Below are 57,671 nucleotides of genomic sequence, written 5' to 3'. Positions count from 1 at the left end.
GCCCTTGTCTTTCGCGCTTACGTTGAGAATTCCGTTGGCATCGATGTCGAAACTAACCTCAATCTGTGGTACACCGCGGCGTGCCGGAGCGATTCCGTCGAGGTTGAACTGTCCGATGCTCTTGTTCTGCGAAGCCATCGGACGTTCGCCTTGAAGCACGTGGATTGTCACAGCAGTCTGGTTGTCAACGGCCGTTGAGAAGGTCTCGGTCTTCTTGCACGGAATTGTAGTGTTTGCCTCGATTAGTTTTGTCATCACGCCACCGAGAGTTTCAATTCCCAGCGTTAGCGGTGTCACGTCAAGCAGCACGATGTCCTGTCCGGTCTCTTGGTTGAGTATGGCACCTTGTATTGCTGCACCCACTGCCACTACTTCGTCGGGGTTAACTCCCTTTGAAGGTTCTTTGCCGAAGTAATTCTTTACCAATGTCTGAACCGCAGGTATGCGGCTCGAACCACCCACGAGTATCACCTCGTTGATGTCTGATGCAGAAAGTCCGGCATCTTTCATTGCTTTCTGGCATGGCTCGAGACAAGCCTGTATCAAGTTATGTGCCAACTGCTCGAACTTGGCGCGTGTCAGACTCTTCACCAAGTGCTTTGGCACTCCGTCAACCGGCATGATGTAAGGCAGATTGATTTCTGTGCTTGTAGACGATGAAAGTTCTATCTTCGCCTTCTCGGCAGCCTCTTTCAGTCGCTGCATAGCCATCGGGTCTGCCTTGAGGTCGGCTCCTTCATCGTTCTTGAACTCTTGAACAAGCCAGTCAATTATCACTTGGTCGAAGTCGTCGCCTCCGAGGTGTGTGTCGCCGTTGGTGCTAAGTACTTCGAACACGCCGCCTCCGAAATCGAGGATACTGATGTCGAACGTACCTCCTCCGAGATCGAACACCGCGATTTTCATGTCCTTGTTTGTCTTGTCGATACCGTATGCCAGTGCTGCTGCCGTCGGCTCGTTCACGATACGTTTCACGTTGAGTCCGGCAATCTGTCCTGCTTCTTTCGTAGCCTGACGCTGCGAGTCGGAGAAGTATGCCGGCACGGTGATTACCGCGTCTGTAACTTCCTGTCCGAGATAATCCTCGGCGGTTTTCTTCATCTTCTGGAGAACCATGGCACTGATTTCTTGCGGAGTATATTTCCGTCCTTCGATGTCAACACGCGGGTATCCGTTCTCGTTTACCACGGAGTATGGCATGCGTGAGATTTCTTTCTCCGTCTGCTGCCAGTTCTCTCCCATGAAACGCTTAATGCTATATACCGTGTTCCTTGGGTTTGTGATAGCCTGACGCTTTGCCGGGTCGCCTATTTTGCGTTCTCCTCCCTGTACAAAACCAATTACCGACGGTGTTGTGCGCTTTCCCTCGCTGTTGGTTATTACTACCGGTTCGTTACCTTCGAAAACGGCAACGCAACTGTTGGTTGTTCCTAAGTCAATTCCAATAATCTTTCCCATAATCTTATTTTTTATTTGTTATTTCGCATTAATTATATGCGTATGCACTGTACGCAATCCGTTTAATGATAAAACAAACACCATGCCAATACGACAAAATTGTTTCATGGTGACAATATACTGACATTTTGGCAAAGAGGTTTTTCTGACTGCAATATATTAATTCGTAAAAACATTATCTCCCGTCTCTCTAACATAAAAATGTTGTCTCGTAAGCATTGCCGTATGGAAAATATTCATTATATTTGCAAACAAATACCACTTGTATATGAAACACGCAGATTACATAGAGCAGATAGAGATAGAATCGCTGTGGAGCGGCAAACGCCATGTCGTATGGAATCTTGACAGGCGCGTAAACGTTTTGAGCGGTATAAACGGAGTGGGGAAGAGCACCATAATAAACAAGGTTGTAAAGAGCATTGATAAAAACGGAGACATTGTTAACCACCTTTTGAAAGGAGTGTGCATTAAGACAAATCCTGCCGATGCCACCCATATCCGTGTCGATGTCATACGCTCTTTCGACCGCCCCGTACTAAACGTGGATATGACAAATCACATGGACACCTGTCTTCTCACCGAACTCGATTGGCAGTTGTACAAGTTGCAGCGCAAATACCTCGACTATCAGGTAAACATAGGGAACCGTATCATCGAGTCGCTGCAACGCGGAGACGCACAGGAAGCACATGCGATAAGTGAGCCTAAGAAGAAATTCCAAGATCTCATAGACGATCTTTTCCGCGACACCGGTAAGACAATAGTGCGCAACGAGAACGAGATACGTTTCTCGCAGATAGGAGAGACGCTCGTGCCATATCAATTGTCGTCCGGCGAGAAACAGATGCTCGCAATACTCATCACCGTGTTGGTGGAAGACCGCCAGCCGTACGTTCTGTTCATGGACGAACCGGAGGTGAGTCTGCATGTGGATTGGCAGGAAAGGCTTATAAACATAATACTCGAGATGAACCCGAACGTGCAGATAATACTCACCACGCATTCGCCGGCGGTGATAATGAATGGTTGGATGGGGCATGTCACCGAAGTGAGCGACATATTAATCGACAAAGGATAATTGCCATGCAATCGGCATTGCCGTCAATTATCAGTGAAAACAAATGAAACGGCTGAAAGAAAACATTTCGTCAAAATATGTCGAGGCGGCAAACCGGCTGCGCTCGAAGACCGCACGTCGGCGTATCGTTGCGTATGTGGAGAGTTACGACGATGTCTTTTTCTGGCGCACGGTGCTGTCAAGGTTTGAAAACGAAACACGGTATTTCGAGGTGCTGCTGCCTTCAACCCGCACATTGGAACGTGGAAAGAAGTCGGCACTTATGCGAGTGCTTGAAGAAAGGGTGGGGCGCGACATGATAGCATGCGTTGATGCCGACTACGACTATCTCATACAGGGAGCCAGCGAGACGAGCAGGAAAGTAGTGAGCAACCCTTACGTATTCCACACCTTTGCCTACTCCATAGAAAATCTGCAATGTTATGCCCCTTCGTTGCATAACGTTTGCGTGGCCGTTACACTGAACGACAGTCAGTTGATAGACCTTGTCGAGTTCATGCGCCAGTACAGCACAACCATTTTCCCACTGTTCGTATGGAGTATATGGCACTATCGTCGCTCAATATATAACGAGTTCACGATAACCGATTTCAACCATGTGATAGACATGGGCGGTTTCAACCTTAGAAATCCTTTCGCCACAATATTCAACGTCCGTCGCAAAGTGGCTCGGCGCATAGCAATGTTGCAGCGCAGGCATCCCGATGCAAAGGAAAGTTATCTCCGACTGAAAAAGGAACTGATAACAGAACTCGGAGTGACACCCGCAGATACCTATCTTTATATCCAAGGCCATCATTTGTTCGACAAGGTTGTGATGCCGATACTCGGAAAAATATGCTCGCAACTGATACGAGAACGCGAGATGGAGATACGCAGACAGTCTATACACAAGACACAGATGCGTAACGAGTTGTCGTGTTACAGCCACAGCACGCAGGACATAGAACAGATGCTCAAGAAGAATTTGTCTTATGTAATGTCCGAACCGTTCCGGCGTATATTGCAGTCGGTTGAAGAATATCTTGCACTTTAATCGACGTACATTACGTACCCTCCGGCGGAAAATCTTTATTTTGCCATGTCTTTTCCGCTCCTCTTACCACGCCTGTAACTGCGGTATTCGTCAATAGGTATTTCCACTCCGCTTTCCGTCAGTGTTACCTCGTGTGGAAGTTGGAACTTGAGATATTTTATATTCAGTCCCCGGTCAATCCACATCTGTTCGTAATAAGTGTGTATCGACAAAATATCTTTTGTCACTTTGTCACCCTCAATTGTGTCTCCGTACAAGTCTTCGGTGCATACGAGCATCGGCAGGTTGTTGTGTTCCACCATCATTCGGGTATATGTGAACAAGAAATTAGAGTCGGTTTTCAGGTGTATTATTCCTTTGTCGATGAGAAAGCGGCGGTATCGTTCCATGAAATAGGTAGATGACAGTCGTTTTCTCGGGTTCTTCATCTGTGGGTCGCTGAACGTGAGCCATATCTCCTGCACTTCGTCGGCAGCGAAAAAGCGGTCTGTAATCTCAATGTTCGTGCGCAAAAATGCCACGTTGCGCAGTCCCTCGGCAAGTGCCTGTGTCGCTCCGGTCCACATTCTCGCCCCTTTTATGTCCACTCCTATGAAATTGATGTCGGGAAACATTTTTGCCAGTCCCACGGCATATTCTCCCTTGCCGCAGCCCAGTTCCACCACAATCGGGTTGTCATTGTGGAAAAAGTCTTCCCGCCATCGTCCCCGCATCTCGAACGGAACATTTTCAACAACCGAATATGGATATTGGAACACGTTCTCATATCGTTCCATGTCGGCAAATTTCTCTAATTTTCCCTTGCTCATGTTTGTTTTTTCGTGCAAAGTTAGTGGAAGGCATTGTGAAAAACAAAGAAAATCGTTTTTTTTTGTGTTTCGGTTGTCACCGATGTTCCACTGTGCCGCAATTGTTTGTATGCCGTGTTGCAATTTCGCCTGTTTTGTTCGACAATTTCGCCTGTTTTACAAACCAAATTCGGCGATTTTCCGTTTCAAATTGGGCGAAAAAACATTCCTTGCAGCAGTATCACAGGTAGCGAAAGAAACGTTTTTAATTGAAAAACGGGCAAATATTATTTGTTGTCGGAAAAAAACATTAACTTTGCAAAATGATACGGTGTCTGCAATATTGCCATTGCAGAAAGGTATCGTGATGAAGCATTGCAAATGCGGAGATATACAAAAATGTTGGAATACCTTTTGACATTTGGGTGGGTTTCATAAATTTGCTTTGTCGGATTGAGAGATTGTTTTCGAGTGCAAATTGGCGGTTAGAGAAGTATTGCGTCTGATGTACGGCTTAACGAACCAATATTTGGAAACGAAAAAAGACCTCGAAATGGCAAACTTTGCCCACAAGACATATTTGGTTTTTAAGGTGGAAGTTCAAATACCCTGCCTTATAGTCTTTAACGTCTAACTTTAAAATCGTGGAACAGAACGAATATAAGTTACTTGACAAGATAAACAACGCAGAAGACCTGCGCCGCTTGAGCATCGACCAGTTGCCGTTGCTTTGCAGAGAACTGCGTCGCGACATAGTTAACGAGTTGTCGGTCAATCCCGGTCATTTCGCATCGAGCCTCGGTGCGGTGGAGATAACCGTGGCTCTGCACTATGTAATGAACACTCCCGATGATCGCATCGTGTGGGATGTTGGTCATCAGGCTTACGGGCACAAAATTCTTACAGGTCGGCGTGAGACATTCTGCACCAACAGAAAGTTTGGCGGAATATGCCCATTCCCCTCGCCCGAGGAAAGTCCTTACGACACTTTTGCCTGCGGGCATGCCTCCAACAGCATCTCGGCAGCGCTGGGAATGGCTGTGGCGGCAGAAACGTTGGGAGAGCAGAACGCAAACGGTAATGCGCATGGCAGGCATGTGGTGGCTGTAATCGGCGATGGGGCAATGAGCGGCGGACTGGCATACGAGGGGCTTAACAACGTATCAAGTTCGCCCAACAACCTGCTAATCATACTGAACGACAACGATATGTCAATAGACAGGTCGGTGGGCGGAATGAAGCAGTTGCTGCTCGAACTGAACACCGGCGAGAGATATAACCGTTGGCGATACAAGGCGTCTACATGGCTGAAAAACAAAGGCTGTCTGAAAGAAGACCGCCGCAAGGGACTGATACGTCTCGGCAACGCCGCCAAAAGTGCCATCAGCGGACAGCAGAACATTTTTGAGGGCATGAACATAAGATATTTCGGTCCTTTCGACGGACACAACGTGAAAGAGATTGTGCGCCTGCTGAGACAACTGAAAGAAATGGAAGGTCCGAAACTGTTGCACCTGCACACCAAGAAAGGCAATGGATATAAGCCTGCGGAGCAACAAGCCACGATATGGCATGCACCGGGAAAATTCAATCCCGAAACGGGAGAACGGCATAAGACGGACACGAGCAACCTGCCTCCGAAATTCCAAGATGTTTTCGGAGAGACACTCGTGGAACTTGCAAGGCTCAATCCGCGCATCGTGGGTGTTACGCCGGCTATGCCGAGCGGTTGCTCGATGAACGTAATGATGAAAGAGATGCCGTCGCGGGCTTTCGATGTCGGTATTGCCGAGGGGCACGCCGTGACGTTCTCCGGAGGAATGGCAAAAGACGGACTGCAACCTTTCTGCAATATTTACAGCGCATTCTCGCAACGTGCATACGACAATATCATTCACGATGTGGCACTGCTCAAACTGCCCGTGGTAATATGTCTCGACCGCGCTGGACTTGTGGGCGAAGACGGTCCCACGCACCACGGTGCATTCGACATTGCCGCACTTCGACCCATACCCAATCTTACCATTGCATCGCCCATGGACGAACCGGAATTGCGGCGAATGATGTACACGGCGCAACTGCCCGGAAAGGGACCGTTCGTGATACGCTACCCGCGAGGTCGCGGCTCGGTGGTGGATTGGCGTTGCCCGTTGGAAGAAATTCCGGTGGGCAAGGGGCGTAAACTGCGTGACGGCGGCGATGTGGCAGTTCTAAGTTACGGACCGCTCGGCGTGGCGGTGGAAGAGGCTTTGAACGGCTTGTCTCTTTCCGTTGCCCACTATGACATGCGTTTTGTCAAACCGCTCGACGAGGAAATACTCGATGAAGTGGGACGTCGGTTCAAACGTGTAGTGACAATCGAAGATGGTTCGCGCAACGGCGGTTTCGGTTCTGCCGTACTCGAATGGCTGGCAGACCACGGTTATACGCCGCACCTGACACGTCTCGGTCTGCCCGACTTTTTCGTGGAACACGGTACCGTGCCCGAACTGCAACGGGTGGCGGGTATCGACGCGGAGAGCATAAGGAAGGCGGTTTCCGGCATTGACAATCGTTGATTGCCATGTTGACGGCATAGTAATTATAATAAGTCTTGTTTGTAATATAATTTTTTATTATATCAGATGAAGATAATCATAGCAGGGGCATACGCCATCGGGACGCACTTGGCAAAACTGTTGTCGCGCAGCAACAACGACACGGTATTGATAGACGAGAACGAAGGACGGCTTGCCGACATAAGCGGCGACTACGACCTTATGACATATCTTGCCTCGCCGGCAAGTTTCAACACGCTGAAAGAAGCGGGTGCGCACGGTGCCGATTTGTTTATTGCGGTTACGCCGGATCAGCATCTCAACATTACAAGTTGCATGATGGCGCATTCGCTTGGCGCAAAGAAAACGGTGGCAAGAATTGACGACAGCGATTTCTTGTACGAGAAAAATGCCGCATTCTTCAAGCAGATGGGCATAGATTCACTAATATATCCGGAAGATCTTGCAGCCAACGATATTTGCAAAGGCTTGAAGATGAGTTGGGTAAGACAACGGTGGGACGTACACAACAGCTCGCTCGTGATGCTTGGGATAAAGATGCGCGAGTCGGCAGAGATACTCAACATGCCGTTGAAAGAATTGTCAAAACCCGAGACTCCTTATTATGTGGTTGCCGTGAAGCGTGGCGACGAAACCATCATTCCGCGTGGCGACGACGTGCTGAAACTGCACGACATGGTATTCTTTATGACCAAACGCGACACCATATCTTATGTACGCAAGATTGTCGGCAAGGAACATTACGTTGATGTAAAGAACGTTATGGTTATGGGTGGCGGCATTACGGCTGTCAGGGCAATGGCAAAACTGCCGGAGTATATGAATGCCAAGATAATAGAGATGGACGAGGCACGGTGCGAGGAACTCAACGAACTGATTGACAACAAGCATGTAATGGTGATTAACGGAGACGGGCGCGACCTCGCTTTGCTTCGCGATGAAGGCATTGGCAACACGCAGGCGTTTGTGGCACTGACGAGTAATGCCGAGACAAACATCCTTGCCTGTCTGACGGCAAAACGCATGGGAGTGCGCAAGACGGTGGCAGTGGTAGAGAACATGGATTATGTCAGTACTGCCGAGAGTCTCGACATTGGTACGATAGTGAACAAGAAGGCTCTTGCGGCAAGCCATATTTACCAGATGATGCTCGATGAAGACGTAAGCGTGAGCAACGTGAAGTTCTTTACCACGGCAAATGCCGATGTGGCGGAATTTACTGCCCATCAAGGCTCGAAGGTCACCCGCAAACGTGTTTCCGAACTTGGTCTGCCGCAAGGTGCAGCCATAGGCGGATTGGTGCGCAACGGGGTGGGGCATCTGGTAAGCGGAGGCACGCAGATAGAGACCGGCGACGTGGTGGTGGTGTTCTGCCATAATATCAGCATGGCAAAGATTGAAAAGTTTTTCAAATGCTGAACCTTAAGATTATATACAAGATTATCGGGCAACTGCTGTACATCGAAGCATTGATGATGGCAGTGTGCGTTGTCATGTCATTCTGTTACGGCGAGACCGACATGCCGGGTTTTGTATTCTCCACAATAATAACCGTGGCTGCGGCGTTCTTGTTTCGTTATCTCGGCATAAATGCCGTTGACAGTCTCGGGCGGCGCGAGGCTTACCTGCTGGTTTCCATGGTGTGGCTGCTGTTCAGTTTCTTCGGCGCACTGCCTCTGTACATTACCGGACACCTGCCTAATTTTACCGATGCCTATTTCGAGACCATGTCCGGTTTTACCACCACCGGAGCGAGTGTCATGGATAGTGTGGAAAATTTGCCGCACGCGCTGAAATTTTGGCGTTCGATGACACAATGGATTGGCGGACTTGGCATAGTGTTCTTTACCATTGCAATCATTCCGTCGCTCGTGGGCGGCAACATGAGGGTGTTCTCTGCCGAGGCCACCGGCCCCATACATTCCAAGATGCACCCCCGGCTTAAGACCACGGCTAAGTGGATATGGAGCATGTATATAGTGCTTAACATTGCTTGTGTGGGGTGTCTGTTCGTTGCCGGCATGGGACTTTTTGACAGTGTTAACTATTCTATGACCATAACAGCCACGGGCGGGTTTGCCACCCACGATGCCTCTGTGGCATATTTCAATTCCGCAACAATAGAATATATTATCATTGCGTTTATGTTCCTTTCGGGAATAAGTTATGCCTTGCTTTATGCTTTTTTCTTTAAAGGCAAGGTGAAATCGTTTTTCAAAGACCCCGAACTCAGGCTTTATACATTACTTGTGACAATTGCCACGGTGGTGATAACATTTTTTCTGATACGCTCTTCCGACTACGATTTCCATGATGCATTGCGCGTTTCGCTGTTTCAAGTAATATCGTACATAACCAGTACCGGCTTTTTCAGCGACGATGCAGGGAAATGGCCGCACATAACATGGATTGCACTATGTGTATGTATGTTCTTTGGCGGCTGTGCGGGCAGTACGAGCGGAGGCTTCAAGTGTGTGCGTGGCGTTATGATTCTTAAAGTAATTCTCAACGAACTGAAACGTGTGTTGCACCCACATGCGGTGTTGCCTGTTAAGATCGGCCACCGTACCATAACTTATGGTGCACAGGTTTCTGTGCTCACTTTCTTCGTTCTGTATGTGCTGATATGCTTCTTTTCTTATGTAATAATGATAATTGCGGGTGTTGACAATATCAACGCCATAACCCTTGCGTTGAGTTGTGCAAGCAACGTGGGACCGACGCTGGGATTTGAACTCGGTCCGACCATGTCTTGGAACATATTGCCCGACATCGTGAAATGGCTCCTGTCAATGTTGATGCTCATGGGACGACTCGAGATAATAACCGTGGTTGTGATGTTCACATCTGCATTCTGGAAAGATAACTAAACAGACCGATTATGCAAATACTTAGGTTTGAGCCGCTCTTGAAACAGACAATATGGGGCGGAGACAAGATAATTCCTTTTAAGAAAAATAACTCAGACATGCAGTGTGTTGGCGAGAGTTGGGAAATATCGGGAGTGAAAGGCAGCGAGACCGTTGTGTGTGATGGAACGATGAAGGGACGGAAACTGAACGACTTGGTTGCGGAAATGAAAGACAAACTCGTGGGAAAGGAGAATTATGAACGTTTCGGCAACGAGTTCCCGTTGCTGATAAAGTTTATCCACGCACGCAAAGACCTCTCGATACAGGTACACCCCACGGACGAGGTGGCACGCCGTCATGGATACCCACGCGGAAAAACGGAGATGTGGTACATGCTGGATTCGGAACCGGGAGCGAGAATATATTGCGGACTGAAACGCCGGATTACACGGGAGGAATATTGCGAAATGGTGGCCGGCGACACGATATGTGATGCTCTGGCAGAATATGACGTAAGCGAGGATGATGTTTTTTTTCTGCCTTCGGGAAGAATACATGCCATACGCTCCGGATGTTTCCTCGCCGAGATACAGCAGACGAGCGACGTGACATACCGCATATACGACTACAAACGGAAAGACCGCGATGGAAACTACCGACAACTGCACACGCAGAAGGCTGCCGAGAGCATAGACTATACGGTGGAAGATGATTACCGTACTCATTATGTGCCACGGAAGAACATGGGCGTTACGCTCGTTGAGTGTCCGCACTTCCGTACGTCGGTGTATGATCTCGACGAACCGATGACACTCGATTATTCCGACCTTGATTCTTTTGTGATACTTATTGCACTGAAAGGTAACGGGCAAGTTACCGACGAAGACGGCAACACCTTAACATTTTGTGCCGGCGAGACGCTTCTGCTACCTGCGACAATGACACAGGTGAGTGTGGAGGGAACGGTGAAATTTCTTGAAACGTATGTGTAGGAAATAAAGTATTCAAGAATAATCTTATAATAAAGATGTTCGCATGTTTCGTACGATTCGGTATTTTGCCGAATGTCGTATTGTCATAGTTTCATGCGCAGTTGCATTTCGACATCGGTCATTGACGAGTGAGCGATCTTCTGCAATCCGGTGCCGATGGAGGCTCGGTCGAAATAGTTTGTTACGGCAGTCTTGACAATTACCATTACCTTTTTTGAAAAATCGGCGCGTGCGAACAGAGAGTAGCGTATGCCCTCGCCGTAGAACGAGGGGAAATTGAAGGTGTATAAAGGTCCTTTCTCGTATGTATATATGCGCGAGTCGAAAGTGTCGGTATTGAAATAAGCCATATTTGCCGTGAAAGAAAACCGATCCGTCAGTTTAACCGTCAACGTTTCACTCAACATATAGCCGAAGTCGTCTTGCTTGTAAGAGACATGTGTCACATCGGCCTGTGTCTTTGTATTCCACATTCCTCCGTCGTATCCTACGGCAATTCGCCCTCGTTGTTCCACCTTGTTTGTTAGAGCGGTTTTCTTTTGGTTGTTTTTCTCACGTATTTTGACACGGTATCTTGCAACGAAACTCCATCTTTCCATACTGCCGGAAGCCTGTACGAAACCGTCATACGCGTGTGAAGCGAACGCCGCCTGATACTTGGGCCATGGGAAATAAACCAAATCAAAATATCCCATGATGCGGAATGTGGCAGACGGATGCCAGTTGAGACCGAGATATATTCCGCTCTCGTTTTGCACTCTTCCCCCCTCGTTGAAACTCTCGGAGAACAGCGAGTAATATTTTTTCGAGTAGAAACGTTGCAGAGCCATGATGTCAATGTCGTCGGTGAGGCAATATGACAATGTGTTTATCGTGGCAACCGCACCGCATTTTCCCGTTGCGGTTTCTCCGGACACCTGCCACCTCGGTGCTGTGTAGCCATAATCGATGGATATGTTCCAGAAGTTTTTTCCGGAAGGATGGAAGCGGCGGAACAAAGCGGATACGTCAGGACGCAGTTCTCTTGACAAATGAGAGAACGCCGCCGTCGCCCCCATGTGCAGACCACCATGCCTGAAAGACATGTTCATTCCTCCTGCGGCTATCGACGAATTGCCTTTCTTCCCCATCTCGGCGGGTGTACGGTGGTATCCGTTTTTTAGTATCGTGGCTATGGTTGAATCTTTGTTTAGTGTTGCGTCTATATACCTGAACGATGCGAATGCCGTGGCATCGAGTCCCTTTACCACACGGATTGTAGTTGCAACTCCCTGCATATAGTTGGCTTCCATGCGTGATGAATGTACCCGTATGTCGGATGTCTTGCTTCCGAATTGTTGCGATGTGGCAACCTTTCCCATCATAAAGTTGTTGTTCATGACGAGTCCCATTCCGAATTTTGCCTTGTATCTTCCCACGACAATATTCTTCACTCTTCCCATGTTTCGCATCTGTGCGTAGAAAGAATAGAAATCATATCCGGCAGTATTGCCGCCCGCAAAGAACGGTTCCCCGGCATCTTGCGAGCCGAGAAATCCCGCTTTAATATATTGTCCGTATGAAAATGTGTATTTCACGGAGTGCCTGTACGGGTAGCCAAGGTATCCGTTGTTGTCTCCCTTTCGTTCGTAACAAGGTATTTTCGCGGTTGCCACAAATTCGTGTCTGCCATATTTCATAATGTTTTGTAACGCCGGAAAATGCTTTTCAGACACATCTCCGAGTATCACGAAATGTTTAAGCAACTCTCGTTGATAGTAGTCGAGCGACTCTATCATGGCAAGTTCGCCGAGCGATTTCATGGGAGCATATTTATAAAGATATTCACATATATCCATAACCTGCCTGTCGTTTAGGAAAGGCACGGTCTCGATGTCCTCCCGTGTTGCATTGTTGAGATCGACGGGGTGCTGTTCCAATTCGCACAATATGTCGTAAGTTTCCTGCCATGATACCGTCTCGCCATCTTCCAAAGCCATTACGTCTGAGAGGAGCGACTCCCACGGATGTGGGTATTTCTGTGCGAATGATGTTTGTGCATACATTAATACAATAATGCTTAATGTCAATATTGGCACAACGTGTGGCATTTTTTTCATTCGATGTTTGTTTTTATGATAGTTGTAACTATGCCGATTATATTGTGAAATGCCCGTAAATTATGACGGAAATTGGAAATGCTGGTAATCCTTCATTGTCTTCCAGTTTCCTCCCCATGTGGCTCCTGCTTTGGTGAAAAGTTTGTATGCCATGTCGTTACGGTCTATCTCGTAGGGAATATCTTTCCGTACCTCTCTATTGAAAGCGTATTTCCGCCCGTTTTCCGGTGACACTTTCTTTCCTCTGACATACGGATTGTATTTGGGGTTGATGTCGATAGCCATACCGTAAGCATGCTTTGATAGTTTCGCGGAGCCTTCAACTCTTCGATAATTAAAGCATGATGTGTTGTTTGCAGCCATCGATTTTTCATCGTCTCCACCGTAGTTGTCCACGAGGAAAATGCTTTCTATGCGGTAATTCTGCAGATACAGTTCTTTGAAAATACTTGTTACACGCTCTGCAATCTTCCTGTTTACCACCATTTCCCCGGTCTGTATTTGTCCTTTGGCATTTCGATGTAACAGTCGCAAATAGCACAGTTCGCGTCGTCCCACGGGACATCCTTTCCGCCATGACTTGCCGTTAATCCTTTCCCACATGTTATTGTCTATGTCACAGACCAAAAAAAGCCGGTTCAATCCGGTCATATTCACATCTGTTTCATCGATTATCAATCCCGGTTCCCAGTCGTGAAGCAATCTTATGCGTGGCTTGTTTGCTTCCGATTTCAAAGGTATTGCCATTAACAATATGCCGGTAAGCAGCACAGTTGTAATAAAAAATGTTGCAATAAAAAGTGTGTTTTTCTTCATGTTTGAAATGTTTTACAACTGCACAAAGGTAATGATTTTTCTTTATATTTACCGTTGTTGTAACTTGTTTTTAACATCTTTGAAAAGCGTATGTAATATTACATACCTAATTTTGCACACTGAAATACCAAAACGGTTTCGTACATGACAACAATAATTGCATTTCAACTTTTAGGCTCGCTTGCCTTGCTTATATTCGGTATGAAGATAATGAGCGAGGCTTTGCAGAAGATGGCGGGTCCTCAACTGCGCCACATTCTGAGTGCGATGACCACCAACCGCTTGTCGGGAATGTTCACGGGTATGCTGCTTACCGTCGCAGTGCAGTCTTCTTCGGCAACCACCGTGATGACAGTGTCGTTCGTCAACGCCGGACTTCTCGCCCTGTCGCAGGCTATCTCGGTAATCATGGGTGCCAATATCGGCACCACTCTCACAGCATGGATAATGTCTGCCGGATTCTCGTTCAGAATAACTGATTTCGTATGGCCGGTGTTCTTTGTCGGGATATTGTTGATTTATAGTAAAAAATATCGTGATATCGGCGATTTCCTATATGGTGTTGCATTCATGTTCTTCTCGCTCGGCATGATGAGTCAGACGGGTAAAGCGATGGATTTAGGTCACAACCAATCTCTGATAGAATTCTTTTCTTCGTTCGACACGAGCAGTTATTCGTCAATACTGATATTCCTTCTGTTAGGTACTGTTCTGACATGTATCGTGCAGTCGTCGGCTGCGGTAATGGCGATAACCATGGTTCTTTGCACAAGCGGAGTTCTTCCAATTTATCTCGGCATAGCCCTTGTTATGGGAGAGAACATAGGAACCACGATGACGGCAAACCTTGCGGCACTTACGGCAAACACACAGGCACGCCGGGCGGCACTCGCACATCTTGCATTCAACGTAATCGGTGTGTCGTGGGTACTTATAGTTTTCTATCCTTTTGTTGACACGGCATGTTCGTTTGTTGGTCTCGACCCTTCGTCATCGTCACAAACTGTGACAAAAGTGTCGTTTGCCCTTGCCGCGTTCCATACCGCATTCAACGTTACCAACACTTCAATACTTATTTGGTTTATCCCCCAGATAGAACGTTTTGTGTGCCGTATATTGCCCGAAAAGCAGGCGAAAGAAGACGAGAGTTTCCGTCTGCGATATATACATGCAGGAATAATGAATACGCCGGAAATCTTTGTACTCGAGGCACATAAAGAAACCTTGTTGTTTGCAGAACGCATGCAGAAAATGCTTGGAATGGTAAAGGAACTTTTACACGAGAAGAACGACAAGAATTTTAAGCAAGTATTTGAACGTATAAAGAAATACGAGGACATTAGCGATAACATGGAAATAGAAATTGGCAGATACCTCGAACATGTGAGCGATGCACGCCTCAGTGACGAAACGAAAGGCAGAATACGAGACATGATGCGCGAGATAAGCGAATTGGAAAGCATAGGCGACGCATGCTATAATATCGCCCGTATCCTTATGCGCAAGCATGAAAGCCCCGAAGATTTCATACAAAGTCAATACGATGCCATCAATGAAATGATGAAACTTGTTGATAAAGCTATCAATCAAATGCTTATTGCACTTAGAGAAAGACGCGAGGATACATCCATAATACCTTCCAATTCGATAGAAAAGGAAATAAACGAACTGCGCGATGAACTGAAATTGAGAAATACTTCCGATGTCAATGCACACAAATACGGGTTTGGCATAGGAACGATGTTCATAGACGTAATCAGCGAGTGTGAGAAACTTGGCGACTATGTGCTAAACGTAGTAGAGGCAAGGCTTGGGAAAGAACAATAGAAAGAAGACTTTTTATAAGTAAATGAAAGACTCGGGGGAGTTTACATTTTAATGAGTAAAGGAGTTCGTTACACAAGAACTCCTTTATTCATAATAACCTGAAAATATCAATTTATTATCCCAAAGACCTTGCAATAACATAAAAAATGTGTAAATTTGCAACCAATATGAAAAAGATTTTGGTTGTCGATGACGAATTGGCTCTGTGCGAGATAATGCAATTCAACTTGGAAGCGGCAGGATACAGTGTGCAGACAGCATGCTCGGCCGAGGAAGCACTGACATACGGAATAACACAGTTTGACATCATATTACTTGATATTATGATGGACGGAATGTCGGGATTCGACCTTGCAAGACTCATGCGAAAGGAAGAAAGGACACGCGACATTCCCATAATCTTCATTACGGCATGCAATGATGAGGACAACCGGGTAAACGGACTTGAAATGGGAGGAGACGACTATATATCCAAACCGTTCTCAATAAGGGAGGTGCTCGCAAGAGTAGCCGCAGTATTGAGACGTACCTCGGACAGAAAAAAACAGAAAGCAAACCTGTTGACATACGAGGGAATCACCATAAATCTTGACCTTAAGACCGTTGAAATAGACGGGAATGACGTGGCATTCACCAAAACCGAATTCGAAATCCTTTGCCTTTTCCTGAAAGAACAGGGAAGACTGTTCAGTCGCAAAGAACTTATTGGGATAGTATGGCCGAGCGATGTAGTCGTGTTGAACAGAACGGTGGATGTCAACATTACACGACTGAGGAAGAAAATAGGACGATATGCAGACAGGATTGTTACACGACAAGGATATGGATATTTCTTTCAGAAATGACATGTGGTCAATATTTTTATAAAACATAGTGAGGAAAGATGATACACACGGCAGACGAAGCGATTAAGGCGATGAACAGGATGGCGGACGAGAAACAACGCCAAATACTTATGAAATTCTTCAAGACGGGAAAGGGAGAATACGGCGAAGGCGACATTTTTCTCGGCGTTAAAGTACCGCAAGTGCGCAGTGTGGCAGCAGAATGTAAGGATATGGAGCGCAGGGAAATCAGTTTGCTGCTACAATCGGAATTGCACGATGCACGTCTTTGCGCACTGATTATACTTGTGATAAATTTTGAGAAACTATGCAACAAGAGGCTGAAGGACAACGAAGAGGCAATAAAGGAACGCGACGGTATAGTAAAATTCTACATCGAAAACGCCGCGAGGGCAAACAATTGGGAACTCGTTGACCTTTCGGCACCTAAGATTCTCGGACAGTGGCTCATGCTTCCATCACGCTTTACGAAAAAAGAGAAGATATTGCTTATCGACACCCTTGCAGACAGTGGCAACCTGTGGAAACAGCGAATATCAATGGTATGCACATGGGGCGCATTGCAGAAAGGCGACCCGGAATATACGCTGCGGTATGCCGAACGCCACCTGCACCACTCTCACGACCTTATGCATAAAGCCGTAGGCTGGATGTTGCGCGAGATGGGCAAGCGCATTGACATTGAATTGCTACGTTCTTTCCTAAAAATACATGCCGTAGAGATGCCGCGCACCATGCTGCGCTACGCAATAGAGAAGATGGATAAAGACGAGCGAAGACAATGGTTGTACATGGGAAAGCATCGGTAACTGATGTTTTACGTAAATCACGGCAACGAACGGCAACCGCACTTTGCGATAAATAAAGACGGGAAAAGACTTCCCACATTCAGAAAAAAAGCGTAACTTCGCAGAAAAATATTAAAACAAAGCAAAAGATGACACTATACCCGAAATTGATAATGGATGCCTTGGAAAAGGTAATTTACCCGGGCAACAAGAAGAATCTCGTGGACGGAGGCATGATTGCCGACCAACCTGCCATAGACGGAATGAAAGTCAAAGTGGTAATAGAATTTCCACGCGAGACCGATCCTTTCCTTAAATCGACAGTAAAGGCGGCAGAAGCGGCAATACATTATCATGTTTCAAAAGACGTGGAAGTGGAAATACAGACAGAGTTCAAGTCGAAACCACGCCCCGAGGTGGGGAAAATGCTGCCCGGAGTGAAGAATGTCGTGGCAGTGAGCAGCGGCAAGGGCGGCGTGGGAAAAAGCACGGTGTCTGCCAATCTTGCCATATCGTTGGCACGAATGGGGTATAAGGTCGGACTGCTCGATACCGATATATTCGGACCGAGCATGCCTAAAATGTTCGACGTTGAGGATGCCCGACCGTATTCCGTACATATAGACGGACGCGACTTGATAGAACCGATAGAGCAATACGGTGTAAAACTGCTGTCGATAGGCTTTTTTGTAAACCCGGATACGGCAACGCTGTGGCGTGGTGGAATGGCATCGAACGCACTCAAACAACTGATTGCCGATGCCAACTGGGGCGAACTCGATTACCTTATTTTGGACACTCCGCCGGGAACGGGCGACATACACCTCACGCTTTTGCAGACACTTGCCATAACGGGGGCGGTAATAGTCTCCACACCACAGCAGGTGGCACTTGCCGATGCACGCAAGGGCGTTGACATGTACCGAAATGAGAAAGTGAATGTACCCATACTCGGACTTGTAGAGAACATGGCGTGGTTTACACCTAAGGAACTTCCGGACAACAAGTATTACATCTTCGGCAAAGAGGGATGCAAGAAACTTGCCGAAGAACTCGGTGTACCGCTGCTGGCACAAATACCATTGGTACAAGGTATATGCGAGAGCGGAGACGGTGGAAAACCTGCTGCTCTGTCGGCAGAAAACATGACGGGTATCGCATTCATTAATCTTGCACAAGCCGTTACGACCGTAGTAAACCGCCGTAACAAGGAACAACCGCCTACAAAAATTGTCGGAGTAAGCCGATAATATAATGCACACAAACATTCATTCAACATACACGACAAGAGGCAGAACCGGTAAGAAAACCCGGTTCTGCCTCTTGTTATATTGCATATTCCGTTATTTCTGTCAGCCGTAAGTTTTGAAAATCGTGATAAAAACTTTTCAAAACAAATTAATATGTATGCGAAATATTTTCCGGCAAACTCTGCAAACCACCACCTTAACAACTTATTATGGCTTGCGGTGAACGCCAATTTATAAACTCCTGATATTCCTAAAAGCAAGTCTTTTTATCCTCATAGTAAACAAAAATCCGTAGAACGGTCATTATTTTGAAATCCGGAAAACAATTTGTCAAAACCATGCCGTGTTACGTTTTACGTTCCGCTTTACACAAAACGGAAAACATGGCATCATTGTACCAATTGTTCGTTTTTTCCATAAAAATCTTAATTTTAAGTTACTTAAAGGTTTGTAATTGCTGTTTTTGTTTGTCGTTTTGGGAAAAAAAATTAATTTTGCAATCTGGTATGATAAAAAAAGGAAAAAAGAATTAATACAAGAAGTATGAATAAAAAGATTGTAATACCGCTCATTATTGTCATCGTTTTGCTCGCGGGAGGAATTGCATGGCTCGCTTTGAACCTCAAGGAGCAGAAACAGGCAAACGAGGACATGCAGGAACTGGCAAAACTCGACAAAAAGGAGATGGAGAACGAGTATCTGCGTTTTGCAGAGCAATACACCGAGATGAAATCGCGTATCAATAACGACTCCATCATCGCACAACTTACGCGCGAGCAGTTGCGCACGCAGCAATTGCTTAAAGAACTGCGCTCGGTAAAAGCCAATGACGCAAGAGAGATAACACGCCTTAAGAAAGAACTCGCAACGTGCCGTGCAGTTATAAGAAGTTACGTTCTCGAAATAGACTCGCTGAACCGACTTAACCAAAATCTCACGGCCGAAAACACACGGGTAAGAGGGCAATACGAGGAGGCGACAAGACAAATAGAGGGACTCAACGCCGACAAAGAATCGCTCTCCGAGAAAGTTGCCATGGCTGCCCAACTCGATGCCACGGCAATACAGATGGCAATGCTCGACAAAAAAGGCAGACAGACGGATAAGACAAAAAAGGCGAAACAGTTGCGCGTATCGTTCAGGATAGCAAGAAACGTTACTGCAACAAACGGCGTGCGGACAATATTTGTAAGGATAACCACACCGGCGGGAACGATACTCGGCAATGCGGGAACATTCCCATACGAGAACCGACAACTGCAATGCTCTATGAAAAAAAGCATAGAGTACACCGGAAACGAGACACCGCTGACACTCTTTTACAACGTCAACCAATTCCTCGGTGAGGGTACTTATCATGTAGCCCTCTTTGCAGATGGGCATTTGATAGGCTCGCACAGCGTTAATTTCAAATAAAAAACACAACGTTTGACATGGAAAGGCTATTAATATTTGTCGCTTTCATTGCCGTATCGATAGGTGCGGGGGCGCAACGGGTACTGTCGCTCGATGACTGCCGTAACATGGCACTCGACAACAACAAGCAACTCAATGCGGCACGCCTCAGGCAGGAGGTGGCATTCAACACGCGCAAGGCGGCAAGGACGAAATATCTGCCGAGAGTTAGTGCACTTGGAGGATACGAACTGACAAGCCGCGAGATTTCATTGCTGAGCGATGACCAAAAGACGGCATTGAACAATCTCGGCACAAATACCACAGGCAAGGTGGGAGGCAAACTCAACGAGATGCTCACAGGATTTGTACAGCAAGGAATTATCTCTCCACAGGTGGCGCAGGCACTCGGAGGCTTGTTCTCAAATGCGGCAGCCCCCATGACACAAGCGTTAAACGGGATGGGGAACGACATCAGACAGGCTTTGCGCACAAACACACGCAACAAGTTTGCGGTATCGGTAATGGTTACGCAACCCGTATATACGGGAGGAGCAATAACGGCAGCCAACCGCCTTGCCGATCTCAACGAACAACTCATGGCAGACCGTCTCGAACTGTCACGGCAGACAACACTTTACGAAATAGACCAAACTTACTGGTTGGTGGTGTCTGTGAAACACAAGGAAAGATTGGCGCGCAACTATCTCGAATTGGTACGCAAATTTAACCGCGACGTGCAGAAAATGTTCGAGGAGGGAGTGGCAACACGTTCCGACGAATTACAGGTTAACGTAAAGGTTAACGAGGCAGAAATGCAACTAATGCAGGCGGAAGACGGCGTGATACTTTCAAAGATGCTGTTATGTCAACTGTGCGGGATAGAATACGGAGAGAATATAAAACTTGCCGACGAGGATAACGAAAACCTTTCGTTGCCGGCATTGTACGACGACGGAGAAACATTGTCATACCACCTGCGCCCCGAACTGAACATGTTGCAGACTGCCGCAGACATGGCAAACATATCTACCAAACTCGCACGCTCGGCATACCTGCCACAGATTGCAGTGACCGGAGGCTATATAACCACAAACCCAAACATGTATAACGGTTTTGAGAAAAAATTCGGCGGAACGTGGAACGTGGGAGTGATAGTGCGTGTCCCTGTGTGGAGTTGGAACGAAGGAACATACAAGGTAAGGGCGACACAGGCCACCGCACAGATAGCAAAAATGGAACTGGCAGATGCCACCGAGAAGATAGAATTACAGGTAAGTCAGTGCCGTTTCAAAGTAAAAGAGGCTCGCCGAAAATACAACCTTGCCGTAAAGAACGTGGAAAAGGCAGAGGAGAATCTGCGTTGCGCAAATCTCGGCTTTACCGAAGGGGTAATGCAGACAACCGACGTAATGGCGGCACAAACGGCATGGTTGCAGTCGCAGACACAGAAGGTTGAAGCCGAGATAGAGGCACGACTCAGCGAGGTGGCATTGAGAAAGGCTCTCGGAAAACTTTAACATTAATGGAATTTGCCGGCAAGGCAACATGCAGCCATTTCCACATAACTCACCAAATGTTGTTTTCAACTCCCCAATTCTGAAAAAATAAACATTAAACCCAAAATATTATGTCAGTAAAGACGCAACACAACAATATTCTGTTTGCCATTCTCGGCTTTGTGGTCGTGGTGGCAATAGTGGCAATCATAGGCCTGTTTGTATTCGGTCATACCGATGAGGAAATACAAGGCGAGGTAGAAGTTACCGAGTATCGCGTATCGAGCAAAGTGCCGGGGCGCATACTTGAATTACGCGTTAAGGAGGGCGACTACGTTCATGTCGGCGACACGCTTGTAATACTCGATGCTCCCGAGGTGGAGGCGAAAATGACACAGGCACAGAGTGTTGAACGTGCGGCATCGGCAATGAGCGAGATGGCGCAGAACGGAGCCCGCACGCAGCAGATACAAGGCGCATACGAAATGTGGCAGAAAGCAACGGCTGGACTCGAAATTGCAAAGAAGAGTTACGAGCGGGTGCAGCGACTATTCGACGAAGGGGTAATGACTGCCCAAAAACGCGATGAAGCATTGGCGCAGTATAAAGCCTACGAGGCACAGGCAAAGGCTGCCAAGAGTCAATACGACATGGCAGTGGAGGGAGCAAGAACCGAAGAGAAGAAAGCCGCCGTGGCAAAGGTGGGACAGGCACAAGGTGCTGTTCAAGAGGTGCGGTCGTACAAGCGAGAACTCGTTCAGGTGGCACAGATGGAAGGGGAGGTTAGCAGCGTGTTCCCGAAAGTGGGCGAACTCGTGGGTACCGGTTCCCCCATAATGAACATATCGGTAATGAAAGACATGTGGGGAACATTCAACGTGCGAGAGGATTTGCTTCAGGGAATTAAGATGGGCGAAGTGATAACGGCATTTTGTCCGGCATTTGGAAAAGACATAAAATTTAAAGTGTTTTACATAAAAGATCAGGGTGCGTATGCCGTATGGAAAGCAACGAAGAGCAACGGACAGTATGACTTGAAGACATTCGAGGTGAAAGCACGTCCCGTCGCCAAAACAGACGGTCTGCGTCCCGGTATGTCATTGATAGTGAAAAGATAAGATATGTACGGCAACCGAAATCCTATAATGCGTATCCTCGGCGTGGCAAGGCGCGAGTGTGGCATAATCATGTCAACGCCGATTTACATCTTCTGCATGGTAATCTTCCCCGTGGTGATGGTGTTTTTCTTCACATCGCTGATGGATGACGGACTGCCGCAGGAGATGCCGGTAGGCATTGTGGATCTCGACAACACCGCCACCACACGCTCCATCATACGCCGTCTCGATGCCATGAATACCAACAAAGTGGTGGCGCGGTATGCCACACCGGCAGAGGCACGTGCGGCAATGCAGCGTAACGAGATATACGCATTCATGTATTTTCCCGAAGGAACCACCTCGGGAATTATGTCACAGCGAAAGCCGAAGGTGTCTTTCTATTACAACAGCACCATGCTGATGGCGGGAGTATTGCTTTTCCGCGACATGAAGACGGTGTGTACACTCGCATCGGCGGCAGTGGGACAAACCACCATGCGTGCAAAAGGATACACCGACGACCAAATTATGGTATTCCTGCGCCCCGTGTCTGTCGATTCGCACATGATAGGCAATCCGTGGACCAACTATAACTTTTACCTCGGTTCGTTCATGCTTCCCGGAGTTCTGTTGCTTTTTGTGTTTCTCGTAACGGCTTATTCGGTGGGTACCGAGTTGAAATTCCGTCGCAGCCAAGTTCTTATGCGCCTCTCCGGAAATGATATATGGGTGGCGATGCTGGGCAAGATGCTCCCGCAGACACTTATCTTTCTTACCATATTCTACGGATACTACATATATATATACGCCTTTCTGGGCTTCCCGTATCAGTGCGGATGGTTCACCATAGCGTTGATAGGTTTCCTCAGTGTCACGGCGTCGCAGGCATTCGGTGTCTTCGTATTCGGAATAATTCCGTCTTTGCGCCTGTCCATGAGCGTATGCTCGTTGTGGAGTGTACTCGGTTTTACGATGTCCGGAGCAGCCTATCCGCTGTTTGCAATGGATCCCATGCTGGAGGGAGTGGGGCAACTATTCCCTCTGCGCCACTATTTCATGTTCTATCAGATATGCGTTTTCAACGGCTACCCGTTCAGTTACGCATGGTATAATCTCCTCGCACTCGTCATATTCATCTGCCTCCCCGCATTTGCCATGAAGAATTTGCGCCGTGCAATGCTTGAGTATGTATATATCCCTTGACTTAACTTGCAAAGAATCTGTTCAACTCTTGAAAAAATGTTTCAAAGCATAAAAGACACCTGCTACATCTGGGAAAAGGAGATGCGCTCCGTGATAAACGACGAAGGCGTGCTAATCTTCTTTATACTTGTTCCATTGCTGTATCCGCTGGTTTATTCGTGGGCATACAACAACGAAGTTGTCCGTGATGTGCCGGTGGCAGTTGTCGATTTGTCAAAAAGTCACTCCTCACGCCTTTTCGTACGCCGATGCGATGCGTCGCCACAAGTGAAAGTGGCATATCATTGCACGTCGATTGACGAGGCGCGGCAACTCATGGGGCGGCAAGTGGTGCGCGGCATACTATATTTTCCCACCGATTTTGAAAACAGACTCGGGCGCAACGAACAGGCAAATGTGAGTGTGTTCTGCGACATGAGCATTATGCTTACCTATAAGGCCATATACTCTACGGCGATGGAGGTGTCGCTGGACATGAATGATGATATAAAGGTCGCACGAGCCGGCAACGCCACCGACCGCGATGACGAGATTCTCGTGAGTCCGCTCGATTTCGAAGAGGTGCAGATGTTCAACACCACGGGAGGATACGGAAATTTCATACTTCCGTGCGTTCTCGTCCTTATATTGCAGCAGACGCTGTTGCTCGGCATCGGACTGAGTGCAGGTACGGCACGCGAGAACAACCGCTATCAAGACCTTGTGCCGGTAAGCCGGCACTATAACGGCATATTCCGAATAGTGTTTGGGAAATCGATGTGCTACTTTATGATATTTGCCGTAATGACGGCGTACATCACGCTCATCGTGCCACGTATTTTCGGCTTTTCCCACATGGCACGACCCGCCGACTTGTTTGCCGTTATGGTGCCATACATTCTTGCCTGCATTTTCTTCGGAATGCTGTTTTCGTGCATAATACGCTATCGCGAAAACGTCATGTTGCTTGTGGTGTTCACGTCTATGCCTTTCCTTTTCCTTGCCGGTATTTCATGGCCCGAAAGTGCTATCCCCGCCGCATGGCGAAGCGTTTCATATCTTGTGCCATCGACATTCGGCATACGCGCTTTTGTGAGGGTGAACAGCATGGGGGCGACACTTAATGACGTGAGTCGGGAATATATGTGGTTGTGGATACAGACCGCGGTATATTTCCTTGCCACATGTGTAGTGTATCGTTACCACTTGATAAAGGCACGCCGCCATGCCATAGAGCGTGTTACTGCCATCAAGAATGCCGTGGAACGACAAAAGAACAAAGGCTTCGGCGAGAAACACTGACCGTTGCTTGACCGTTCAACCCAAATCGGTCATTAGAACCCTCAACCGATTTTGTTCGATTGTTGAGCGGATGTACAGCCGTTTCATCGAAGGCGTAGCGGACTACGTAGAGATGTAATGGCTGCGCAGATGTCAGCAAGCGGGCTAAAGCAGTTGGGGAGCGTAACGGCAATGGCAAATCTAAGCAAATGCGGTCTGATGACCGATTTGGGTTCAATATGTTTTGAAAAACAAAATCGCCTGATTTACTCGGCAAAACCGCCGAAATTAAAATTCAATTCCGCCTAATTTGCAATCCAAATTAGGCGGAATTGAATTTCCACTCGGTATTACAGCCGGTGGGTATGATGCTTTTGTATTTTGTGCTATGGCTGTTGTTCGTTGTTGAACGTTATTCTCCAGTATCGGGCATTGTCGTTGCTGCGGTCGTCCTCTACCATATTCTCGGTATCATCAGGCAGGTTGCAGAAGAAATCAAGCCCGGTGCGTGTTTCCAATTCCCTTATGGTGATATATTCCGTGGGACTTTTCGTGTAATTGGGCGACCAAATGCCGAGCGCGTGATATTCGTCTTTGGTTTTGTTGTAGGCAAGCAGAGCCATGTAGAAATATTTCGGCACGCGAAGTCCTGCGGATGTAGTCTCCTCTATGTCTGTTTCCTTGTCTATTGTTGCTGCTTTGACAATGTAAAGTGTGTCACAGTTTGCTGCCTCGGCATATTCTCTTACTCTTCTTTCCAACTGTGCCCACACACCACTGTTGTGTCCCTGCACTTGCGGTTGCATGTTGCTCAAATAGAAAGTTTGGTCGTTCTGTTCTTTTGAATACAGTCTGTCGCCGGACGGACAAAGATGTCCGCGTGCGTAGGTTGACGATGTGGCTTTGTATTGAGCCAGCGTCGTGCGATGTTCCGGATTGGTTATTTTGGGATCTTCCCTGAAATTGTCCTTGCGCTTAACATTCTTTTCAAGATTTCCCTTGTGTAACTGATAGCATGTCCATCTGTTTCCTTTCTTCTGTCCGTCCCATTCCAATGAAAAATTAACCACAGTTTCGTTTTCTGCATAGTGTGTTATCTCGTATGTGAAATCTTCGTCTCCGCGATGCAGTTGTGGGAACTCTAATCTCCAAGCCTCCTTGTTCCTTGCGAGGTCGGCATCGTTGTTCTTGTTGACGTTCTTGTCGTCCTGCTGTCCTCCGCCTTGTTCTTCGAATGCCACGAAACTTATCTGCGAATACAGATAGTCTTGGCACGAGCCGTCTTTCATGTATATCTTTATACCAAGCGAGTCTGTTGCTCCTCCCTCTCCGAAAACTACTACAGACTTATTTATTTTCTCCTTGTCGAAAGTCTGTACCGTACCGTTTTTCAGTTTTATATATTCCGGTTTCCTGTTTTTCTGTGCGACAGCCTCAAACGTGACTATGAGTAACAATAAGGCTAATGTATATTTTTTCATAATTTATATTTCAAATTAGTTAAAGTCATTAAACGGTTTTTCTTTCTCGTTTGTTTCTTCGATGTCGTCCCATTGTTTGGAATGTGCTTCGCCGGCGTTTCCGCCACCACCTGTTTCGGGTACTGTGATGTTTGTTCCGTCGCTGTTTACGTCGCCGGTATTTGACCCTGCTGCCATTATTGTTTCAGACTCGATTGAAACGGTTTGCATTTTTGGTAATATATATACTTTTTTATTCATTGATTATTATTTTGGTTGTTTTTAATTGATAACCATTTTCTTTCCGTTGACAATGTATATGCCTTTCGGCAGTTGCTCGATGCCGACTCCCACAAACTGTCCGCCGAGATTGTAAACTTTTGCGTTGTCGAGGTTTTCACCCGTGTCGCCGTGTGCAGCGTCTATGGCAGACGTTATGTTGTCGGTAGATACTTTGGCATCGTTTATCGTTGCCGGCACTACGAAATATGCGCGCATGCCCGGTATCTTGTTAGTGTCGTTGCCTGTAGGCCAATATAGTTTGTCGTTATTCCCGAGGAAACGTTCAGTCTTGTCTGTCTTCATATCGTAAGGTTTGTAAGTACCCACGAAATGGAAATTGCCGTGTTCGATGTTTTTTGCCTGAATGTTCGTAAGCGTCACGTCCTTGTATGTGGGGTTCTCGATGTTGCTGTCCGGCTTGTAAAGATACGGCACTCCTGCTTCGATGTCGTTCGTTTCTTCAAAAATCATGGTGTTGCCTTCAACTGTTTTGTATCTGCGCAACATGCCTTTTACGTTCTTCACACCGAATGGCAGTGTTATTGTGTTCCAGTATTCGCTCGATATTTTTCTTTTGAGTCTTACGCTTGCGTTGGCAATGTTGTTTGCCGGCAACACGAAATCTTTGTTCTCGTCGATTACGTATGTCACGGGACGGAACTCTTGTTCTGCCACATTGTGTATGTTTGTTTTTTCCACCTTATTATATATGGGGCGCAGTTCGTTTGAATTTCCGTCTGTCGGGAATATTATAGCCGAGATGTCAACAACGGATTTGTCGTAAGGCATGTGGTAGAACATGCTTTCGCCGAGTTTGTGTGTGTTGTTTATGCCTATCGTCGTCCCTGCGATTGTTGTCTTTCCGTCGTTCACTGTTATTTCTTTGATTATCACCCAGTCTGCGAGATGATTCTTGTAGTCCTCTGCATTTATCGTCAGAGGCGTGATGTCGGTCTCTTGCACCGGCTCGGCTATTATGAATTCTTCGGAGTTAGTCTTTTTTGTCGTTTCAAATACGGTGACTCCTCCCATGCTTGTTTTCTTGCCGTAGATATATCCAGCCAAATGTTGGTTGAATTTCAATGCCGGATTGGTTTTCACTTCCTTGAAAAACACCTTCACGTCTTTGTCTCGGACGTATGCGTTGTCCTCTTCGTCGGCAAACAATACTCGTGCTTGGTCGCCATCGGCAATGTACAGGTGTACTTCGGTGTCGTCCTCAACATCTTTAAGAGCTTTCAGTCCCTTTACTTCCTGCAAAGGTTTCGGTGCGGTGCCGTTTGTGGTCACGTTTATCGTGCTTATAAAGGCATTTTTTGTTATGTTGAATTTGACAGATTGTGCGTTACCGGTCCATTTATCATTGCTTTTAGATATAGACGTTCCGTCTGTTGCTGTCATGGTGCCGTCGTTCTCAATTTTTATTTCTATCTGTGTTATGGGCACTCCGTTGTCTGATGTCAGCGTCATGGTACCGCCTTTGTATATCCGCAGGGTATATTTCCCTTTGCTGTTATACACACGTGTATTGGTACTTCCTTTTGTGTTTGACAGTGTTATGCCCTTGCTTTTCAAATCGTTTTCTATGGATGTGCCTTTGTCCGAACCCGGTATCGAAATGCCGAGTGCGGTAAGACCGTTTTCCGTGTTGAAGACAAATGTGGGAGCATTGGCCATAGGGTCTTCTTCTTCATCATCTTCATTTTCGTCTTCTCCTTGTTCTCCACCTTGTTCTCCACCTTGCTCTTCACCTCCGTTGTTTTTGTCATAAACCACGGTTATCTTTTTTATGTATATGGCTTTTTGGCTGGTCTGACTGTAGTTTAGCACAATCTTTCCTTTGCCATTGCCCGTAAATTCATATTCTTTGTTTTGGTTGGTAAGCTTAATTTCTTTTCCGAAAGGCTTCCCGTCCACCGTTACCGTGAGTTTCGCATCAATGTCTTTTGCTCCGCTCGTCTCAATTTTAATTAACTTGATGTTTCCCGAAATACCGTCGGTGGATAGCGTTATTGTCTTTGCCGGCTTGCTTCCTTTACCGATTTGTATTCCTTTATCTTTGTTAGAACCGAAATAGTCTGCATCAGTTTGCAGTGTCCATTCCACATCACCAAGTTTTTGGGTTTCATTTTTTGTGAAAACCTTTTCTTTAAATTCATAGGTGTAGGTTTCGGCATGAGCCGCATTATCCCACACAGCCAACAGCAAAAACGCGGTCAGCCATAATGCTTTTTTCATTAAACTAATTTTTTAAGTTAATACTTTTTTAAATCTTTATTCAGTGGTAAAATACATTCTATGCGTGCAAAGGTAACACTTTTTGTCGAATATATTTGATTTTCGGTTTACATTTTACTTTTTTTATTTTTTATATGTGTTCATATTGTAGTTGAAACTTCCATATTTTCAAGTTTTAGAGAACTTGGTAAGTTTAATTAAGAAATGCAACTTTTATGAATAAGAATCAGAGATTCAAAAAACTTTGCCTAAAATTTGGCAGGTTAAAAAGAAATGATTACTTTTGCACTCGCTTTAGAACGACAAAATTGTCGTCCGACAAAGGAGAGATGGTAGAGTGGTCGATTACAACGGTCTTGAAAACCGTCGCACTGAGAGGTGCCGGGGGTTCGAATCCCTCTCTCTCCGCAAACAAGGGTGTAAATCAGCGAGTTACGCGATTTACACCCTTTTCTACACCCCAAAACTTGCGAGCAATAAAACACTCCATCCAAGATTTGCTGTATTGAGTGGAGTTTTTATTTGGGGGTATGCGATTGTCTTCAGAACTAAAACCACATACCCTATTCATCTAACTCTTCATAAGAATCAGAGAAATAGATTGCCAAATAAGCCACTATACCTCTCTCCAAACACCTGCGAAAGAAAGTAAATCATACCCTCTAGTTTTTTTGAATTCGTTCAAATCATCAAAATTGGTCACTGGAAATTCTCTCAAGATTTCATGGTATAAGGTCGAAAGGATTTTGTCGCCTATTTCTTTCGAAAAAACACCCGTTAAGGCTTTATTGTACCAGTGCACCAAGTCGTTTTCTGTGACAATGCTTTGGATTTTAGATTTCCAGCCAATCTGCGTCAAAAGAGAAACGATAATCTTCTCTTCGGAGTCTTTGCATACGATGACTATCCTATCAGATGATACCGACGATACTATGTTCTCCGCCAGCTCTTCAGTCAAAGACAAGTGTTTGATTTGAATCGCCATCCCAAAATTAGCCCACATATCAAGCCCTCTATCTGCAGCGTTTGTAACCCCGACCCGATTTATTCGAGCACTCATGGTTATTTTGGATTGTTGGGCGGACAATCCGATAACACGTTCGGAAAAATCGGAGAATTCATGTAGTAGATCTTGCTTGTCGGTGTCGTACTCTATCGTTATTTTTACTTTGAGGCTTTCTACGAGCGTAGAAAACAAAGCATAAACTACGATTTCGTATATCTTATCGATACTTCTTCTTAGCCCAGATTCATTCCAAAAAGTGTCAATGAAGTCTTTGATAAGGAAGCTTTGTTTGTCGTGGGTCTTGCAATACCTCAGCCCTTGGGACATTTGAGAGAATCTTTCTTCAAAACAATCGTAAATATACTTCTCCACAATGCCACCGCCTGCTCTGTTCTCTTCGCCCAATATCCTTAGGATGTTGGGAGGAATGGCGTTCTCGTTAAATAGGTCGTCTTGATATCTTGCAGATGAAGAAGACGTACGCCCCAAGAAGCGCAAACAAAACTTCATCGCGCCATTTCTTTGACGCATTTCTATAAGATTCTAGATCGACAAGGTCTATATCCCCATGAACTCTATCTCGATGTAAGATCTCTGCAATCTGGATAGGCTTATATAAATGTACTCTAGCTTTAGATATAAGCCGATCTAAAGCCAACTTAGCCTCCGAAATATTCATAATTTCCAAACAAATCAACTTTTTTGTATTCTTCAATCTCTTTTTGCTCATTGAGCGATCTGATCATTTCTCCTGCGATAGCTTCTATCACGGGGACGGTTACGGAGTTGCCTGCCACTTTGCGTGCTTGTGAATAAGGGATGTTTATAATGAAAGAATCGGGGAACCCTTGCAGTCTGAGCATCTCTCTTGATGTTAATCGCCTAATGCCATTGACAACCAAATAATTATAACTCCCCCCAGCTCTTAGTGCGCAAGAATAGGGTAATGGAGAGATGTTTCCGCCAATGTTTTCATGCCAAATAGATGGTACAGGTGGCTCTCCCTTAAGAGCCGAAAAACGTTTTTGTCGCATCGTTTCGGACAAGAAATAAGAGCTTGGCACCTGCTCATCGTCTTCTAAGATCTCTGACAGTGGTCTAAAAAAACCCAACGGCTTGGGGAATGAGAATCTGATGGCCTGCTTAAACCCAACAATATAAATCCGTTCTCTTTTTTGAGGTACACCAAAATCCAATGAGTTAAATACCTTGTAGTAAACGGTATAACCCAAACCCCTCAAGATAGTTAGAATAACATTAAAAGTATTCCCTTTGTCATGGGTTACAAGCCTCTTGACATTCTCCAAGAGGAACGCTTGGGGTTGCTTTACCTCTAGTATTGTCTTTATGTTGAAAAAAAGTGTACCTCTTGTGTCTGCAAAGCCCAATCCTTTGCCTGCAATACTAAATGGTTGGCAGGGAAAACCAGCCAGCAGTATATCATGGTCGGGGATATCTTCAGGATTTATATCGTTGATGTCACCATAGGGGGCTTCATAAAAATTCGCTTCATACATCTTTTGTGCATGCTTATCCCATTCGGAAGAAAAGACATTCTCACACCCATGGGCAGCAAATCCGAGACGAATACCGCCAATACCCGCAAACAAGTCTATTGTTTTGTATTTCTTTTTCATCTCATCAAATATTACTACGATTGTGTCTATAGGTAACCATAGCATCTTCCCTGCAGTCAATAGCCAGAAGGCATTTGAAGCCAGAAGGCTCAAAACTGAGGGACATACCACCACACCCAGAAAAGAGGTCAATAAACGTATATTGAGGCATATTTATGTACTAACCAAATTTGTATTGGCTACAAAGGTACGAAGAAGATAGCAGAGGGACGAGGGGATTTCCCTATTTAACACTGAAAACCAAGATGCGGGGCTCGGAGAAGGCGAAACGTGGCGAGAGACTCAGGGGCAGTGATGCTCTGCGAGCCTCTTTTTATGCGAAAAGGCATAGTAGGCATGGGTTCGTGAGAGGCTGTAATTTCCTACCTTTTCCTTGAATTTCCTGTGACTTCCTTACCTTTTCATAAACAGTGGATTAGCGCATACTTTTGCATTGTCAGACTTGATAGAATACTCTATGCGCAAGAGTGAGTTATTCATTTCAAAACAACGGAATTATGACAATTTAAGCATTATATTGGCTGTCTCAGAGTCATATTTGTATTGATTTATATCTTGGGTATACTATTATGACACTGTCGAGGGGTATCTATAATATAATATTGTATATTTGAGAGAAATCTGTTTGTTTGACTTTGCGGTTACCAAGGAACATATCGGCAAAATTTGGGGAATAATGGTTTGTTTTTCATGCCATTAATATATGAAACATATTTGAATTGAGTAAATGAATATAGAAAGTTCTGCAGAGGTATTTTAATACAAAGGCTGTTTTGCTTTTCAATTTCGGCTATTTTACATTGCAATTTCGGCGGTTTTGAAATGCAATTCTGCCTGTTTTGAATTAATTCGCGATAAAAATTGGCAGAAAGTTTCTTGTTTTATTGATTATTGAGTATATTTGCAGGCTGAAACATAAGTGGTGGGTGTTCAAAATTAATTGCATATACATAACAGATATAAGATTAGTTTTAATGCCTGTTTATTTACTAAAACATTATTAACAATTTAAAAGCGAAACGATATGAAAAAGTATGTTTGCGACGTATGTGGTTACGAATATGACCCCGAAGTGGGCGACCCTGAAAACGGAATAGAGCCGGGAACGGCATTCGAAGACCTGCCCGAAGATTGGGTATGCCCATTGTGTGGCGTTGGTACCGATGAATTCTCGGAGGCAGAGTAATCCGGAAGGCTAAATCAAATCCCTCCCTTGGGTGGACATAACTTGAATGTCTCTTGTCGTGGGAGGGATTTTTGTTTTTGTACATCAATATTATTTGTTTATTCATTCTTTGCCTGTTTTTTTGCATGTTTGCATTAATTCAGGCATGTTTTTGTGCAATACTTGGTCTGTCTAATTTTTATCATTAACTTTACAATAAAATAATTAAAGAATATGGAGAACAATAACGAGAAATTCATGCGCATGGCGATAGACCTTGCGGTTGAGAATGTTGCCAACGGAGGTGGTCCGTTTGGTGCGGTGATAGTAAAGGACGGAGAGGTTGTAGCGACGGGGGTGAACCGTGTAACATCGAACAACGACCCCACAGCGCATGCCGAGGTGAGTGCCATACGTGCCGCATGCTCGCGTCTTCACACGTTCAACCTTGAAGGAACGACGATATATTCGTCGTGCGAGCCGTGTCCTATGTGTCTCGGTGCAATCTACTGGGCGCACATATCGCATGTTTTCTGTGGTTGCAACAAGAACGATGCCGAGGACATTAATTTCGGTGATGCGTTCATTTACCGTGAGTTGGAGAAATCTAATGACGAGCGCGAGCTGTCTCAGCAATTCATAATGCACAACGAGGCACTGCGTGCTTTTCGCGCATGGACGGCAAAGGCTGACAAGATAGAGTATTAAACCCCAATCTGTCATTAGACCGCATTTGCTTAGATTTGCCATTGCCGTTACGCTTCCCAACTGCTTTTAGCCCGCTTGCTGACATCTGCACAGCCATTACATCCCGATGCAGCCCGCTACGCCTTCGATTAAACTGCTGCACATCTGCTCAAAAATCGAACAAAATCGGTTGAGGGTTCTAATGACCGATTCGGGTTAAAAATAGACGACAAGATGGATATGCCGTGAAAAAGAAAGAGCCTGATGCTTCGAATGTCTGCATCAGGCTCTTTCCTTATTTGGTCTCTTGTTCCTCGCGCATGTCGATGAGTTGTTTCTTGCGGTCAAAGAATTCATATTGCAAGAAACCCATCTTCTGCGATGGAATGATGTGTATGCCCAGTCCGTATTTCATCTGCCATTTGCGTTTCATGCTTATGAAACCTTGATTTATGTATGCGGCGACATACGGGTGGACATGCAGATAGAATGTTTTAACGCCAATCTTGCTTACGAGGCGGTCAATCTTTCGCTCCAGTTGGTCGGTAAACAGGAAACTCGATTTTATTGTTCCCTTTCCGAAACATGTGGGGCAGGTCTCTTCTACGTTTACATCCATTGCAGGTCTAACGCGTTGCCGGGTAATCTGCATCAATCCGAATTTCGACAATGGCAGTATGTTGTGTCGTGCTCTGTCTTTTTGCATGTTCTTGCACATGCGCTCGTAGAGCATCTGTCGGTCTTCTGCCAAGTTCATGTCGATAAAGTCAACGATGATGATACCACCCATGTCGCGCAGTCTGAGTTGCCGTGCGAGTTCGTCTGCGGCACCGAGGTTTACTTCAAGCGCGTTTCCCTCCTGTCCTTTTTCCGCCCTTGTGCGGTTGCCGCTGTTAACATCTATCACGTGCATTGCTTCGGTATGTTCTATTATTAGGTAAGCACCGTGTTTGTAGTTTACCGTCTTTCCGAAACTCGACTTAATCTGCTTGGTGATGTTGAAATTGTCAAAGATAGGCACATTGCCTCGGTACAGTTTCACAATGCCTGCCTTTTCAGGGGCAATCAGCGTGACATATTCTTTCACCTCGTTGAACACTTGTTCGTCGTTTATGTGTATGTTCTCGTATGAGGGATTGAACAGGTCGCGCAACAATGCTACCACTCTGCTTGTCTCCTCATAGATTAACTGAGGTCTTTTTTGTGTTTTCTGTACCTTGACGATGGCATCCTCCCAACGTTTTAGGAGGATTTTGAGTTCGGAGTCGAGTTCTGCCACTCTCTTTCCCTCTGCCACAGTACGCACTATAACGCCCACGTTTTTGGGTTTTATGCTCTGTATGAGTTGTTTGAGTCTGGCGCGCTCTTCACCGCTTTTGATTTTTGTAGAAACAGAAACTTTGTCGTTGAAAGGTATAAGAACCAAGAAACGTCCTGCGAAACTCAATTCTGCCGTGAGCCGCGGTCCTTTTGTTGATATGGGTTCTTTAACTATCTGCACCAGCACTTCCTTGTCTTTCTCCAACATATTGGTAATGGAGCCGTCCTTTTTCACTTCCGGAAGTCTTGCAGCCTTTGCGAACGGGTAAAGTTTTTTCCTGTCGCTCTGTACCTGTTTCAGATACTTTTCGTAGGAATTGAATTGCCCACCCAAGTCAAGATAATGTAGAAAAGCGTCGCGTTCGTATCCCACATCCACAAAACTTGCATTAAGTCCGGCCATAAGTTTCTTAACTTTGGCCACATAGATGTTTCCAACCGAGAACGAAGCCGAGCGGGGTTCTGTCTGGTATTCCACCAAGTTCTTGTCCTCCAGCAAGGCTATTGAAATCTCTTTTTGTTGGACGTCAATTACTACTTCGCTGGTCATTTTCTTGTCTTTTTGTTCCCCGGGTTCCGGTATTGTGAGATTTTGGTCTCTATGTTATTTGTCGTTTACCGGGGTAGGGATGGTCTAAGCATAAGAGCAAGTGTTGTTACTTGCTCTTATGACGGTTTTTTCTCAATCTTTTCTTGCGCTTGTGAGTGGCCATCTTGTGACCCTTCTTTTTCTTTCCGTTAGGCATAATGTTAATATTTATATGTTAATTAATGGGTTTGTTTTTTATTCTTCTCCTGCAAAGTCTTCACCCCTCATCTTTGCCACGAAACTCTTTGCCGGTTTGAAGTCGGGGAAATCGTGTGCCGGTATGACTATTGTGGTGTTCTTGGAGATATTCCTTGCAGTCTTTTCTGCACGGTGTTTAACGATGAAACTTCCGAAGCCGCGCAGATAAACGTTTTCCTTCTTGTCTATCAGACTGCTCTTTATTACGTCCATGAAGGCTTCAACCGTGGCAGATACGTCTTTCCGGGCAACACCTGTCTGGTTAACTATCTCCTCTATAATATTTGCCTTTGTCATTTTGATATTTGTTAAATGATAATCAATTATTTATTTTTTTCTATATTTTAATAACTTGTTAATCAGCCGATTTTATTGCGTGCTGATTTTAAAGCGGTTGCAAAGATACGAGTTTTCCACGTTATAAAAAAATCTTTTTTCGTTTTTTTTTGTAAAATGTGGGCGTCATCGGGTTTCCACCGTCATATCCGTAACTTTGAGAACAATACCGTAATATGCAGGAATGATAAAATAAAGGAATGGACAATTCATACCGTCCATTCCTTTATTACGGTTGTTTCCTTTCGTGTTCTTATTCGCTCACGGGGATTTTTTCCACTCGTCGTGCGTGACGTCCTCCCTCGAAAGGAACGGAGAAGAACTTGTCCATGATGTCGCGTGCCGTGTTGTTGTCAACGAAACGTCCCGGCATTACGAGTACGTTGGCATCGTTGTGCTGGCGGATAAGTTGCCCGATTTCGGGGTTCCAGCATACTCCGGCACGAATGCCTTGATGCTTGTTGAGCGTCATGGAAATGCCTTGCCCGCTGCCGCATATTGCGATGCCGGGGTAAACTTCGCCGCTCTCGATGCCCTTTGCAAGTTCGTGGGCATAGTCGGGGTAGTCAACCGATGCGTCGCTCCATGTTCCATAGTCTTTCACGGGATAGCCTTTTTCCTCCAAATACTGCATTACAAATTGCTTTAAGGGATAGCCTGCGTGGTCGCAGGCAACACCAACTGTCTTTATTTCCATAATATTCAGTTTTTTGTCCCGTACCCGTCGCCTTACGGTTTTATGCTTGCTGCATGTACTTACTGGTTTCTGGTTTCGGGAGATTTATTATAACATTGATTTTACTTGATTATATACATTTTCTGCCGTGTAGCCGAGTTTCTCGTCGAGTACTTTGTAAGGAGCCGAGAAGCCGAAACTCGTCATGCCGAATACCTTGCCGTTCGAGCCTGCGAGACTTTCGAGAGTGACAGGCAGTCCGGCTGTCATTCCGAATATCTTGGCATCCGGTGGCAGTATGCTCTCTTGGTATTCCTTGCTCTGGTTGCGGAACAATCCTTCGGAAGGCACGCTCACTATGCGTACTTTTACACCGTCCTTGCGCAGCAACTCCGCTCCGGCTACAAGCGTGCTTACTTCCGAACCGTCGGCAAGGAGTATAACATCGAACTTCTCGTCGCTGCCTGCCACGACGTATGCACCTCTGCGTGCCTGATTATAATCGTTGCCGGCAGGCAGTTTGTCGATGTTCTGTCGTGAGAGAATGAGAGCCGTCGGGGTGTCATTGTTTTCCATTGCCATGGCCCAACATACCGTTGTTTCGTCGGCATCGGCGGGGCGGAACACTCGTACCGAGTCTTTTCCAGCATGGTTTTTCAGTTTTTCCATCAGACGTATCTGTGCTTCCTGTTCCACCGGTTCGTGTGTCGGTCCGTCTTCGCCAACTCGGAATGCATCGTGCGACCAGATGAATTTTATCGGAACTTGCATCAATGCCGCCATGCGCACCGCAGGTTTCATATAGTCGGAGAATACGAAGAACGTGCCGCATGCCGGTATAACGCCTCCGTGGAGGTACATTCCTATGCACATGCACGCCATTGTAAGTTCTGCCACTCCGGCTTGGAAGAAAGCTCCTTCGAAATCGTCTTTCTGTATAGATTTCGTCTTTTTCAGGAAACCGTCGGTCTTATCGGAGTTGGACAGGTCTGCACTTGCACAAATCATGTTGCCCACCTGCTCTGCCAGTATGCCGAGACATGTTGCGCCGGCAACGCGTGTGGCCGAGCCTTCTTTCTGCACGCATCCGCTCCAGTCAATCTTCGGTGCGTTTCCTCCGAACCATTCTTTCATCAGTTCCGCCTTTTGCGGGTTGGCTTTTGCCCACGCCTCTTCCTCTGCATGTCGTTCGGCAACAATCTTCTTTAGTTCTTCTCGTCGTGCGGCATACAACTGTTGCACTTCTGGGAAAATCGTGAAGGGATTGTCAAGGTCGGCTCCGAGATTTTTCATCGTATTGATATAAGCATCGCCTCCGAGTGGTGCACCGTGTGTGTTTATACATGCTTCGTAACTCGTTCCGTCGGCACGGCGTGCTCCTTTGCCCATTACGGTCTTTCCTATGATGAGCGTCGGGCGTTTATCTTCATTCTTTGCGTCTTTAAGAGCCTCGCGTATTTCATCGGCATCGTTCCCGTTTATGGTCATCACGTTCCATCCCCATGCCTTGTACTTTGCTGCGGTATCCTCGTTGATTACCTCTTTTGTTTCGGTGGAAAGTTGAATGTCGTTTGAGTCGAAGAACATTATCAGGTTGTTCAGTCCGAGCGTTCCGGCTATGCGTCCTGCGCCTTGCGAAATCTCCTCTTGCACTCCTCCGTCAGAGATATATGCGTAAATCTTGTGCTGCATCGGTGTTTTGCCCAAGCGTGCCTCAAGGAATTTCTCCGCCACTGCTGCTCCCGCGGCAAAGGTGTGTCCCTGTCCGAGCGGTCCAGATGTGTTTTCTATGCCTCGTTTCACGTCTCGTTCGGGGTGTCCCGGGGTGGGCGATCCCCACTGGCGGAATTGTTTCAGTTCGTCTATCGAGAACTTTCCATGCATTGCCAAAGCCGAGTATAGCATCGGCGACATGTGCCCCGGGTCGAGGAAGAAACGGTCGCGCCCCGCCCATTCCGGTTGTTCGGGGTCATATACAAGGAACTCCGAGAAGAGTACATTGATGAAATCGGCACCTCCCATGGCTCCGCCCGGGTGTCCCGATTTTGCTTTTTCGACCATTGATGCCGCCAATATTCGTATGTTGTCGGCAGCTCTGGTCATCAGTTTCTTATCGTTCATATTTTTGTTTTATTGTTTTGTTGTACTTTTTTATGCATGAATGACTTATGAATAAGGACACAGCCCCTTCATTTCCGATTTTTTACCACAATGTCATATTATAGATTCGTTCGTTGTTTTTCGTCATAATTACAGATTATGCGGTTAAGAATCTTAATTTGCGTGTAAAGTTACAACTTTTTTCTTTATTACATCTCGTTTTACCGTTCTTTTTCTTTTGTGTGTTGTTGTTATAACACTTTTTAATAGATTGTAAACTTGCCTTTGTCTGTTTCGGTGTCTGTTGTCTGAATATTGAGATTCGCCGACATTCCGACATGCCTTCGGTTATTGTTAAAAAACGCTTGTTTCGGTTGGCTGTCATGTGTGTTGTGTTGGCTTGTAGAGAGTGTGTATAGATTGCAAATGTCGGCAAATTATTTGTGGATTTGCGGAAAAGAGGTAACTTTGCAGGACAAATGTGAAAAAGCGGTTTGTCCAAGCGCGTTCGGAAATGATGATGCCGTAAGCGAGAAAGTGCCGAAAGGAGAATATAAAATAAGGTAAATAGGAATGAAAAATAATGTCATAGATCAGAAAGGCGATTACAGCAGGTTTGACGTGGAGCGTGAACAGTCGTTGTTGGAGTTTCTGCTTGAGAACGTGAAAGGGCAGAGCAGGTCTAAAATTAAGGCCACGCTGCAAGGGCACGGGGTGTTCGTGGGAAAGACATGCGTCACGCAGTTCGACTATATGTTGAAACCCGGCATGCGTGTCTCGGTAAGCAACACGAAACGCAATCTCAACATGCTTCGCAGTCGTTACTTCAAGATTGTTTATGAAGACCGGTATATTGTTGTTGTGGATAAGTCTGTGGGAATACTCTCTATGGCTGCCGGACACTCGTCGCTGAATGTTAAGGCGGTGCTTGACGACTATTTTCGCAGGTCGCGGCAGCGTTGTAATGCTCATGTTGTACACCGTCTCGATCGCGACACAAGCGGTCTTATGATATATGCAAAGGACATGCAGGCGGAGCAAATGCTTGAGAGAAACTGGCACGATATGGTGTATGGCCGCCGCTACGTAGCGTTGCTGTCGGGGCGTTTGGAGCAGAAAGAGGGGACGATTGCCAACTGGCTGAAAGACAGCAGCGCGTATGTGACATATTCTTCCAATGTGGATAACGGCGGAAAATATGCCGTGACGCATTTCTATACCATAGGGGAGAGTGAAAAGCATTCGCTTGTTGAGTTCCGACTTGAGACCGGACGTAAGAATCAAATACGCGTGCATGCTGCCGATATGGGGCACCCCGTGTGCGGGGATATTAAGTATGGCAACGGCGACGACCCCGCGGGGCGGCTTTGTCTGCATGCTTTCGTGCTGTGTTTCCATCATCCGGTGACACGTGAGAAGATGGAATTTTCGACACCTGTACCGCAAAGTTTTATAAACGTATTGAAGAAAGGGTAGTGTACCGGATTGTTTTCCGGTGATATGACATTTCCTTGTTGCTTCCTCAAAATAATTGTTATGAGTGATTTATTGTATTATATTTTCGGCTTCGTGGTGCTGGCGGCAGCCCTTTATCTTATGAAAAAGGTTGCGAGTTGTCTGGTAAAGGCAATGGTTGCGGCTGTCATCGCTTTAGTACTCGGTGTGGTGTATTATTTGTTTTTTATTTGATTTAACCCCAATCTGTCATTAGACCGCATTTGCTTAGATTTTCTATTGCCGTTACGCTTCCCAACTGCTTTAGCCCGCTTGCTGACATCTGCGCAGCCGTTTCATCCCGACGTAGCCCGCTACGCCTTCGATGAAACGGCTGTACATCTGCTCAACAATCGAACAAAATCGGTTGAGGGTTCTAATGACCGATTTGGGTTTAAAGGCTCTGCAACAATGCAATGACATACTGTTTATTGCCAATGCTTGTGCCGTGTGTTTAAAGAGGGTGGGAGGCAGGCTCGTGTTCTTCGGAGTAAAATCTGTCGAACATGTCGCGAAGCAGCATTTTGTCTTCAATCATTTCCCTTATCTTTTTCAGGTTTTGTTCGTTGGGCGAGCCGGGAATCCATAGTTTTATGTATCCGTTATGCGAATATTTGTTGTTGAGATGTTCGCAGAATCGTTTCCAATGACTTTCTCTGTCAAGTTCGGGATAGTTGGAAAGACCGAACTGTACTGTGCGCCGCATTACCGTCTCCGGATTGAGGTCGCGGTCTGCCTCTGCCACTATTTTACCGTACATGTTGCGTGGAGCATGACTTGCCGATGCCCGATGATCCTCTACGGCTTCCTTCATTATCTTGAGTTTCTCGGGCGAGAACCATCGTTTCAAGCGCGCATCGGAAGCGAGTATTTTACCGCCCGTGATATGGTGTATGGCGCGCGGACCGGCAAGTCCGAGATCGTGATAGGCAGCAACGGTGTATGTCATGTCGAGGTCTGCACCCAGCCGACGTGCTATTTCGAGCGATCGCCTCACAACGCCGATAACATGTTCCATGCCGTGAGCCTTGTCGAACTCGGCATAGCGCGGCAGAATGCTTTTCTCTATAAACTCCATCAAGTCGAGACTTATGTTGTTGCCCATTGCGAAAAAGGTATTATTTGTTTGCAAATGTACATATTTATGTTTAATTTTGCAAACCTTTCGGTTTACATTTTTCAGTTTTATGCAACGATAAAAGAATAATGAACGAAGATAACATTATCAAAAATTCGGCGCGTGCATGGTTGCTTGCCGCGCGCCACAAGACACTTGCGGGGGCTGCGGTGCCTGTAATGATCGGTCTGTCGCTCGCCTTTGCCGACCTGCGTGCAGCCGGCACTTTCGATTGGTTGCCGGCGTTGCTTTGCATGCTGTTTGCTTTCATTATGCAGATAGATGCCAATTTTATCAACGATTATTTTGACTTTGTGCGCGGGAATGACGATGAGACGCGTCTCGGACCAAAGCGAGCGTGTGCCCAGGGGTGGGTGGGAGTTGGCGCGATGCGCGTTGCCATGGCATCGACCACTGCTTCGGCATGCCTTGTGGGACTGCCGCTGATTTTTTACGGAGGTGTCGAGATGGTGCTTGTCGGGGCGGTGTGCGTGCTGTTCTGTTTCCTATATACCACCCATCTCAGTTATCGTGGTTTGGGCGACGTGCTCGTTGTTGTTTTCTTCGGACTTGTTCCGGTGTGTGTGCCGTACTATATAGAAACCCACGGGCTGACGCTTAACGTCTTCGTAGCGGCTATTGCGTGCGGATTGGTAATAGATACGTTGCTCGTGGTAAACAACTACCGCGACATCGACAACGACCGACGTGCCGGAAAAATCACCCTCTGCGTGCGTATCGGAGAACGGGTTAGCCGGCGTTTATATCTCATGCTTGGCATCACCGCCGTTCTTGCAGGTGCCGTGTATGTGTCAGGCGGATATTTGTTTGCCGCGATTTTTCCACTGCCTTATCTGTTGCTGCACTACAAATCTTACAAAAGGCTGGTGAAGATTGGCAAAGGGGCTGCACTGAATACCGTGCTCGGCGAAACGGCTCGCAACATGTTTGCCTACGGGTTGCTCGTGTCGCTCGGAATTCTTCTGTCTTGATACGTATGCGATATATAACATATAAGGTGACGGCCGTGCGACCGTCACCTTATACATTATAATATATGTCTCGGTTGGGTATGATTGTGTTTACTGAATGTCGTAAACCAACTGCATTATCTTCTTGCCCAAAGCGTCTGCTTGTTCCATTGTAGAAGCCTCGCTATATACGCGTATTATAGGTTCGGTGTTGCTCTTGCGCAGATGAACCCACGAGTCGGCAAAATCTATTTTGACTCCATCGATGTCGTTGATTTGTTCGTTTGAATATATATCCTTAACTTTTTCGAGTATCGCGTCAACGTCGGTCTGCGGCGTGAGGTCTATTCGGTTTTTTGCGATAAAGTACGGAGGGAAGGTTTTGCGCAACGTTGACGCTTTGGTTTCCTTGCGTGCCAGCATGCTGAGAAACAATGCAATGCCCACGAGTGCATCGCGACCGTAGTGGCTGTCGGGATATATCACACCTCCGTTTCCTTCTCCTCCGATTACTGCTCCCACCTCTTTCATCTTAGTGGTAACATTGACCTCGCCCACGGCTGATGCATAATAACTGCCGCCTTTGGCCTCGGTTACATCGCGCAGGGCACGGGTACTGCTCAGGTTGCTTACCGTTACGGGTGCGGTTTTGCCCTCTTCTTCCATTCTTGACATAACATAGTCGGCAACGGATACCAGCGTGTATTCCTCTCCGAACATCTCTCCGTTCTCGCAGATGAACGCAAGGCGGTCGACATCGGGGTCTACCACTATTCCGAGATCGTAGTGTCCGCTCTTCATCTCGGTCATTATGCCGCCGAGATTTTTTTCCAAAGGTTCCGGATTGTGGGCAAAATCTCCGTCCGGATTGCCGTTGATGAACTTGTATGACACACGCAGTTGCTCGAGAAGTTTTGGCAGTATTACGCCCCCCACGGAGTTTATCGGGTCAACACATACGTTGAAACGTGCTTTGCGTATTGCTTCGAGGTCAACGTATGACAGTTGCAATACGGCATCGATGTGCTTCTGGTCGAACGAGTTGTCTTCTATGTATTTGCCGAGATGGTCGACATCGGCATATTCGAATTTCTCTTCTTCGGCAAGGCGCAGTACTTCCCGTCCCTCTTCATTGTCAAGGAATTCGCCTTCGTGGTTGAGCAGTTTCAGGGCATTCCATTGTCTTGGGTTGTGGCTTGCGGTTATTATTATCCCTCCGTCGGCATCTGCCATGCGCACGGCAAGTTCGGTTGTCGGGGTGGTGGCAAGTCCTATGTTGACAACATCGCAGCCGAATCCCATGAGCGTTCCGCACACAACGTTTTTAACCATTTCGCCCGAGATGCGCGCATCTCTGCCCACCACAATTCTCCCCGAAGCCATCGGGCGTTGTTTTTTCTTGATGAAAGTGGCGTATGCGGTTACAAATTTCACTATGTCGAGCGGGTTGAGTGTGTCGCCGGTGGTGCCGCCAATCGTTCCCCGAATGCCCGATATTGATTTTATCAGAGTCATTTCCTTTTATTTTATCTTGTTGTCAAATCTTGTTGTTGCGCAGTATTATATACCTCTTTCGTATGTTATGGTGTAGAAACAGGGATATACTCCTATTGTGGCATAACTCTGTCCCTGCGAGTGAGGCACTATAAGGTTTACCTTTGCAATCTCTTCTTCTTTGTTCTTCGGCCTTCCTATCTTTATGTAAGGCATCGGTGCAAGCCATCCCGACGGCACGGACGCACTGCCATATACTTGATACATAATACTTTTGTTAGTGTCGAAAGATGCCGTGAACGTTCCGCTCGTGTTCGTTACGAACATCTTGTCCGGTATTGCCGACAGGTAATTGTTGGTTCTGTTGTCAAGAAGCAACGAGTCTGTGAGTATGTTTGTCTCGGTAAACCGGCAAAGCACCGGGGTTGCCGTTTCACCGTCTTTTATTTCTTCTCCGCATCCTTTGCGTTCCAATTGCATATATACCCCCGAAGATTTTATGAGTACATATTCGTTGTTTGCCACGTTTGTGGTAAAGCCCTGCTGCTCAAACTGCGTTTCGCTGATGGTTCTTATGCCTTTTTTCTTCAAGAAAAGCTTAATGGCTTCGTTCTCTCTGTCAATCTTCTCGGCGTATGTCTCTACGTCATTGCAACTCATTGCCGTGAAGACTGCCACGACTGTCAATAAGGCAAATAGCATTTTTTTCATATTCGGTACTGTGATTTTATACATGTTTGTTCCATAAAATATTGCGCTGCAAAATTACAAAAATAGTATGAGATACTATAATTTTTTTCGATACTTTTGAAATGTATTACATCTAATTAATGTTTTTTGCCGTACTCCGTGTAATTGTAAAGGTTGTAAGAAATAGGCAAAAAGAACAGAAAAAACATGCACAAACGGGCAGTTTTGTGCACACTATGTTGTCTAATGTGCATTTTTTAGGTATGTTTTTTTGCCACACGGTAAAAAAAGAGTAACTTTGCACCCTTGAAAAAGAATATTATTATATTATTTATTTGTTTTTATGAAATTGAAAATCGTTGTACTTGCTAAGCAAGTTCCCGACACGCGCAATGTCGGCAAGGACGCAATGACTGCCGAAGGCACCGTTAACCGTGCTGCGCTTCCGGCCATCTTCAATCCTGAAGACTTGAATGCTTTGGAGCAAGCTCTACGCTTAAAAGAGCAAAATCCGGGGTCAACAGTGGGAGTGCTTACCATGGGGCCTCCTCGTGCAGGCGAGATAATACGTCAAGGTTTGTACCGTGGTGCAGATACCGGCTGGCTTCTAACCGACCGTCTTTTTGCCGGTGCAGACACATTGGCCACGAGTTATGCACTTGCCACGGCAATAAAGAAGATAGGCGATGTTGACATCGTACTCGGTGGTCGTCAGGCCATTGACGGCGATACCGCACAGGTTGGTCCGCAGGTGGCACAGAAACTTGGACTTAATCAAGTGACATACGCCGAGGAGATACTTAAGATAGAAGACGGAAAGGCCACAATACGCCGCCACATTGATGGCGGAGTGGAGACGGTAGTGGCTCCGTTGCCGGTGGTAATTACCGTCAACGGCAGTGCGGCACCATGTCGTCCGGCCAATGCAAAACTTGTTATGAAATACAAGCGTGCCACTTGTCCGATGGAACGACCGAAGGAAGGCACACCGTATGACAATCTGTACGACGAGCGTCCGTACCTCACTCTGAATCAGTGGAGCGTGGCAGACGTTGACGGCGATGCCGCCCAATGCGGTCTGGCAGGTTCGCCCACGAAAGTAAAGACCGTGAAAAACATCGTATTTCAGGCAAAAGAGAGCAAGAGACTCACAGCAAGCGATGGCGACATCGACGGCTTGATTAAAGAATTACTTGCAGAAAAAATCATTGGATAAGTTATGAATAATGTTTTTGTATATATAGAAATCGAGGGCACAAACGTTGCCGAGGTTTCACAAGAATTGCTTACAAAGGGCCGTAAACTTGCCAATCAGCTTGCCGTAGAACTGCATGCAGTGGTAATCGGCACAGGCATAAAGGGTAAGGTGGAAGAGCAGATACTGCCTTATGGCGTTGACAAATTGTTCGTGTTCGACGGAGAAGGACTTTTCCCATATACTTCGGCACCGCATACCGACATCATGGTAAACCTCTTTAAGGAGGAAAAACCGCAGATTTGCCTTATGGGCGCCACCGTTATCGGTCGCGATCTCGGGCCGCGCGTGTCGTCTTCGCTTACCAGCGGACTGACTGCCGACTGCACAGAACTTGAGATTGGCGATTTCGAGGACAAGAAAGAGAAGAAGGTTTATGAAAATCTACTCTATCAGATACGTCCGGCATTCGGCGGAAACATCGTTGCCACAATTGTCAATCCGGAGCATCGTCCGCAGATGGCCACCGTGCGCAGCGGCGTGATGCAGAAGTCTGTTTATGACGGTGAGGCGCGAAAAGAAGTGGTTTACCCCGAGGTGACGAAATATGTGGATATGTCTGTTGCCGGAGTTGTTAAAGTTCTCGACCGCCATGTAGAGGCTGCGAAGCACAACCTGAAGGGTGCTCCCATTGTTGTTGCCGGCGGTTACGGCATGGGTTCGAAAGAAGGCTTCGACCTGTTGTTCCGGTTGGCAAAAGAACTTCACGGAGAAGTCGGTGCCAGCCGTGCCGCAGTTGATGCGGGTTTCTGCGACAACGACCGTCAGATAGGGCAGACAGGTGTTACCGTACACCCGAAAGTTTATATCGCTTGCGGTATCTCCGGGCAGATACAGCACATCGCCGGCATGCAGGATTCGGGCATAATCATTTCGGTGAACTCCGACCCCGATGCACCGATTAACCAAATTGCCGACTATGTAATTGTGGGTACGGTGGAGGAAGTAGTTCCGAAACTCATTAAATATTATAAGGATAATAGTAAGTAAAAAAGCCTTGCCACCGTTACGTTCCACGACATGGAAAGGAGGGTGGAAGACGAATGCTTAAAAAATAGAACGTTATTATGGCAAATTATTATAGTGACCATCCGGAGTTGGAGTTCCACCTTCATCACCCGTTGATGAAGAGAGTAGTGGAACTCAAGGAAAAGGGATTTGCTGATGCCAAACAGTTCGATTACGCACCCGTGGATCACGAGGACGCAATAGAGAACTACAAGCAGATTCTTGAAATAACAGGCGACATAGCCGCAAACGTAATCGAACCGAACAGCGAGGACGTTGACATCGAGGGACCGCACCTTGAAAACAAGCGTATGATATACGCATCGAAAACTTTCGAGAACATCGAAGCCACCCGCAAGGCCGGGTTGTGGGGCATATCCATGCCGCGCAGGTATGGCGGACTGAACGTTCCGAACATAACTTTCTCGATGCTCAGCGAGATAATCTCTGCGGCAGATGCCGGTTTCCAAAATATATGGAGCCTGCAGTCTTGCATAGACACATTGTATGAGTTCGGCAACGAGGAGCAGTGCGAAAAATACATACCGCGCATTTGTGCGGGAGAAACAATGTCAATGGACCTTACCGAGCCTGATGCGGGTTCCGACCTGCAGCGTGTAATGCTGAAAGCGACATACGACGAGGCGGAAAAGTGCTGGCGACTTAACGGTGTGAAGCGTTTCATTACCAACGGAGACTCCGACATACATCTTGTTCTTGCTCGTTCGGAAGAGGGGACTCACGACGGTCGCGGACTGTCCATGTTCATCTACGACAAGCGCGACGGAGGTGTGGATGTACGCCACATAGAACATAAACTGGGTATCCACGGAAGTCCCACGTGCGAGTTGACCTACAAGAATGCCAAGGCAGAACTCTGCGGAAGTACCCGAATGGGACTTATCAAATATGTTATGGCACTGATGAACGGTGCCAGACTGGGCATTGCGGCACAGTCGGTCGGCGTGTCGCAGGAGGCTTACAACGAAGGACTGGCATACGCCAAGGAACGTGCACAGTTCGGGGAGAAAATCGTTAACTTTCCGGCAGTGTACGACATGCTCAGCCGCATGAAGGCGAAACTCGATGCCGGACGCTCGCTGTTGTACCAGACGGCAATGTATGTTGATATATACAAATGCCTTGAAGACATTCAGCGCGACCGCAAACTCACTCCCGAGGAGCGTGCCGAGATGAAGAAATATACCCGTCTTGCCGATGCTTTCACACCGCTGGCAAAGGGAATGAACTCTGAATATGCAAACCAGAACGCATACGATGCCATATCGATACACGGCGGTTCGGGATTTATAATGGAATACAAGTGCCAGCGTTTGTACCGCGATGCACGAATATTCTCAATATACGAGGGCACGACACAGTTGCAGGTGGTGGCAGCGATACGCTATATCACCAACGGAACTCTTCTCGGCATCATCAAGGAAATGATTGCAGACATAGTGCCGAATGAGGCTCATGCCGCTCTTAAAACACGCATCGAGACTCTTGTCGCAATGTACGAAGACTCTCTCAACCGTGTTAAGGAACTTGGCAGTCAGGACACACAGGATTTCCTCGCACGTCGTCTGTACGACATGACGGCCGAAATAATAATGTCGCTGTTGCTGCTTGAAGATGCAACACGCGCCCCCGAACTGTTCGGAAAGTCGGCAGAAGTATATGTACGAATGACGGAAGAGAGTGTTCTTGGAAAGTCGGCATACATAAAGAACTTCAAGGCAGAAGACCTCGACAGTTTCAAGGTATGTTGCTGCGGAGAGGCATAGAGAACGATTACCATGTTTGTGAGTGGGTTTTATAAATCGGTTCTGTCAGGTTTGTGAGTATGTAGTCTCAAATTTTGGCGGACTGCCGATTATCCCAAGTTGCTCATTAGAGCCTGAACTTATTTTGTTTGATTGCCGAACATGGTGTTTGTTTTCCCATTAAAGGCGTAGCGGGCTGCGTCGAGTTAGAAAGACATACAAGATGCCGGCAAGCGAATAAAAGATGGCAGGAAGCAAGTCGGTCAATAGAGAATGAGGGATTTTGTGACCTGATGACCGATTGGAGATTATAGAACTTACTTGTGATAAAAAATCCGGAGAAGGCTGTTCTCCGGATTTTGTTTTGCATAAATTATTCGTCAACAAGCAAGACAAACGCGAGTTATTATCCCTGACTTTTGTATATATCTCTGAAAGCATGTGCCACTTGCAAGGCAATGATGTAACCGACGGCTATCAGGACATGTATCCACTTGAAATCCGTTTCCGTAATAAACCCAAATCTGTCATTAGACCGCATTTGCTTAGATTTGCCATTGCCGTTACGCTTCCCAACCGCTTTAGTCCGCTTGCTGACATCCGCGCAGCCATTACATCTCAACGTAGCCCGCTACGCCTTCGATGAAACGGCTGCACATCTGCCCAACAGTCGAACAAAAATCGGTTGAGGGTTCTAATGACCGATTGGGGTTAAAACCAATTTCGGCGAAATTATAAAGCAAAATCGGCGGAATTGGTGTGCAATTCCGCCGATTTTGCATCGCGTTTCGGCATTTACTGTCAATCGTAATGCGGCTCGCAAGCGGTTATTCGGCTGCAAATGCGCGCTCTGCATGATATGACGACCGTACGAGCGGCCCGCTTTCAACGAATTTGAAACCTTTTTTCAATGCAGTCTGCTTGTATATCCCGAACTGCTCGGGCGTTATGTATTCCGTCACCGGCAGATGCTTCGACGTGGGTTGCAGATACTGCCCTATGGTAAGCCTGCGGCATCCCGTGGCAAGTATGTCGTCCATCAGTTCTTCCACCTCTTCCTTTGTCTCGCCCAGTCCCACCATGAAACCGGTTTTTGCCATTACCCCCGACTGCGTTATTGCCGCCAATACGTCGAGGCTGCGTTCGTAGCGAGCCACGCTGCGTACGTCCGGTGTAAGTCGGCGCACGGTCTCCATGTTGTGCCCCGCCACGTTTGGGCGTGCCGCCATCACCATCGAAATGAGTTCTTTGTTGCCCATGAAATCGGGTATCAGCACCTCTAATATCGTGTCCGGATTCTCTTTTTTTATACATGTTATGGTCTTTGCCCAATGTTCGGCACCGTAGTCCTTAAGGTCATCGCGGTCAACCGATGTTATTACGGCATATCTCAGTCCGAGTGCCTTTATCGAGTCTGCCACGTTCTGCGGTTCGTCCGGATCTAGTTTTCCGGGTCTTCCGGACAGTGTGTTGCAGAATTTGCAACTTCGCGTGCAGATGTTTCCGCCAATCATCAGCGTCGCCGTGCGCGCAGCCCAGCACTCTGTTCTGTTGGGACACAGTCCGCTTGTGCATATCGTGTTCAGGTGATGTTTTGCTATTACGTTCGCCGTCTCGCTTGAATTGGGTGTTGACGTGAGGTCTATTTTCAGCCATTCGGGTTTCTTTACGTGCGGCGGTCTTCCGAATAACAGTCTCAGCAGTTGCGGTAGTTCCATTCCGCGTATTATCGACGAGAGGTCTGTGCCGTCGAGTCTTTCGGCAACCGCTTCTCGCGTGAACTTTGTCCCTCGCAGCAAGTCGATGAGTTCTCGGTCGAGGTCGCCCGTGAGGAAATAGTCGCCCGCAATGTTTATGTTTTTTATTATGTTGTTCTTCAGTTCGATATGCGCTTCCAACGTCCCTATCTCCGGAAATCTTTTCTTCCTTACCTCCGTGAATTTCGGGTTCTTTCCATATACGAAATTGTCTGAAGCCAAATCTTCCTCTATGCGTGCAATCTCCCGCATGTCTTCGTCCGTAAGTACAAGTTCTTCCGTGCCGCACATGTACTTGCGCACATAGGCGAGAAACCCGTCGAGCGACATGTCGGTGTAATGCCCGATGTTGTTTACTCGCTGACTTACCGAAGCGACACCTTTGCTTTGCAGTTTCTCGTGCGATGGTGTTAGTGCCTCGGACAAATGCTCGAGCCGGGTGTTAAAAAGCACCGTGTTGTGGAGTACGCTGCGTTTCCTGAGACGGTAGAATGCGCTGCCTGACACTTTTTTCCCGCCTACGAGAATGTCGTTGCGACCGGACAGTTGTGCGTCAATGCCGATGCTCTGCAACAGTGCCGCCACATTATTCATGTATTCTCCGAAAGCAAGGTTCACGTTCTCGGCAAACGAGATATACGAGAACTGTATGCACCCCTCGTCGGCATATACACACCCTCCGCCGCTTTTCCTCCGGAATATGTGTACTCCGTTCTCGCGGCAGTAGTCTGCGTTTACCTCATTGTCTGTCAGTTGGTTCCGCCCGAGCATTACCGTGGGCTCCACCTGCCATGCGAAGAAATAGTCGTCATCGGTGTATTTGGTTGCAACGTATTCCTCAACTGCAAAGTAGAATGGCAGTTGTTTCGGTTTTGCCCTGTCGGGTACGATTATGTATTTCATCGGTAATCTTTTGATAATATAGATATGAGTCGTTTACAGATTCTGTTCCGAAATTCTTTGCAAAATTAGGCAAAATAATCCAATTAAAGGCATGTAGCAATGCAAAACTTTCATGCAAATAAGACAATATGTTTTTAAAAACGCTGTTCCATTACCATGAATATGCGCAAATATTTTCCAATAAATGGAATGTTTTTTTCGAAATATGTAAATATATCCGATTTTATTTGTATCTTTGCCACGTCTTTCGGAATTTTGTTCGACATCTTATTGCAGCACCAAGTCAATTGAAATTCAGGCATGACAAAATATTACGCGACATATTGTTGCTCAACAACTTATGAAAATAATTAAATCAAGGTGCTGCGTAATTGAAGATAATGAGAAACTCCCCGGTAACTATTTACAAGGAATATCTTGGTTTTACTTTGCTAATTTTACTGCTAATGTATGGACATTTGAGTAGAGCACAAGTTACAGTTAATCGTGAATGTAATCTTTTTCGTGCAGGTGATGTTACCATCAAAAAACAGATTAAGTACGAGAATCTCGGCAGAAACGGCAACTCCGTACTATGGGATCTCGGAAACGTTGAAGTGATTAATAATAAATATCGTGTGAGTTATAAAGAACAAAAAGCATTCTCCTCACGCATGACCGAGATTCAACATGGTACGCGTTACTATCATGACGTGCGTAATGATTCTGTGTTACAAATTGGTTTCGAAAACAACACTACATTGATGGACTATGATCTTCCGGAAATCACGATGAAGTATCCAATGCAATATGGCGACTCAATTTCCGGCATTTTTCATGGTCGCGGTCTTTACTGCGACAAGGCTGCAATTCGGATATTCGGAACTTACAAGACTGCTGCAGATGCCTTGGGCACGTTGATACTTCCGGATGGTGACACATTGCGGAATGTGCTGCGCATACATACCGAACGCATAATGTCAGATCTGTATTATCCGGTTGACAGTCTTGAAAACATTGTCTTCGGCAAATATTTTTCTGTTGACAGCATAAACAAGTATCTTAATTATGGATTAAATGTTTACAAAACAGACATATACAAATGGTATGCTCCGGCTTGTCGCTATCCGGTACTTGAGACGGTAAGAACCGGGGGAGACGAAATGGGAAATCCTGTTATAGGAACAGCATTTTATTATTCACCGTCTGATCAAGAAATCCTCACTTTCGATGAAGATAACAATAAAGTGAAACAACAAATGTCATATTATGGAAATGGAGATCGTTACGGTGATAAAACAATACAAAACAATTTAGATTACAATATATTCATAAACAAAGACGAAACGGAGATTCGCTTGGAGTATATGTCACCAAAAGATTCAAAAGTGTTATTAAGTCTCTACACAATTAGTGGAATGTGCATATTAAATAAAGAATTAGTGGGTAACTCTTATGGCGGTATATCTATTGAAAGCATAAATATAGATTCTTTGGAACCGGGAGTGATAATACTTGACATTTGTGTCAACAATCATCATTATTGTGAAAAAATAATCAAACATTAACAGTCATGGTTATGAGAAAAAAAATATCGCTGTTTCTTATACTCTTATTTATGATAAGCGTCCGTACTTCATGGGGACAATTACGTCCGGTCAAGAACATACAGACACCGGAAGCAGCAAGTTTGGGATTATATGGACAAGTCCCCGTAAGTCATTATACCGGTATCCCCAATGTTTCAATTCCTCTATATGAACTGGAAGTAGGAGACTACAAACTGCCTATAACTGCAAGTTATCATCTCTCTTCGGTAAAGCCCAACACCCCTTCCGGCATAATGGGACTTGGTTGGAATCTTATGGCAGGAGGGCAAATAACCAGAACTGTGCGTGGAATTATGGACGAGAATGTGGATAAAGAGGGTATTGGTCATGGGTTTTATTATCATGCTTCAAAACTGAAGAGAATGAAGAACTCCGATTTCAAGACTTATACCGAGAAAAAGATGATAGACGAGAAAGGTGGCAGTGACTGGTTTGAACTGACTCCCGATGAGTTCTCATTCAATTTCTGTGGCTACAGCGGTACTTTCTATTATAATGAAAACGGAGAGTGGACTGTTATCTCGGACGATGACATTAAGGTGGAGTTCACACCAAACAACAAGGGATTTATCAGATGGAAAGACCTAAAACATAAATTCGAAAACTATAGGCATTGGACAGGAAATTTTGACAAAAATTGCTTCTTCAACCAATTCACACTGGTTACTCCGGACGGGGTAAGATATACTTTCGGAGGTGATTCTGCCACAGAATATAGTATTCCTTACTATCTGCGCGCAAATGCAGATTTGACACCTACCACTTGGAAACTTAAAAATATAAAGTTGCTGAACGGACAAAATATAAATTTTGTCTATGAATCATATATTGCATGTGACATTCGTTATGTGCCACGTTATTATGGAACGTACAACAAACCCACCACTGTTCCGAACCGTTATATAACCAATTTCTCTGCTTATACGGGTTTCCTATTGTTCTCAACCTGTCTTTCCGAAATACACACAACCACGGAAGACATATTTTTTAACAACGAAAATCAGTGGCATGCAGGAATCAGAAATCTTATGTTTAAAGACCCTTTCGCACTATACAGAAAGATTCCCAAAGAAAACTATGACATCAGCGACGACTGCTTCAACATAAAATCGTATGACGAAGCCTATGCAGGGTTCATGCAGCCTTCTCTATTATATTTTTTAATTGATATAAAAGCAAATAGCGAGCAAGACTATTACAAGATATCACATATACAAAACCTCATTATCGGTAAATTGAAATCGAAATCATTGTCAAAGATTGAAGTATATTCCTATAATGAAGAGTTGAAGAGTAAAATAGAATTTGAATATACTGATAACTTGGGTTCCGGAGCAGACCAAAATACAAGACTGAAATTGAAAACCATAACGTTTGGCAATGATAATGTTGACAATAACGACCGAATTGTTTATAGATTTAACTATGACAAGACAAAGATGCCATATGCCGGTCTTGCAAGATGTTTCCCCCTGACAGATTCATGGGGATATTATAATGGAGGCACCGAAAACTTTTCAATAAATCCGTCTTTTTATATAAAAAGTACAATACCTTCAATGGCAAAGGCCGAGACATTGACAGAAATAATATACCCTACGGGAGGAAAAACACGTTTCGTTTATGAAGGCAATGATTATTCGTATGTGCAGACAAGAGACAGCAATGGCAATGTTCATTTGAACGAAGGGGACAAAAACTATGTCGGATTGAGGATTTCCGAAATAAAAACTCTCGATGCAGATGATAATATTATCAATAAAAAGAAATATCATTATTCAAAAACTGTGAATGGCAAAAGTAGTGGCATACTGAATTGGAAACCATGTCTCAGTCTGTTATATACAGTTAACAATACATGGAAACTTGAGGTTAAATCAAAGGAAGGGTATGGTACGCCTGTAACGAACAGAAACTCTCCGGACGTTGGCTATTCATGGGTTATAGAGGAAATGCAAGGCAGAGCCGGCGAAAGTTTAGGATATGTTAGATACAGATATTCAAACTATGACAACGACATCAAAGGTGTGTCGCACACCGATGATGATTATAGTTATTTCACAGCCGGCGGAAGGTCTGAAGCAGACCCGTATGCCAGTCGTTCACTGGAGCGTGGCAAACTTATATCAGAAGAATATTTTGATGCTTCATGGCATAAAGTACGTGAGAAAACATATATTTACAAGGCATCGTCTTCGGATCATATTGTAACGCCATATCAACAATTCATACGGGTTAAGAACGAATACAACAATGACGAGTCTTACTTTTTCGGATGGCTTCACAATACTTATATATATCATTACAATTTGATGTCGGTAAAAGATGTCATTTACGAAAAACCTTTGACGGGCACCGGTACACAAAGCATAGCCTACGAAGAGACAAAGGAGTTTAAATATAACAAGAATAATTTGGTAAATAACGAACTGATTATCACAAGTGAGAATATCCCGAATGAGATATACTATAAATATCCGGCCGATGTATATGATGATGGGACAGGGCATGAGCAATGGCAAATTGCCAACTGGATGGTGAAAAGACATGTTCTGTCGCCTGTGTTATGGAAAAGCGTTAACGAGGCAGGAAGTTCGATATGGTATAAGTATGACTACGACAAAACAGAAAATGATGTTGCTTATCTGAGCAAGATAACCACCTCATACAACTCGTCCGGCAACTCGAAAGTGAAATATCGCGTGATAAGTGCAGACTGTTTTGGAAATCCTGTGGAAATTGAAGAAAATGGTTTAAGATCGGTGCTTATATGGTCGTATTACGGACAAAAATTGATTGCGCGGATAGATAATGCCACAAAAGAAGATGTGGAAAAGTATCTTGACGGCGAGGATATCACAACATATATTCCCAAACACAAAGATTATTTATCAATATCATGGGAGGATATAGAGAAAGAATGCAGGAATAAAATGCCTAATGCGCATTTCACAATATACAAATATGATGAATTCTTTAGATTAGAATCTGTTACTGACCCAACGGGAATGACTGTTTATTATAAATATGACTTTCTCGGACGATTGAGAGAGAAATATTATTATGAAACCGGAATTAACCACCCGCAGGTAAAACGTATCATTGAACAGTATGATTATAGATACCGCATTAATTGATATTATAAAGAAATGAGAAGAATATATTCATGCATAATTTTTTCGGTTTTCATGCCTTTGTGTATTTATTCACAGACTTTTGGTTGGAATGATGGTAATGTTTCCTTTTACGAAATAGAATATTTCGATGTTATTCCGGCAGCAGATGATGCGCCACCTGTACGATTATGCAACAGCAACCGTAACAACATCGTCAGGAAAACATTCCGCGGTGTCAACGGGGACGACAATGTCGTTTCCGTAGATTTCTTTGATGACATTGGCCGCAGGCTGGAAACATCGCGGGTTGGAATAACTCCCTGCAGGCAGAACTTGGTTTCTTACGTTGAATATGACAATTTAGGAAGAGTTGGAAAGGAGTGGCTTCCCGGCGCGATGCCGTTTTCCACAGACTATCAGAACAGGGATGCTTGTATCAGCAGTTCTATAGAAACAAACGGCGGTGATGCTGAGCCTTATTCCATCTTGATATACGAGACATCACCCATTAGCAGGAAACTGCAGGAATATGGTTCGGGTATCGACTGGCACAAAAAACGAAAGGCTGTGCGCTACAACTATATGACAAATGTTGAGGGCAACGACACACTTGATTGTATTATGTATAAGGTGACGTCTTCAACAACAGATATTGACGCATTGCCGGAAATCAAAATTGAACGGTCTTATCCCTCAGGAAGCATTCATGTTACGGCTACATCTGATGAAGACGGCATGACAGTCTTCGAGTTCAAAGACAGGAAGAAACAAACAGTACTGCTTCGCAGGATAGGTAGAAAACACGGTCTTCGCACTATTCTTGATACTTATTATATCTATGACCACAAAGGAAATCTTCGTGCTGTCCTTCCGCCTGCCATGACCTCCACTAAAAATGATGCCATTTCTCCGGAAATGTTCTCAAAATACGGATATGCTTACAAATACGATCGGTTCGACAGGCTGTGTGCCAAAAAACTTCCCGGGGCGGATTGGATATTCATGATACGCGACGGAGCGGACAGGATTGTTTACGAATCAGATGGAGAGATGCGCTCGGGAAACAAAAACATATTTCATTTCTATGACGTTTTTGGAAGAGAATGTGTCACCGGAACTTGCCGCGCCGTTAATACAAAACATGTTTATGACGGCATATCGGAAGTGTTGACATGCAGATATACGGGCGACAACACTCCTTATATGGGATATACTGCAAATTGGTTTCAACAGGGTTCGTGTGATATTCTCACAGTCAAGTATTACGACAATTACAGATTTATTAATGACGATAAGAAACCGGATCCTTTTTTCACATCGGTTTGCAATGGCAATTCTGTTGTCAACGCAGATTTTCTTTCAATGAGCGATTCCCTAACATATCACAATATGGCCGGGTTCGGCGAAAGAACATTCACTCCTCGCGGTCTTGTCACAGGCTCTGTCGTGAAGCGTATAGATGGGAAAAAATCAAACAGTTACGACTACCATGTTACCTATTATGACCGTTTCTCCCGACCTGTGCAGACTCATTCCACAAACCATCTCGGGGGGTATGACAGTGACTATTTTCTCTATGATTTTACCGGTGCCGTGCTGAAACACCGTCATTTGCATTCTTCTAAATTTCACAAGAAAATACAAGAGGATTATAATTACTCCTACGATCACACCGGACGGTTGCTGACCGTCACTCACTCTGTTGACGGAAATGCCCCCGTGACATTGAAAAACAATTCCTATGACGAACTTGGTCGATTGTCGGCAGATGCGGTGAACGGCAATGGGAATCTTCGCACGACCTATACATATAATGTTCGGTCATGGCAGAAAGAGGTTAACAGCGGTCTTCACTCATACCATCTGTATTATAACGAATCATCAATTCCGAGATACAACGGTGACATATCCTCCATGGATTGGTTTAAAGGCAACGTTGGTAAATACGATTTCCATTACGATGGTGTTGG

Annotated in this window: 49 protein-coding genes and 1 tRNA gene (1 of these 50 running past the window's edge); 30 read left to right on the top strand and 20 right to left on the bottom strand. The window is 45.8% G+C overall.

Annotated features, from left to right (window positions below):
• A protein-coding gene (dnaK, locus tag EII32_RS06950; protein ID WP_125234715.1) for a molecular chaperone DnaK crosses the window boundary here: on the bottom strand, positions 1-1,458 show its 5' portion. Its footprint begins 453 nt before the window's first position; the window shows 1,458 of its 1,911 coding nt (coding positions 1-1,458); the start codon lies at positions 1,456-1,458; the stop codon falls past the left edge of the window.
• Between the two features lie 268 nt (positions 1,459-1,726).
• Here dnaK and EII32_RS06945 point away from each other — a divergent pair, with 268 nt between their 5' ends.
• Complete coding sequence (locus tag EII32_RS06945) at positions 1,727-2,539, top strand: AAA family ATPase (protein ID WP_125234714.1); 813 nt, start codon at positions 1,727-1,729, stop codon at positions 2,537-2,539.
• Between the two features lie 43 nt (positions 2,540-2,582).
• Entirely contained in the window at positions 2,583-3,575 is a 993-nt protein-coding gene (locus EII32_RS06940; RefSeq protein WP_125234713.1) for a DUF4435 domain-containing protein, read from the top strand.
• 35 nt (positions 3,576-3,610) lie between these two features.
• Here EII32_RS06940 and trmB read toward each other — a convergent pair whose 3' ends face one another.
• Complete coding sequence (trmB, locus tag EII32_RS06935; protein ID WP_125234712.1) at positions 3,611-4,384, bottom strand: tRNA (guanosine(46)-N7)-methyltransferase TrmB; 774 nt, start codon at positions 4,382-4,384, stop codon at positions 3,611-3,613.
• A gap of 623 nt (positions 4,385-5,007) precedes the next feature.
• On the opposite strand from trmB, the gene dxs reads away from it, so the two are divergent.
• The 4 genes from dxs to EII32_RS06915 all read left to right on the top strand — a co-directional run bounded on the left by dxs (position 5,008) and on the right by EII32_RS06915 (position 10,765).
• The gene (gene dxs / locus EII32_RS06930; RefSeq protein ID WP_199741410.1) at positions 5,008-6,921 is read left to right on the top strand and encodes a 1-deoxy-D-xylulose-5-phosphate synthase; all 1,914 of its coding nucleotides are present in this window, start codon (positions 5,008-5,010) and stop codon (positions 6,919-6,921) included.
• Positions 6,922-6,987: 66 nt separating this feature from the next.
• Positions 6,988-8,340 carry a Trk system potassium transporter TrkA gene (gene trkA / locus EII32_RS06925; RefSeq protein ID WP_125234710.1) on the top strand — a complete coding sequence of 451 codons (1,353 nt, stop codon included), beginning with the start codon at positions 6,988-6,990 and terminating at the stop codon, positions 8,338-8,340.
• Complete coding sequence (locus tag EII32_RS06920) at positions 8,334-9,791, top strand: TrkH family potassium uptake protein (RefSeq protein WP_125234709.1); 1,458 nt, start codon at positions 8,334-8,336, stop codon at positions 9,789-9,791. Before trkA ends, EII32_RS06920 begins: the two co-directional genes overlap by 7 nt.
• Positions 9,792-9,802: 11 nt before the next feature.
• Positions 9,803-10,765, top strand: coding sequence for a type I phosphomannose isomerase catalytic subunit (locus tag EII32_RS06915; RefSeq protein ID WP_125234708.1), 963 nt, complete (start codon positions 9,803-9,805; stop codon positions 10,763-10,765).
• 83 nt (positions 10,766-10,848) lie between these two features.
• On the opposite strand, the gene EII32_RS06910 is transcribed toward EII32_RS06915, so the two are convergent.
• Positions 10,849-12,864 carry a helix-hairpin-helix domain-containing protein gene (locus EII32_RS06910; RefSeq protein WP_125234707.1) on the bottom strand — a complete coding sequence of 672 codons (2,016 nt, stop codon included), beginning with the start codon at positions 12,862-12,864 and terminating at the stop codon, positions 10,849-10,851.
• A 60-nt stretch (positions 12,865-12,924) separates the two neighbouring features.
• A complete protein-coding gene (locus EII32_RS06905; RefSeq protein ID WP_125234706.1) occupies positions 12,925-13,680 on the bottom strand; it encodes a M15 family metallopeptidase in 756 nt (251 codons plus the stop codon).
• Positions 13,681-13,824: 144 nt separating this feature from the next.
• Between EII32_RS06905 and EII32_RS06900 the strand changes: the two genes are divergently transcribed.
• The 9 genes from EII32_RS06900 to EII32_RS06860 all read left to right on the top strand — a co-directional run bounded on the left by EII32_RS06900 (position 13,825) and on the right by EII32_RS06860 (position 24,868).
• The gene (locus EII32_RS06900) at positions 13,825-15,507 is read left to right on the top strand and encodes a Na/Pi cotransporter family protein (protein WP_125234705.1); all 1,683 of its coding nucleotides are present in this window, start codon (positions 13,825-13,827) and stop codon (positions 15,505-15,507) included.
• A gap of 167 nt (positions 15,508-15,674) precedes the next feature.
• Positions 15,675-16,352, top strand: a complete 678-nt coding sequence (locus tag EII32_RS06895) for a response regulator transcription factor (RefSeq protein ID WP_125234704.1) — start codon at positions 15,675-15,677, stop codon at positions 16,350-16,352.
• 38 nt (positions 16,353-16,390) lie between these two features.
• Positions 16,391-17,161, top strand: coding sequence for a DNA alkylation repair protein (locus tag EII32_RS06890; protein ID WP_233582336.1), 771 nt, complete (start codon positions 16,391-16,393; stop codon positions 17,159-17,161).
• Positions 17,162-17,289: 128 nt separating this feature from the next.
• The gene (locus EII32_RS06885) at positions 17,290-18,390 is read left to right on the top strand and encodes an Mrp/NBP35 family ATP-binding protein (RefSeq protein WP_125234703.1); all 1,101 of its coding nucleotides are present in this window, start codon (positions 17,290-17,292) and stop codon (positions 18,388-18,390) included.
• A gap of 543 nt (positions 18,391-18,933) precedes the next feature.
• Positions 18,934-19,806 (top strand): hypothetical protein, encoded by an 873-nt coding sequence (locus EII32_RS06880; protein WP_125234702.1) that lies wholly within the window; start codon positions 18,934-18,936, stop codon positions 19,804-19,806.
• Positions 19,807-19,823: 17 nt separating this feature from the next.
• A complete protein-coding gene (locus EII32_RS06875) occupies positions 19,824-21,305 on the top strand; it encodes a TolC family protein (protein ID WP_125234701.1) in 1,482 nt (493 codons plus the stop codon).
• Positions 21,306-21,415: 110 nt separating this feature from the next.
• Positions 21,416-22,402 (top strand): HlyD family secretion protein, encoded by a 987-nt coding sequence (locus EII32_RS06870; protein ID WP_125234700.1) that lies wholly within the window; start codon positions 21,416-21,418, stop codon positions 22,400-22,402.
• 3 nt (positions 22,403-22,405) lie between these two features.
• Complete coding sequence (locus EII32_RS06865; protein WP_233582335.1) at positions 22,406-23,587, top strand: ABC transporter permease; 1,182 nt, start codon at positions 22,406-22,408, stop codon at positions 23,585-23,587.
• Positions 23,588-23,623: 36 nt separating this feature from the next.
• Positions 23,624-24,868 carry an ABC transporter permease gene (locus EII32_RS06860; protein ID WP_125234699.1) on the top strand — a complete coding sequence of 415 codons (1,245 nt, stop codon included), beginning with the start codon at positions 23,624-23,626 and terminating at the stop codon, positions 24,866-24,868.
• On the opposite strand, the gene EII32_RS06855 is transcribed toward EII32_RS06860, so the two are convergent.
• From EII32_RS06855 to EII32_RS06845, 4 genes are all read right to left on the bottom strand, one after another.
• The gene (locus EII32_RS06855) at positions 24,816-25,046 is read right to left on the bottom strand and encodes a hypothetical protein (RefSeq protein WP_125234698.1); all 231 of its coding nucleotides are present in this window, start codon (positions 25,044-25,046) and stop codon (positions 24,816-24,818) included. The genes EII32_RS06860 and EII32_RS06855 overlap by 53 nt on opposite strands.
• A gap of 187 nt (positions 25,047-25,233) precedes the next feature.
• Positions 25,234-26,328 carry a DNA/RNA non-specific endonuclease gene (locus tag EII32_RS06850; protein WP_125234697.1) on the bottom strand — a complete coding sequence of 365 codons (1,095 nt, stop codon included), beginning with the start codon at positions 26,326-26,328 and terminating at the stop codon, positions 25,234-25,236.
• A 15-nt stretch (positions 26,329-26,343) separates the two neighbouring features.
• Positions 26,344-26,505 (bottom strand): hypothetical protein, encoded by a 162-nt coding sequence (locus tag EII32_RS12135; RefSeq protein WP_158611146.1) that lies wholly within the window; start codon positions 26,503-26,505, stop codon positions 26,344-26,346.
• 84 nt (positions 26,506-26,589) lie between these two features.
• Positions 26,590-28,827: a chitobiase gene (locus EII32_RS06845; RefSeq protein WP_125234696.1), complete on the bottom strand. Its 2,238-nt coding sequence runs from the start codon at positions 28,825-28,827 to the stop codon at positions 26,590-26,592.
• Between the two features lie 323 nt (positions 28,828-29,150).
• Here EII32_RS06845 and EII32_RS06840 point away from each other — a divergent pair.
• A tRNA-Ser gene (locus tag EII32_RS06840) sits at positions 29,151-29,235 on the top strand.
• Positions 29,236-29,443: 208 nt separating this feature from the next.
• On the opposite strand, the gene EII32_RS06835 is transcribed toward EII32_RS06840, so the two are convergent.
• The 4 genes from EII32_RS06835 to EII32_RS12825 are packed head-to-tail and all read right to left on the bottom strand — an operon-like array spanning position 29,444 to position 31,621.
• Entirely contained in the window at positions 29,444-30,364 is a 921-nt protein-coding gene (locus tag EII32_RS06835) for a HaeII family restriction endonuclease (protein ID WP_233582334.1), read from the bottom strand.
• On the bottom strand, positions 30,273-30,512 hold the full coding sequence (locus tag EII32_RS12830; RefSeq protein ID WP_410524572.1) for a HaeII family restriction endonuclease: 240 nt from the start codon (positions 30,510-30,512) through the stop codon (positions 30,273-30,275). The genes EII32_RS06835 and EII32_RS12830 overlap by 92 nt, the downstream gene beginning before the upstream one ends.
• The gene (locus EII32_RS06830; protein WP_125234695.1) at positions 30,493-31,470 is read right to left on the bottom strand and encodes a DNA cytosine methyltransferase; all 978 of its coding nucleotides are present in this window, start codon (positions 31,468-31,470) and stop codon (positions 30,493-30,495) included. Before EII32_RS06830 ends, EII32_RS12830 begins: the two co-directional genes overlap by 20 nt.
• A gap of 4 nt (positions 31,471-31,474) precedes the next feature.
• Positions 31,475-31,621, bottom strand: a complete 147-nt coding sequence (locus EII32_RS12825; protein ID WP_125234694.1) for a DNA cytosine methyltransferase — start codon at positions 31,619-31,621, stop codon at positions 31,475-31,477.
• Between the two features lie 873 nt (positions 31,622-32,494).
• Here EII32_RS12825 and rd point away from each other — a divergent pair.
• Positions 32,495-32,656 (top strand): rubredoxin, encoded by a 162-nt coding sequence (gene rd, locus EII32_RS06820; protein ID WP_125234693.1) that lies wholly within the window; start codon positions 32,495-32,497, stop codon positions 32,654-32,656.
• A gap of 213 nt (positions 32,657-32,869) precedes the next feature.
• On the top strand, positions 32,870-33,343 hold the full coding sequence (locus EII32_RS06815; RefSeq protein WP_125234692.1) for a nucleoside deaminase: 474 nt from the start codon (positions 32,870-32,872) through the stop codon (positions 33,341-33,343).
• A gap of 274 nt (positions 33,344-33,617) precedes the next feature.
• Here the strand turns inward: EII32_RS06815 and EII32_RS06810 are convergent, their stop codons facing one another.
• From EII32_RS06810 to EII32_RS06795, 4 genes are all read right to left on the bottom strand, one after another.
• Positions 33,618-35,192, bottom strand: a complete 1,575-nt coding sequence (locus tag EII32_RS06810) for a ribonuclease E/G (RefSeq protein WP_125234691.1) — start codon at positions 35,190-35,192, stop codon at positions 33,618-33,620.
• Positions 35,193-35,426: 234 nt separating this feature from the next.
• Positions 35,427-35,726 carry an HU family DNA-binding protein gene (locus EII32_RS06805; protein WP_125234690.1) on the bottom strand — a complete coding sequence of 100 codons (300 nt, stop codon included), beginning with the start codon at positions 35,724-35,726 and terminating at the stop codon, positions 35,427-35,429.
• A gap of 292 nt (positions 35,727-36,018) precedes the next feature.
• Positions 36,019-36,462 (bottom strand): ribose 5-phosphate isomerase B, encoded by a 444-nt coding sequence (gene rpiB, locus EII32_RS06800; RefSeq protein ID WP_125234689.1) that lies wholly within the window; start codon positions 36,460-36,462, stop codon positions 36,019-36,021.
• Between the two features lie 87 nt (positions 36,463-36,549).
• On the bottom strand, positions 36,550-38,562 hold the full coding sequence (locus tag EII32_RS06795) for a transketolase family protein (protein ID WP_125234688.1): 2,013 nt from the start codon (positions 38,560-38,562) through the stop codon (positions 36,550-36,552).
• A gap of 390 nt (positions 38,563-38,952) precedes the next feature.
• Between EII32_RS06795 and EII32_RS12130 the strand changes: the two genes are divergently transcribed.
• From EII32_RS12130 to EII32_RS06780, 4 genes are read left to right on the top strand one after another with little or no spacing between them, the layout of a single operon-like run.
• A complete protein-coding gene (locus EII32_RS12130) occupies positions 38,953-39,108 on the top strand; it encodes a hypothetical protein (protein ID WP_158611145.1) in 156 nt (51 codons plus the stop codon).
• Positions 39,109-39,114: 6 nt separating this feature from the next.
• The gene (locus EII32_RS06790) at positions 39,115-40,017 is read left to right on the top strand and encodes an RluA family pseudouridine synthase (protein ID WP_125234687.1); all 903 of its coding nucleotides are present in this window, start codon (positions 39,115-39,117) and stop codon (positions 40,015-40,017) included.
• Between the two features lie 60 nt (positions 40,018-40,077).
• Complete coding sequence (locus tag EII32_RS06785; RefSeq protein ID WP_125234686.1) at positions 40,078-40,230, top strand: sulfate transporter; 153 nt, start codon at positions 40,078-40,080, stop codon at positions 40,228-40,230.
• Positions 40,231-40,275: 45 nt separating this feature from the next.
• Positions 40,276-40,455 (top strand): hypothetical protein, encoded by a 180-nt coding sequence (locus EII32_RS06780; RefSeq protein WP_125234685.1) that lies wholly within the window; start codon positions 40,276-40,278, stop codon positions 40,453-40,455.
• 34 nt (positions 40,456-40,489) lie between these two features.
• Here the strand turns inward: EII32_RS06780 and EII32_RS06775 are convergent, their stop codons facing one another.
• Positions 40,490-41,140 (bottom strand): HD domain-containing protein, encoded by a 651-nt coding sequence (locus tag EII32_RS06775; protein WP_125234684.1) that lies wholly within the window; start codon positions 41,138-41,140, stop codon positions 40,490-40,492.
• 101 nt (positions 41,141-41,241) lie between these two features.
• Between EII32_RS06775 and menA the strand changes: the two genes are divergently transcribed.
• Positions 41,242-42,144, top strand: coding sequence for a 1,4-dihydroxy-2-naphthoate octaprenyltransferase (gene menA / locus EII32_RS06770; protein ID WP_125234683.1), 903 nt, complete (start codon positions 41,242-41,244; stop codon positions 42,142-42,144).
• Between the two features lie 90 nt (positions 42,145-42,234).
• On the opposite strand, the gene glmM is transcribed toward menA, so the two are convergent.
• Positions 42,235-43,638, bottom strand: coding sequence for a phosphoglucosamine mutase (gene glmM, locus EII32_RS06765; protein WP_125234682.1), 1,404 nt, complete (start codon positions 43,636-43,638; stop codon positions 42,235-42,237).
• Positions 43,639-43,683: 45 nt separating this feature from the next.
• Entirely contained in the window at positions 43,684-44,328 is a 645-nt protein-coding gene (locus tag EII32_RS06760; protein WP_125234681.1) for a DUF4827 domain-containing protein, read from the bottom strand.
• A 322-nt stretch (positions 44,329-44,650) separates the two neighbouring features.
• Here EII32_RS06760 and EII32_RS06755 point away from each other — a divergent pair, with 322 nt between their 5' ends.
• The 4 genes from EII32_RS06755 to EII32_RS12125 all read left to right on the top strand — a co-directional run bounded on the left by EII32_RS06755 (position 44,651) and on the right by EII32_RS12125 (position 49,025).
• Positions 44,651-45,523, top strand: a complete 873-nt coding sequence (locus tag EII32_RS06755; protein WP_125234680.1) for an electron transfer flavoprotein subunit beta/FixA family protein — start codon at positions 44,651-44,653, stop codon at positions 45,521-45,523.
• A gap of 3 nt (positions 45,524-45,526) precedes the next feature.
• Positions 45,527-46,552: an electron transfer flavoprotein subunit alpha/FixB family protein gene (locus EII32_RS06750; protein ID WP_125234679.1), complete on the top strand. Its 1,026-nt coding sequence runs from the start codon at positions 45,527-45,529 to the stop codon at positions 46,550-46,552.
• A 77-nt stretch (positions 46,553-46,629) separates the two neighbouring features.
• Entirely contained in the window at positions 46,630-48,357 is a 1,728-nt protein-coding gene (locus EII32_RS06745; RefSeq protein ID WP_125234678.1) for an acyl-CoA dehydrogenase family protein, read from the top strand.
• A 530-nt stretch (positions 48,358-48,887) separates the two neighbouring features.
• Complete coding sequence (locus EII32_RS12125) at positions 48,888-49,025, top strand: hypothetical protein (protein WP_158611144.1); 138 nt, start codon at positions 48,888-48,890, stop codon at positions 49,023-49,025.
• A 138-nt stretch (positions 49,026-49,163) separates the two neighbouring features.
• Here the strand turns inward: EII32_RS12125 and lipA are convergent, their stop codons facing one another.
• Complete coding sequence (gene lipA / locus EII32_RS06735; RefSeq protein ID WP_125234676.1) at positions 49,164-50,996, bottom strand: lipoyl synthase; 1,833 nt, start codon at positions 50,994-50,996, stop codon at positions 49,164-49,166.
• Between the two features lie 458 nt (positions 50,997-51,454).
• On the opposite strand from lipA, the gene EII32_RS06730 reads away from it, so the two are divergent.
• From EII32_RS06730 to EII32_RS06720, 3 genes are all read left to right on the top strand, one after another.
• Positions 51,455-52,543 carry a hypothetical protein gene (locus EII32_RS06730; RefSeq protein WP_158611143.1) on the top strand — a complete coding sequence of 363 codons (1,089 nt, stop codon included), beginning with the start codon at positions 51,455-51,457 and terminating at the stop codon, positions 52,541-52,543.
• A gap of 11 nt (positions 52,544-52,554) precedes the next feature.
• Complete coding sequence (locus EII32_RS06725; RefSeq protein WP_125234674.1) at positions 52,555-55,722, top strand: hypothetical protein; 3,168 nt, start codon at positions 52,555-52,557, stop codon at positions 55,720-55,722.
• A gap of 12 nt (positions 55,723-55,734) precedes the next feature.
• On the top strand, positions 55,735-57,671 hold a 1,937-nt coding region (locus tag EII32_RS06720; RefSeq protein ID WP_233582333.1), incomplete at its 3' end, for a DUF6443 domain-containing protein.

The organism is Prevotella sp. OH937_COT-195, from assembly GCF_003932845.1.
Lineage (GTDB): Bacteria > Bacteroidota > Bacteroidia > Bacteroidales > Bacteroidaceae > Prevotella.
The sequence above is the reverse complement of the archived record's forward strand: the minus strand, read 5'-3'. Positions and strand labels throughout refer to the sequence as shown.

Coding starts and splice junctions, on each gene's coding strand:
- EII32_RS06865 (WP_233582335.1), top strand. CDS start 22,406: ATGTACGGCAACCGAAATCCTATAATGCGTATCCTCGGCGTGGCAAGG.
- EII32_RS06885 (WP_125234703.1), top strand. CDS start 17,290: ATGACACTATACCCGAAATTGATAATGGATGCCTTGGAAAAGGTAATT.
- rpiB (WP_125234689.1), bottom strand. CDS start 36,462: ATGGAAATAAAGACAGTTGGTGTTGCCTGCGACCACGCAGGCTATCCC.
- EII32_RS06755 (WP_125234680.1), top strand. CDS start 44,651: ATGAAATTGAAAATCGTTGTACTTGCTAAGCAAGTTCCCGACACGCGC.
- trmB (WP_125234712.1), bottom strand. CDS start 4,384: ATGAGCAAGGGAAAATTAGAGAAATTTGCCGACATGGAACGATATGAG.
- EII32_RS06760 (WP_125234681.1), bottom strand. CDS start 44,328: ATGAAAAAAATGCTATTTGCCTTATTGACAGTCGTGGCAGTCTTCACG.
- rd (WP_125234693.1), top strand. CDS start 32,495: ATGAAAAAGTATGTTTGCGACGTATGTGGTTACGAATATGACCCCGAA.
- menA (WP_125234683.1), top strand. CDS start 41,242: ATGAACGAAGATAACATTATCAAAAATTCGGCGCGTGCATGGTTGCTT.
- EII32_RS06830 (WP_125234695.1), bottom strand. CDS start 31,470: ATGAAAAAGAAATACAAAACAATAGACTTGTTTGCGGGTATTGGCGGT.
- EII32_RS06745 (WP_125234678.1), top strand. CDS start 46,630: ATGGCAAATTATTATAGTGACCATCCGGAGTTGGAGTTCCACCTTCAT.
- EII32_RS12830 (WP_410524572.1), bottom strand. CDS start 30,512: ATGAATATTTCGGAGGCTAAGTTGGCTTTAGATCGGCTTATATCTAAA.
- EII32_RS12135 (WP_158611146.1), bottom strand. CDS start 26,505: ATGGCAGCAGGGTCAAATACCGGCGACGTAAACAGCGACGGAACAAAC.
- EII32_RS06870 (WP_125234700.1), top strand. CDS start 21,416: ATGTCAGTAAAGACGCAACACAACAATATTCTGTTTGCCATTCTCGGC.
- EII32_RS06890 (WP_233582336.1), top strand. CDS start 16,391: ATGATACACACGGCAGACGAAGCGATTAAGGCGATGAACAGGATGGCG.
- EII32_RS06815 (WP_125234692.1), top strand. CDS start 32,870: ATGGAGAACAATAACGAGAAATTCATGCGCATGGCGATAGACCTTGCG.
- EII32_RS06875 (WP_125234701.1), top strand. CDS start 19,824: ATGGAAAGGCTATTAATATTTGTCGCTTTCATTGCCGTATCGATAGGT.
- EII32_RS06880 (WP_125234702.1), top strand. CDS start 18,934: ATGAATAAAAAGATTGTAATACCGCTCATTATTGTCATCGTTTTGCTC.
- EII32_RS06910 (WP_125234707.1), bottom strand. CDS start 12,864: ATGAAAAAAATGCCACACGTTGTGCCAATATTGACATTAAGCATTATT.
- EII32_RS06895 (WP_125234704.1), top strand. CDS start 15,675: ATGAAAAAGATTTTGGTTGTCGATGACGAATTGGCTCTGTGCGAGATA.
- EII32_RS06750 (WP_125234679.1), top strand. CDS start 45,527: ATGAATAATGTTTTTGTATATATAGAAATCGAGGGCACAAACGTTGCC.
- EII32_RS06795 (WP_125234688.1), bottom strand. CDS start 38,562: ATGAACGATAAGAAACTGATGACCAGAGCTGCCGACAACATACGAATA.
- EII32_RS06835 (WP_233582334.1), bottom strand. CDS start 30,364: ATGCGTCAAAGAAATGGCGCGATGAAGTTTTGTTTGCGCTTCTTGGGG.
- EII32_RS06805 (WP_125234690.1), bottom strand. CDS start 35,726: ATGACAAAGGCAAATATTATAGAGGAGATAGTTAACCAGACAGGTGTT.
- EII32_RS06775 (WP_125234684.1), bottom strand. CDS start 41,140: ATGGGCAACAACATAAGTCTCGACTTGATGGAGTTTATAGAGAAAAGC.
- EII32_RS06725 (WP_125234674.1), top strand. CDS start 52,555: ATGAGAAAAAAAATATCGCTGTTTCTTATACTCTTATTTATGATAAGC.
- lipA (WP_125234676.1), bottom strand. CDS start 50,996: ATGAAATACATAATCGTACCCGACAGGGCAAAACCGAAACAACTGCCA.
- EII32_RS06940 (WP_125234713.1), top strand. CDS start 2,583: ATGAAACGGCTGAAAGAAAACATTTCGTCAAAATATGTCGAGGCGGCA.
- glmM (WP_125234682.1), bottom strand. CDS start 43,638: ATGACTCTGATAAAATCAATATCGGGCATTCGGGGAACGATTGGCGGC.
- EII32_RS06860 (WP_125234699.1), top strand. CDS start 23,624: ATGTTTCAAAGCATAAAAGACACCTGCTACATCTGGGAAAAGGAGATG.
- EII32_RS06905 (WP_125234706.1), bottom strand. CDS start 13,680: ATGAAGAAAAACACACTTTTTATTGCAACATTTTTTATTACAACTGTG.
- trkA (WP_125234710.1), top strand. CDS start 6,988: ATGAAGATAATCATAGCAGGGGCATACGCCATCGGGACGCACTTGGCA.
- EII32_RS06845 (WP_125234696.1), bottom strand. CDS start 28,827: ATGAAAAAAGCATTATGGCTGACCGCGTTTTTGCTGTTGGCTGTGTGG.
- EII32_RS06850 (WP_125234697.1), bottom strand. CDS start 26,328: ATGAAAAAATATACATTAGCCTTATTGTTACTCATAGTCACGTTTGAG.
- EII32_RS06920 (WP_125234709.1), top strand. CDS start 8,334: ATGCTGAACCTTAAGATTATATACAAGATTATCGGGCAACTGCTGTAC.
- EII32_RS06790 (WP_125234687.1), top strand. CDS start 39,115: ATGAAAAATAATGTCATAGATCAGAAAGGCGATTACAGCAGGTTTGAC.
- EII32_RS06810 (WP_125234691.1), bottom strand. CDS start 35,192: ATGACCAGCGAAGTAGTAATTGACGTCCAACAAAAAGAGATTTCAATA.
- EII32_RS06785 (WP_125234686.1), top strand. CDS start 40,078: ATGAGTGATTTATTGTATTATATTTTCGGCTTCGTGGTGCTGGCGGCA.
- EII32_RS06900 (WP_125234705.1), top strand. CDS start 13,825: ATGACAACAATAATTGCATTTCAACTTTTAGGCTCGCTTGCCTTGCTT.
- EII32_RS06915 (WP_125234708.1), top strand. CDS start 9,803: ATGCAAATACTTAGGTTTGAGCCGCTCTTGAAACAGACAATATGGGGC.
- EII32_RS12825 (WP_125234694.1), bottom strand. CDS start 31,621: ATGCCTCAATATACGTTTATTGACCTCTTTTCTGGGTGTGGTGGTATG.
- EII32_RS06945 (WP_125234714.1), top strand. CDS start 1,727: ATGAAACACGCAGATTACATAGAGCAGATAGAGATAGAATCGCTGTGG.